43 protein-coding genes and 1 riboswitch (1 of these 44 running past the window's edge) are annotated in these 57671 nt (G+C 71.4%); of the genes, 26 read left to right on the forward strand and 17 right to left on the reverse strand.

The genetic code is table 11. The features are described from left to right. From D7147_RS32460 to D7147_RS22015, 4 genes are all read left to right on the forward strand, one after another. A partial coding sequence (locus D7147_RS32460) for a hypothetical protein (protein ID WP_199734231.1) occupies window positions 1–225 on the forward strand: 225 nt, incomplete at its 5' end. A gap of 225 nt (window positions 226–450) precedes the next feature. Continuing rightward, entirely contained in the window at window positions 451–1071 is a 621-nt protein-coding gene (locus tag D7147_RS22005) for an L-threonylcarbamoyladenylate synthase (RefSeq protein ID WP_120680693.1), read from the forward strand. Between the two features lie 30 nt (window positions 1072–1101). Then, window positions 1102–1560 (forward strand): SRPBCC family protein, encoded by a 459-nt coding sequence (locus D7147_RS22010; protein WP_120680695.1) that lies wholly within the window; start codon window positions 1102–1104, stop codon window positions 1558–1560. Further along, window positions 1550–2113, forward strand: a complete 564-nt coding sequence (locus D7147_RS22015) for a TetR/AcrR family transcriptional regulator (RefSeq protein ID WP_120680697.1) — start codon at window positions 1550–1552, stop codon at window positions 2111–2113. The genes D7147_RS22010 and D7147_RS22015 overlap by 11 nt, the downstream gene beginning before the upstream one ends. 9 nt (window positions 2114–2122) lie before the next feature. Here D7147_RS22015 and D7147_RS22020 read toward each other — a convergent pair whose 3' ends face one another. The 3 genes from D7147_RS22020 to D7147_RS22030 form a co-directional block, all read right to left on the reverse strand. Next, window positions 2123–4309 carry an FUSC family protein gene (locus tag D7147_RS22020; protein ID WP_120680699.1) on the reverse strand — a complete coding sequence of 729 codons (2187 nt, stop codon included), beginning with the start codon at window positions 4307–4309 and terminating at the stop codon, window positions 2123–2125. A gap of 120 nt (window positions 4310–4429) precedes the next feature. After that, window positions 4430–4762 carry a putative quinol monooxygenase gene (locus tag D7147_RS22025; protein ID WP_120680701.1) on the reverse strand — a complete coding sequence of 111 codons (333 nt, stop codon included), beginning with the start codon at window positions 4760–4762 and terminating at the stop codon, window positions 4430–4432. A gap of 135 nt (window positions 4763–4897) precedes the next feature. Then, on the reverse strand, window positions 4898–5467 hold the full coding sequence (locus D7147_RS22030) for a DinB family protein (RefSeq protein ID WP_120680703.1): 570 nt from the start codon (window positions 5465–5467) through the stop codon (window positions 4898–4900). 94 nt (window positions 5468–5561) lie between these two features. Here D7147_RS22030 and D7147_RS22035 point away from each other — a divergent pair, with 94 nt between their 5' ends. Continuing rightward, on the forward strand, window positions 5562–6515 hold the full coding sequence (locus D7147_RS22035; RefSeq protein WP_120680705.1) for a helix-turn-helix transcriptional regulator: 954 nt from the start codon (window positions 5562–5564) through the stop codon (window positions 6513–6515). A gap of 267 nt (window positions 6516–6782) precedes the next feature. Here the strand turns inward: D7147_RS22035 and D7147_RS22040 are convergent, their stop codons facing one another. The 3 genes from D7147_RS22040 to D7147_RS22050 form a co-directional block, all read right to left on the reverse strand. After that, complete coding sequence (locus tag D7147_RS22040; protein ID WP_120680707.1) at window positions 6783–7526, reverse strand: N-acetyltransferase; 744 nt, start codon at window positions 7524–7526, stop codon at window positions 6783–6785. A 95-nt stretch (window positions 7527–7621) separates the two neighbouring features. Then, on the reverse strand, window positions 7622–7924 hold the full coding sequence (locus D7147_RS22045; protein WP_233563304.1) for a hypothetical protein: 303 nt from the start codon (window positions 7922–7924) through the stop codon (window positions 7622–7624). Between the two features lie 300 nt (window positions 7925–8224). Further along, entirely contained in the window at window positions 8225–9241 is a 1017-nt protein-coding gene (locus D7147_RS22050) for a methyltransferase (RefSeq protein WP_120680711.1), read from the reverse strand. Window positions 9242–9557: 316 nt separating this feature from the next. Beyond that, window positions 9558–9748: riboswitch (cyclic di-AMP (ydaO/yuaA leader) on the forward strand. On the opposite strand from D7147_RS22050, the gene D7147_RS22055 reads away from it, so the two are divergent. Continuing rightward, entirely contained in the window at window positions 9746–10360 is a 615-nt protein-coding gene (locus D7147_RS22055) for a LysM peptidoglycan-binding domain-containing protein (RefSeq protein ID WP_120680713.1), read from the forward strand. (Overlaps the previous riboswitch by 3 nt.) Window positions 10361–10525: 165 nt before the next feature. Here D7147_RS22055 and D7147_RS32735 read toward each other — a convergent pair whose 3' ends face one another. Next, on the reverse strand, window positions 10526–12010 hold the full coding sequence (locus tag D7147_RS32735; RefSeq protein WP_199734233.1) for a hypothetical protein: 1485 nt from the start codon (window positions 12008–12010) through the stop codon (window positions 10526–10528). Window positions 12011–12327: 317 nt separating this feature from the next. On the opposite strand from D7147_RS32735, the gene katG reads away from it, so the two are divergent. From katG to D7147_RS22085, 5 genes are all read left to right on the forward strand, one after another. Continuing rightward, complete coding sequence (katG, locus tag D7147_RS22065; RefSeq protein WP_120680722.1) at window positions 12328–14556, forward strand: catalase/peroxidase HPI; 2229 nt, start codon at window positions 12328–12330, stop codon at window positions 14554–14556. A gap of 779 nt (window positions 14557–15335) precedes the next feature. After that, window positions 15336–15998 carry an ABC transporter permease gene (locus D7147_RS22070; RefSeq protein ID WP_120680724.1) on the forward strand — a complete coding sequence of 221 codons (663 nt, stop codon included), beginning with the start codon at window positions 15336–15338 and terminating at the stop codon, window positions 15996–15998. Next, complete coding sequence (locus D7147_RS22075) at window positions 15998–17197, forward strand: betaine/proline/choline family ABC transporter ATP-binding protein (protein WP_120680726.1); 1200 nt, start codon at window positions 15998–16000, stop codon at window positions 17195–17197. Before D7147_RS22070 ends, D7147_RS22075 begins: the two co-directional genes overlap by 1 nt. 100 nt (window positions 17198–17297) lie before the next feature. Beyond that, window positions 17298–17999 carry an ABC transporter permease gene (locus D7147_RS22080; RefSeq protein ID WP_158609372.1) on the forward strand — a complete coding sequence of 234 codons (702 nt, stop codon included), beginning with the start codon at window positions 17298–17300 and terminating at the stop codon, window positions 17997–17999. A 46-nt stretch (window positions 18000–18045) separates the two neighbouring features. After that, window positions 18046–19017, forward strand: coding sequence for a glycine betaine ABC transporter substrate-binding protein (locus D7147_RS22085; protein WP_158609373.1), 972 nt, complete (start codon window positions 18046–18048; stop codon window positions 19015–19017). 168 nt (window positions 19018–19185) lie between these two features. Here the strand turns inward: D7147_RS22085 and D7147_RS22090 are convergent, their stop codons facing one another. Then, entirely contained in the window at window positions 19186–20019 is an 834-nt protein-coding gene (locus D7147_RS22090) for an aldo/keto reductase (protein ID WP_120680732.1), read from the reverse strand. Window positions 20020–20234: 215 nt separating this feature from the next. Between D7147_RS22090 and D7147_RS22095 the strand changes: the two genes are divergently transcribed. The 4 genes from D7147_RS22095 to D7147_RS22110 all read left to right on the forward strand — a co-directional run bounded on the left by D7147_RS22095 (window position 20235) and on the right by D7147_RS22110 (window position 26510). Further along, window positions 20235–20996, forward strand: a complete 762-nt coding sequence (locus D7147_RS22095) for a hypothetical protein (RefSeq protein ID WP_120680734.1) — start codon at window positions 20235–20237, stop codon at window positions 20994–20996. A 115-nt stretch (window positions 20997–21111) separates the two neighbouring features. Beyond that, entirely contained in the window at window positions 21112–22080 is a 969-nt protein-coding gene (locus D7147_RS22100) for a hypothetical protein (RefSeq protein ID WP_120680736.1), read from the forward strand. Between the two features lie 137 nt (window positions 22081–22217). Beyond that, entirely contained in the window at window positions 22218–25559 is a 3342-nt protein-coding gene (locus D7147_RS22105; RefSeq protein ID WP_120681098.1) for an ATP-binding protein, read from the forward strand. A 282-nt stretch (window positions 25560–25841) separates the two neighbouring features. After that, complete coding sequence (locus tag D7147_RS22110) at window positions 25842–26510, forward strand: hemerythrin domain-containing protein (protein ID WP_120681100.1); 669 nt, start codon at window positions 25842–25844, stop codon at window positions 26508–26510. 139 nt (window positions 26511–26649) lie between these two features. Here D7147_RS22110 and D7147_RS22115 read toward each other — a convergent pair whose 3' ends face one another. The 5 genes from D7147_RS22115 to D7147_RS22135 all read right to left on the reverse strand — a co-directional run bounded on the left by D7147_RS22115 (window position 26650) and on the right by D7147_RS22135 (window position 31828). Further along, window positions 26650–27687 (reverse strand): SEC-C domain-containing protein, encoded by a 1038-nt coding sequence (locus D7147_RS22115; RefSeq protein ID WP_120680738.1) that lies wholly within the window; start codon window positions 27685–27687, stop codon window positions 26650–26652. A 206-nt stretch (window positions 27688–27893) separates the two neighbouring features. After that, window positions 27894–28721, reverse strand: coding sequence for an SDR family oxidoreductase (locus D7147_RS22120; RefSeq protein ID WP_120680740.1), 828 nt, complete (start codon window positions 28719–28721; stop codon window positions 27894–27896). A gap of 186 nt (window positions 28722–28907) precedes the next feature. Further along, window positions 28908–29561 carry a response regulator gene (locus D7147_RS22125; protein ID WP_120680741.1) on the reverse strand — a complete coding sequence of 218 codons (654 nt, stop codon included), beginning with the start codon at window positions 29559–29561 and terminating at the stop codon, window positions 28908–28910. Next, entirely contained in the window at window positions 29558–30775 is a 1218-nt protein-coding gene (locus tag D7147_RS22130; protein WP_325050678.1) for a sensor histidine kinase, read from the reverse strand. Before D7147_RS22130 ends, D7147_RS22125 begins: the two co-directional genes overlap by 4 nt. A 78-nt stretch (window positions 30776–30853) precedes the next feature. Beyond that, a complete protein-coding gene (locus D7147_RS22135; RefSeq protein ID WP_120680743.1) occupies window positions 30854–31828 on the reverse strand; it encodes a hypothetical protein in 975 nt (324 codons plus the stop codon). Between the two features lie 288 nt (window positions 31829–32116). On the opposite strand from D7147_RS22135, the gene D7147_RS22140 reads away from it, so the two are divergent. After that, window positions 32117–34186, forward strand: a complete 2070-nt coding sequence (locus D7147_RS22140) for a hypothetical protein (RefSeq protein ID WP_120680745.1) — start codon at window positions 32117–32119, stop codon at window positions 34184–34186. Between the two features lie 59 nt (window positions 34187–34245). On the opposite strand, the gene wrbA is transcribed toward D7147_RS22140, so the two are convergent. The 4 genes from wrbA to D7147_RS22160 all read right to left on the reverse strand — a co-directional run bounded on the left by wrbA (window position 34246) and on the right by D7147_RS22160 (window position 39195). Continuing rightward, window positions 34246–34845 (reverse strand): NAD(P)H:quinone oxidoreductase, encoded by a 600-nt coding sequence (gene wrbA / locus D7147_RS22145; RefSeq protein WP_120680747.1) that lies wholly within the window; start codon window positions 34843–34845, stop codon window positions 34246–34248. Between the two features lie 200 nt (window positions 34846–35045). Beyond that, the gene (gene nhaA, locus D7147_RS22150) at window positions 35046–36356 is read right to left on the reverse strand and encodes a Na+/H+ antiporter NhaA (protein WP_120680749.1); all 1311 of its coding nucleotides are present in this window, start codon (window positions 36354–36356) and stop codon (window positions 35046–35048) included. 361 nt (window positions 36357–36717) lie between these two features. Further along, the gene (locus D7147_RS22155; RefSeq protein ID WP_120680752.1) at window positions 36718–38217 is read right to left on the reverse strand and encodes an MFS transporter; all 1500 of its coding nucleotides are present in this window, start codon (window positions 38215–38217) and stop codon (window positions 36718–36720) included. A gap of 402 nt (window positions 38218–38619) precedes the next feature. Then, window positions 38620–39195, reverse strand: coding sequence for a helix-turn-helix domain-containing protein (locus tag D7147_RS22160; RefSeq protein ID WP_120680754.1), 576 nt, complete (start codon window positions 39193–39195; stop codon window positions 38620–38622). A 424-nt stretch (window positions 39196–39619) separates the two neighbouring features. On the opposite strand from D7147_RS22160, the gene D7147_RS22165 reads away from it, so the two are divergent. The 10 genes from D7147_RS22165 to D7147_RS22210 all read left to right on the forward strand — a co-directional run. Further along, window positions 39620–41482 carry an ABC transporter ATP-binding protein gene (locus D7147_RS22165; protein WP_120681105.1) on the forward strand — a complete coding sequence of 621 codons (1863 nt, stop codon included), beginning with the start codon at window positions 39620–39622 and terminating at the stop codon, window positions 41480–41482. Window positions 41483–42108: 626 nt separating this feature from the next. Then, window positions 42109–43407, forward strand: coding sequence for an ABC transporter substrate-binding protein (locus D7147_RS22170; RefSeq protein ID WP_120680756.1), 1299 nt, complete (start codon window positions 42109–42111; stop codon window positions 43405–43407). Window positions 43408–43559: 152 nt separating this feature from the next. Beyond that, on the forward strand, window positions 43560–44438 hold the full coding sequence (locus D7147_RS22175; protein WP_233563308.1) for a carbohydrate ABC transporter permease: 879 nt from the start codon (window positions 43560–43562) through the stop codon (window positions 44436–44438). A gap of 5 nt (window positions 44439–44443) precedes the next feature. Next, complete coding sequence (locus tag D7147_RS22180) at window positions 44444–45358, forward strand: carbohydrate ABC transporter permease (protein ID WP_233563310.1); 915 nt, start codon at window positions 44444–44446, stop codon at window positions 45356–45358. 2 nt (window positions 45359–45360) lie between these two features. After that, complete coding sequence (locus tag D7147_RS22185) at window positions 45361–47295, forward strand: glycoside hydrolase family 127 protein (RefSeq protein ID WP_120680760.1); 1935 nt, start codon at window positions 45361–45363, stop codon at window positions 47293–47295. Window positions 47296–47470: 175 nt separating this feature from the next. Continuing rightward, window positions 47471–52204 carry a discoidin domain-containing protein gene (locus tag D7147_RS22190; protein WP_233563311.1) on the forward strand — a complete coding sequence of 1578 codons (4734 nt, stop codon included), beginning with the start codon at window positions 47471–47473 and terminating at the stop codon, window positions 52202–52204. Window positions 52205–52263: 59 nt separating this feature from the next. Then, a complete protein-coding gene (locus D7147_RS22195; protein WP_120680762.1) occupies window positions 52264–55443 on the forward strand; it encodes an OmpL47-type beta-barrel domain-containing protein in 3180 nt (1059 codons plus the stop codon). Between the two features lie 38 nt (window positions 55444–55481). Further along, a complete protein-coding gene (locus tag D7147_RS22200; RefSeq protein ID WP_120680764.1) occupies window positions 55482–56114 on the forward strand; it encodes a hypothetical protein in 633 nt (210 codons plus the stop codon). Between the two features lie 64 nt (window positions 56115–56178). Further along, window positions 56179–57228 carry a WxL protein peptidoglycan domain-containing protein gene (locus D7147_RS22205; RefSeq protein ID WP_120680766.1) on the forward strand — a complete coding sequence of 350 codons (1050 nt, stop codon included), beginning with the start codon at window positions 56179–56181 and terminating at the stop codon, window positions 57226–57228. A 154-nt stretch (window positions 57229–57382) separates the two neighbouring features. Next, on the forward strand, window positions 57383–57671 hold the 5' portion of the coding sequence (locus tag D7147_RS22210; RefSeq protein ID WP_120680768.1) for a levansucrase. The gene runs 215 nt beyond the window's last position; 289 of the gene's 504 nt are visible here — the first part of the coding sequence; the start codon lies at window positions 57383–57385; its stop codon lies off the right edge, out of view.

Below are 57671 nucleotides of genomic sequence, written 5' to 3' on the forward strand. Positions count from 1 at the left end.
TCGATGGAGGACATCCTGACCTTCCCGGCCGGTCCGGACGCTCCCGAGGGACACCACGGCTACGGGCAGTACCGCGAGACCTACAAGAAGGTCGACGGGCAGTGGCTGATCGACTCGGTGCTGCTCACCCGTTTCTGGATGGACCCGCTTGAGAGCTGGACTCCGGCGGAAACCGCGACACCCTCGGACACCAAGAGCGCGCCGAAGACCACGAACGGCGAGTGAGGGATGCGGCGTGTCAGGTCAGGCAGCCTGACACGCCACCGCCCTTCCAGGGCGCCTGCCTGATCGATTGGGGCCAGGCGCCTCTTGGCAGCCGGAAGTCAATCCGGTCACGGCGAGCCCGGGGCCTAGGGACGTCGCGTGGGCTGCGGGCGCTCCGGGAGCACGAGTGCGGTGTCCAGTCGTTCACCGGGCCGACGTTCCTGGACACCCCACTATTCTCGACGCATGGCGAGGTACTACGACGTGCACCCGGACAACCCGCAGCCCCGGGCCATCGGCCAGGTCGTCGACCTGGTCCGTGGCGGCGGCCTGATCGCCTATCCGACGGACTCGTGCTACGCCCTCGGTTGCCAGCTCGGCAACCAGGACGGGCTGGACCGGATCCGGCAGATCCGGCAGCTCGACGAGCGACACCACTTCACGCTGGTGTGCCGGGACTTCGCGCAGCTCGGCCAGTTCGTCAAGGTCAGCAACTCGGTCTTCCGGCTGGTGAAGGCGTCGACCCCGGGCAGTTACACGTTCATCCTGCCGGCCACCCGGGAGGTGCCGCGTCGGATGCTGCACCCCCGCAAGCGCACCGTCGGGGTCCGCGTACCGGACCACACGGTCACCCAGGCGCTGCTCGCCGAACTCGGCGAGCCGCTGGTCTCGAGCACCCTGATCCTGCCCGGCGAGGAGGAGCCGATGACCCAGGGGTGGGAGATCAAGGAGCGGCTCGACCATCTCGTCGACGCGGTGCTCGACGCCGGCGAGTGCGGCAAGGAGCCGACCACGGTGATCGACCTCTCCGAGGACGAGCCGGAGATCCTGCGTCGTGGGGCCGGGGACACCGCCCGCTTCGAGTAGGGCGACGGTCATCTATGTACCATCTGGTACATGGACTACGCGGAGAGCATCGCCACGACAGCCGGAGCCGGCCGCGCCTGGAAGGCGCTCGCGGACGTGACCGCATATCCACGCTGGACGGCCTCGATGTCGTCCGTCGAGCCGCTCGACGCTCCGTCGCTCGCCGTCGGCAACCGGTTCCGGATCCGGCAGCCCGGTCTCCCGGTCACGGTGTGGCGCGTCCGCGAGGTACGCGAGGGCGCGTCGTACGTCTGGGAGGCGCACGCCCCCGGTGTGCACACCGTCGCGTACCACCGGGTGGAGGCCGAGCCGGGCGGAACGACCCGGATCACCATCGGGATCCGGCAGACCGGCCTCCTCGCCGGGCTGGTCGCGCTGCTGACGTCGGCGAAGACCCGGCGGTACGTACGGCTGGAGGCGGAGGGTCTGAAGGCCGCCGCCGAAGCCGGCGAGGCCTCGCACCCGGACGACGACGCCGATGGCCGCTGACCGGCGCGCCGCCCTGCTCGACCGCTGCCTCGCCTTCCTGGCGGAGGACGGCTTCAGCCACCTGAGCCTTCGGGAGATCGCCGCCGGCGTGGGCACCAGTCACCGCATGCTGCTCTACCACTTCGGCAGCCGGGAGGGCCTGCTCGCGCAGGTCGTCGAGCGGATCGAGGCGGAGCAGCGGGCGGCGCTCGCCGCGCTGGCGGTCGGGTCGGACGACCCGGCCGAGGTCAGCCGGCGATTCTGGCGGCGCCTGGCCGACCCGGCGCTGGCACCGGCGGAGCGGCTCTTCTTCGAGGTCTACGTGAACGCCCTCTACGACCGATCCTGGACCGAGCCGTTCCGCGCCTCGGTCGTCGCCGCCTGGACGGCGCCGGTCGAGGAGCTCTTCGTCCGGCTCGGCTTCGACGAGGCGCAGGCCCGCACGCGAACCCGGCTCGCCCTGGCCGCGACCCGTGGCCTCCTGCTCGACCTGCTCATCACCGGTGACCGGGACGTCCTCGACGGCGCTGCCGACCTGTTCGCGCGGGTCATCACGGCGCCGTCCCCCGAGTGAGACGACCGGTCACCGCGAGGGACGCTGGGACGGGCCGATGCGGCCGATGCGGGCGATGTGGTCGGCGAGGTTGGCGAGCAGGAAGTTCACCTCGACGAGGTAGCGGACCTGTTGGCCCGCGTTGCGTTCGTCGAGCAGTGGGCGACTGCGGTTCAGCTCGTCCACGCAACGGGTCGCGCTGACCATCGGATGCGGCGCCTCCCCACGGGAGATCTGGTCGGCGACCTCGTCGTACGCCGATCGGACCCGGCCGGCGGTCTCACGTAGCTGGGCCGCCGCCTCCGGCCAGCCGGCGAGGCGGCCAGGCTGGTTTCGGAACAGCGTCACCGGCACGGCGTGCAACGCGTGGTGCCCTGCGGAGAGCACCGCCTGCCAGTCCACCTGGCCGGCCGGCGGATCGTGGCGTTCACCGTGGTACTGGGCGTAGGAGGCGTCGGCCAACGCGACCGCCCGGCGCGCCCGCTGGAGCGCGTCATCCGGTCGCGGGCCGCCGAGCGTCGCCGCCACGGTCTGTTCGATCAGGTCACCGACCGCGCGGAGGTAGCCGGCGGTGTTCTCCCGCAGGTCGTGTCGGGCGCCTCGGGGCCAGACGAGCACGCCGGCGAGGATGCCGACCGCCGCGCCGAGCAACACGTTCACGAGACGGGCCTCGGCGAGCTGCACGCCGGCGGGCATGAGCTGAGCGAAGACGAAGGTGAGCAGCAGGGTGAAGAGCGCCTGCGCCCAGGACGGCCCCAGCAGCTTGCCGAAGGTGAAGGCCAGCACCATGGTGACCGGCAGCGCGACGACGTAGACGATCGAGCGGTTGACGAAGAGCATCAGTACGCCACTGGCGACCGCGCCGCCGATGGTGCCCAGCACCGCCGGCTTCAGCGCCGTGCGGGTGTCCATGGCCGAGGTGCGCAGCACGGTGAGCGTCGCCAGCAGCACCCAGAAGCCGTGTTGGAGGGGGAGCACACCGGCGACCACCCGGGCGGCGGCCAGCGCCACGGCGAGCCGTAGCGCCGACTGGAACAGGGCGGAGCGGATCGTCAGATGCGCGCCGAACTGCCGCCAGTACAGCCGCCACCGAGGCTGCCGCACGTCTCCGACCACGCTCGTGTAGCCGGCCACCGCGGGATTCGTGTCGGCGGTCGTCAACCCGACGGCGGCCCGGGCGGAGATGGCGAGAACGCTCACCTGGTTGGCGAGGCTCAGCGCTCCGGCATCCAGGCAGAGTCGCGACAGGTCCGCCTGCGTGACCGGACCGGTCGGAGCGGTGAACGCCCGTTCGGACGCGTCGATGGCCGCGTCCAGCTCGTCGAGGGCGACCGGCGGCCCGTCGTGCCGCAGGGTCCGGCCGGTGGCGCGGGTGGTGTCGGCACACGCCCGGAAGAGCCGCGCCGCCGCCAGGCCGGGAGGTGGCTGCGGTGGGGCTTCCGCCAGGATCCGCGTCACCTTGACCAGCACGCCCTGTAACGCCGCCTCGCAGGCCCGCAGCGCACGGTCGCGCGCGGCGGCGCTGGTCGGCCGCTCCGCCGGGGGGAACTCCGCCAGCCTGAGCCGGGCCACCGCCTCGGCGGCCTGTTCCTGTCGCGTCAACCGCTCGCGCCGGCCGTCCTCGGTGCCCGCGAGCACGTCCGCGGCGACGTCGAGCAGCACCGCGAGACGGTCCGCGGCGGAGACGAGCCGCCGGGGGTACGAGACGGGGGTCGGGTCCGGCCAGAGCAGCATCTCGGCGACGGCGAGCAGCAGCACGGCGACCGTCACGCCGATGAGCCGCTGCGGCAGGGTGCTCGGCTGATACGGCGGGAAGGAGGCGAGAATGTAGAAGAGCTGCAAGGCGCTGATCAGGCCGACCAGGCGCGGACCGCCGGCGCCGGCGAACGCCACGGCGAATCCGACGACGAGCATCCCGCCGGCCGCCGCCCAGAGGTTCCCCGCCAGCGCGGTGCCCAGGGAGATCAGCACCCAGGCGACCGGGAGCGCCGTGAGCAGGATCCGGGCGCGCTCGCGGGCGGCGCCCGGCAGCTGGGTGAAGGCGCCCATCGCGATCGCGCCGAAGAGTCCGTACGTGGCCAGGGTCGGGTTGCCGAGGCCGTAGCGGCCGCCGTAGAAGACGGCGGAGGCGACGAGGGTCAGCCGGGCGGCACGTCGTAGGACGACGTACCGCGGGTCACGGTGACGCACCCAGGCCAGGAGGCCGCTTCCGAGCACGCCTGGACTCCCGTCGCGCGTACCTCAGTCCCCGAGGCAATCTTCCATCCACGGGTCGCGGCGGGATCGGCTTTCGGCGTAATCGCCGCCGATGGAGGCCGTTGCCGGGCTCCCGCTATCTCAGGGGCGGTCCGGGACGGCCATCTCGCCGAGCTCGGACCAGTCCTCCTGCGGGACCGTCACGTTGACGATCTTCGGAGTCTCGGCGAGGTGCGGCGGCAGGGTGCGCTGCGCCGTCCGGAAGTGCTCGGACTGCACGTGCGCCCCGCCCGCGTCCGCGTCCCGAAACGCCTCGACCAGGACGTACTCGGTCGGGTCGGCGAGGCTGCGGGACCACTCGAACCAGAGGCAACCCGGCTCGGCGCGGGTGGCGTTGGTGAACTCGTCGACGATCTCGGGCCACCGGTCGGCGTGCTCCGGCAGCACCCGGAACTTCGCGGTAATGAAGATCATTCATTCCTCCCCACGGTGGCGGCGCGGAGCGCCGGACGGACGGCGTTCACCGTACCGGCGTCGGAACGCCACCGCAGCCGCCCGGGCGCTCGGTGTGGGGGCGCGGCTCACCGAACCCCCACACCGTGCTGCTGGTCAGCCCATGCTCTTCGCCCCGTCCAGGGACTCGCGGAGGATGTCGGCGTGGCCGGCGTGCTGAGCGGTTTCGCCGATGATGTGCATCAGCACCCGCCGGGCCGACCACCGCGCGCCCGGCTCGAACCACGGGGCCTCCGGTAGCGGGTGGGTGGCGTCCAGGTCGGGCAGGGTGGCGACCAGCTCGTCGGTCCGGCGGGCCACCTCGGCGTAGTCGGCCAGCACACCGGCCAGCGTCTCGTCGGGGAGCAGCCGGAACTCGTCGGCCCGTTTGGCCCAGTCGGCCTCGGTCATGGCGGTGAAGTCGTCCATCGCCGACGGGCCGGCCACGATGAAGTCAGCCCAGCCCCGCTCGGTCGCGGTGACGTGCTTGATCAGGCCACCCAGGCACAGCTCGCTGACGGTGGTCTGCCGCCCGGCCTGTTCGTCGGTGAGGTCGCGGGTGGTGAAGCGCAGGAAGTGCCGAGACTTGGCCAGCATCGCCAGCAGATCGGCCCGCTCACCCGTGGCGGCCGGCTCGTCTGCCCGGTCACCGGTGGCCCGCTCGGTGGCGGTCGTGGTCTCGCTCATGGTCTCACCCTCCGTTGTCCTGTTCCGGATCAGGACCCACGCTAGGGCGCACTGCGGACACTTCCTGACCTCTATTAGCGGAAGAATCACGGACATGGCGAACACCAGCACCCGGACGCTGCGGCTGCTCTCCCTGCTGCAGAGCCACCGGTACTGGCCGGGCGAACAACTGGCCGAGCGCCTGGGCATCTCCGTCCGCACCCTGCGCAGGGACATCGACCGCCTGCGCGAGCTGGGCTATCCGGTCGAGTCGCAACGCGGGGTGGACGGTGGCTACCAGCTCACCGCCGGTGCGGCACTGCCGCCGCTGGTGGTCGACGACGAGGAGGCGGTCGCCCTGGCCGTGGGGTTGCAGGCCGCCGCGCAGAGCGCGGTGGAGGGCCTCGCCGAGTCCTCGGTGCGCGTCCTGGCCAAGGTGGTGCAGGTGATGCCGGCCCGGCTGCGGCGCCAGGTCGAGGCGTTGCGCGCGATGACCCTGCCCGCCGGCTGGGACGGCCCGACCAGGCCGGAGGTAGACCCGGGAATGCTCACCGCAGTGGCGTTGGCCTGCCGGGACAGCGAGCACCTGCGGTTCTCCTACACCGCCGCCGACGGCCAGCGCACCGACCGGCATGTCGAACCACATCGGCTGGTCTCCCTGGGCCGCCGCTGGTACCTGGTCGCCTACAACCTCACCCGGCATCAGTGGCGCAGCTTCCGGGTCGACCGCCTCACCGCGCCACACGGCACCGGCTCCCGGTTCCGACCCCGCGACCTGCCCGCCGCCGACGCCGCCGAGTTCGTCCGCACCAGCCTGGGCAACATGCCCCACCCGTACCGGGTGGAGGCCCTCGTCGACGCCCCGGCCGCGGCCGTGAGATCGCGGATCGGCCGGTGGAGCAGAGTCGAGGAAGTCGACGCCGAGCACTGCCGGGTATTCATGACCGCCGACTCCCTGGACTGGCCGGCCATGGCGCTGGGCACGCTCGACGCCGACTTCCGCGTCCTCGACCCGCCCGAGCTGCTCGAACTGCTGCGGAACTGGGCAGCCCGGTTCAACCGGGCCTAGGGTCTGTTTCATGAGGCTCGCCCGAGCGAACCGAGGCCCAGGCGGCGGTCCGGCGAGGCGGAGGTTCGTGCGGATACCGGTGTGGTATCCGGACGAACCTCCAACGCGGCCGGTCGTCGCTTGGGGCCGGCGCAGCCGGGCACGGTCTCATGAAACAGACCCTAAAGTCTGCTGCGCGCACTGCGGTGACAGCACGAGCAAGCACCGGGCGGTGCGGCCTGGCCAGGCCACACCGCCACGTCTGTGCCACGCTCTGCTGAGCTGGAGCTAGAGGCGGTGCCGGACCCAGACGTTCGGCTCCACGTAGACGGCGTGATCGTGCGCCACGTCGCAGTGCACCGGTACGAGCGCACCCGGCACCCGCACCGGCCCGCTCGTGTCGAAGGGCAGGCCGGTCCAGCGCCGCCAGTCGGCGAGCGTGCCGGAGATCGTCATCGACCGCGTCGCCACCCGCTCGATGCGTCCACCGGCGCGTACGTGCACCCGCAGCCAGGGGTCGACCGGCAGCCCGTCCGGGCGGACCCGCCTCGCGTACTCGGTCATCGGCAGGTCGGGCTGGGCGTGTTTGCCGTTCGGCCGCACCGGCGCCACCAACGTGTCGTACCCCTGCTCCGCGGCGGCCCGACGCATGGCGTCCAGCATCAGCGCGGAGAGCCCACCGCCGCGCCGGTCGGGCCGGATGCAGATCTCCAACGCGGAGACGATGTTGGTCTCGGCGCCGCTGAGTCGGTCGACGGTGGCGCGCTGGATCATCCGGTCCCAGCCGCCGTCGGGCAGCTCCGGCTCGGTCCAGCGCAGCGGCACGGCGTACGCCCGGGCGACCGCCCGGCCCGGCTCCGCCGGATCGACGGCGGCGAAGACGAACTCCGGATACAGCTCGTGGGCGACGCAGTAGTAGACCGAGCCCATCGGATCCCAGAGCATGAACGGCGGCCACGCCCCGTCGAAGTCCTCGTCGAGCAGGGCAGCGAGCTCCGGCCGCTCGGCGAGGCTGGCGATGTCGATGGTCACGGCCGCACGGTAGGGGCCCCGCCCCCGCGCCCGCACCTCATATTTCGACGCCGACGGCGCTCCCGGGCCGCGCTACGGGACGGCGCGGCCCCGCCTCACGCCGCGGTGCGGCGGTTCGCCGGCGGCATCGGGACACCGGACCAGGCGGCGGGGGAGTTGTAGGTGACCGCGACGGCGGGTTCACCGGCCGGGCCACCCTGCGCCGCGCTCAGCGCCCGCTGGGCGTTGTTCCACGCCGTGCACGGCCACGGCTCACCGGCGCACAGCAGGTTGCGGCAGCCGCCCTCGCCGTCGGGCTCGTGCGCGTCGGCCACCTCGAGCGCGAGCTTCCACAGCAGCGGGTCGGTCACCTCGTCAGGGCGATCTGTGACGGCCTCGCTACGGCTTGTTTCGGACATGGCTGTCCCCCTCGGGTTCGTGTCCGCCCTACCTTCACCACTGTCTCCCCCCGGTAAACCCCGGTGGCTGGGCGCTGAGCTGCCGGGGTCTCCGTTCCGGATTGTTGCCGACGCGGCCCGGTCCACCCCAGCTTTGACCGCCCACCTGTCGCAGTCATCACGGGAGGTACGCCCCGATGACCACCGCGGATCACCGTCCGCAGTGTCCTGGTGCCGTACGGTCATCGCCGGTGGCGCAGGCGCGTGGGCCCGGCGGCGGCCGGGCGAAAGCATCCGGCCGCCGCACCCACCGTCCCGCGGTCAGGCCCGGCGGGCCACCACCGCGCCGTTGGCGCCCGGAGCGTCGAACAGCACCGTGCGGATGTCGACGAAACCGGTGTCGGTGAGCCAGGTCGCGTACTCGGCGCGGGAGTAGTTACGGCCGCCCTCCGTCTCGACCACCATGTTCATGCCCATCAGTGCCGCCGACGGCGGGCCGGTGCGCTCGTCGTTGAGCAGCAGCTCGCAGATGACGACAGCCCCGCCGGGTGGCAGCGCGGCGTGGCACTTCGCCAGCAACGCCCGGTTCGTGGGCTCGTCCCAGTCGTGCAGGATCATGCTCAGCAGGATGACGTCGTATCCCTGCGGCAGTGCGGGGGCGGCGAGGAAATCACCGGCGACGGTGCCGATCCGGTCGCTCAGGTCGGCGGCCGCTATCCGCTCCTCGGCTCGTACGCAGACATGCGGCAGGTCGAGCACGGTCGCCTGCAGCTCGGGCAGGGTCCGGCACAGCTCGATCGGGAATGCTCCAGCCCCGCCTCCGACGTCGAGCAGCGATCGGTGCGCGCCGAAGTCGTACGCGCCGGCCAGGGCCCGCGCGGTGAAGCTGGACGTGGAGTACATCGCGTCCCAGAACTGGCTGATCATCTCCGGGTCGCTGGTATCGAACATCGACTGCTGGCTCTGCGGGTCCCAGGTCAGCGGCCGGTCCGTGTGCAGCGCTTCGGAGATTCGATGCCACGGCAGATACGTACGCAGGTCGGAGTAGCGGATCTGGCCGCCGAAGTAGTACGGGCGCCCCTCGACCAGGAACTGTTCGGCGAGTTCGGAGTTGCGGTAGCCCGCGCCGGAGCGCTCCAGCAGGCCGAGTGAGGCGCACGCCGCCAGCAGCATGTCCGCCGGGCGCTCGGCCAGACCGAACTCGGCGGCTGCCTCGCCCACGGTGATGGTGCGCCCGCCCGCGAGCCGGGTGAACAGGCCGAGCTCGACGCCGACGGCGAGAGTCTTGAAGCCCCAGACACCGGCGACGAGATTCATCAGGGGAGTTGGATTGATCATGAAGACATCAGAGCATGCGCATCTGTTTGACATGTCGGGGGTGCCGGGAGTTGGTCGGCTGCTGGCGATCTGATTCGCGCGGCGCGACCGGCGATGTCACGTCTGGTCGTCGTTCGGTGGGCAGGTCGTGACCATCCTCCCTGTCGGACGGTTCGGTCCCGCCGGAAGCGTCCGGTTCGTCACTGCCGCACAGCCGGGCGAGGCGCGCAACTCGAGCGCCGGCCGCCCCGCGCGACCCGGTGAAGAACTTCACAGGAAGTGGGCAATCGTCGCGAATGGTGCCTAGCGTCGGTCGGGTTCGCCGACGCGAACACCGCGACCGGTAACGCCAAATCCTGCCGCCGGTCGTCGGAACGTCACCCGGGCAGGAGCGGGGGACCCACCGTTTCCCGGCGTCGCCCGCCTCCCAGGTCAGGGCGGCGCCTCGGGGTGAAGCCGCCCATCGTGCGGCCGGGCTCCTCAGTCCGAACCCGACAGCTCACCTCGTCGGCGTGGAGGAAACCAATGGCATCTGCCTACCATCCCCGTCACCGTGCCGTCACCGCCAGTCGCCTCGCCGTGGGCACCCTGGCCGCCGGCGCGATCACCGGCGCCGTCGCGCTCTTCGGTGCCGCCCCCGCACAGGCGGCGGTCAACTGGGACGCCATCGCCCAGTGCGAGTCCAGCGGCGACTGGCACATCAACACCGGGAACGGCTACTTCGGTGGCCTGCAGTTCTCCCAGAGCACCTGGGAGGGGTACGGCGGCACGAAGTACGCCGCCCGCGCCGACCTCGCCTCCCGTGCCGAGCAGATCGCGATCGCCGAGAAGGTGCTCGACGGTCAGGGCATCGGCGCGTGGCCGACCTGCGGCAAGGAGGGGGGCTCGACGTCGTCGAAGTCGACCGGCGCGTCGAAGCGCCCCTCGGGCGGCGAGACGAAGTCCACCACCGGCACCCGGCAGCACGACACGTCGACCCCCGGCGGCGAGACGTACGTGGTGAAGCCGGGGGACACCCTCTCGGAGATCGCCGCGGCGCAGCACGTGGCCGGCGGCTGGCACGCCCTGTACGAGCGCAACAAGCGAGTGGTCGGCGACGACCCGGGATTGATCTTCCCGGGTCAGCGTCTCGCCGTCTGAGCCCGCAGCGCGTGGCTTCCTGATCTCCGGATCCGGGTCGCCGGCCGTGGGTGGTCGGGGTCGGTCCGACCGACCCCGACGGCCGCGGCTCGTCGTCCACCGCGCCGTCCAGCCGAGCGGTCCGGCCGACCCTGAGCCGCCTGAACGCCGAGCAGTCGGCGGCGCTCAGGCGGTCAGCAGCCCGGCGAGGCTGAGCTGGTTGACGGCGGCGCCGACATCGGCCCCGGGGACGCGGGTGAAGAGCGCCGCCACGTGGTGCGCGGTCGCCCCGCCGTTACCGATGGCGGTCAGCAGGGCCGCGCAGGCGGGGTCGGTGCCAGGACCGGTCTGGCTGGTCATCGCGCGCACCGTCTCGTCGAAACTCCGGACCGGCGGAAGGGGCACGTCGAGTTCACCGGACGTGTCGGTGGCTCCCCGGTGCCAGCGGCCACCGACCCACCAGAGGCAGAACGTCAACAGCCCATTGCGGTTGCGGGTGTTGAGAACGCTGTCGGTGACCCAGGCGGGCGCTCCGGAGTAGAGGTCGGGCAGCGGCCGGCCGCCGTTGTAGGCGGCTTCGAGCAGGGGAGAGTCCCACTTCCCGCCGGAGAGGACCGCGCGTTCACCGGGGAGCACGAAGAGGACCGAGCCGCTGCGACGGTCGCTCTCGTACCAGGCGTGGCCGGGGAAGATCCGCGGACCCCAATCCGACCTGACGCCGACGTACACGGCGGAGAGCGCCGCCCATCGGGCCCAGACGTCCGCCAGTTGGGGGACGCCGTCGACGGCGACGCCGTTGCGGCCGGTGGCGGCTGCGGCGGCCGCCCGCTGCGGATCGCGTCCCTGGGCGGCGGGCCCGGCGACGTATCCGGCGAGCCAGACCGGTACCCGCGGGCGGGGGTAGGCGGCCAGGTCGTTGCGGTAGTGGTCGGCGGTCAACAGTTGGTCGTCGGGGAAGGGCTGGTCGCCGTAGTCGTACTCCACGGTCAGCACACCGCGGTTCGTGACGGTCAGCAGCAGCCGCCACCACGGCCCGGCCGGCATCTGCGCGGCGACGTCGCGTTGGTGGCGAACCAGTTCGCCGATGCTCAACGGCACGGGCGCCGCCGCCGACCTGTCGCCGGAGAAGAACCACAGCTGGGCGACCTCGGCGGAGACGGTGAAGGCGAATTCCGCCGAGAGCCGGTCCCAGCCGGGCGGTCCGAGTTGGGCCAGCTGTTGGGCGATCGGCTCGAGCAGCCGGGACGCCTCCGCGGCGATGGCGGCCTCGTCGGGTGAACCGTCGACCACGGTGAAGCTGCTGACGGCCGGCGGATGCCCCGCCGCGGCCTGGTGGAACGCCCGCTCGAACTCGGCCATGAACTGTGCCTCGTCCGACCCGGCGGAGGCGTGCGCGTTCGCGATCTCCTGCGTCGTGAACCGGTCCTGCGCCGCCTGGGGAGGGACGGAGGAGGAGACCTCCTCGATGCGGCCGGAGTCTCCGACCAGGAACACCGACCGCCCCACCGGCATGTCGAGGAACGCCATCGGGTCACTCTCGTCGACGATGACCGGCGCGTACACGCTCCAGCCCGCCTCGAAGCGATCCGCCGCCAGTCCTTCGGTCGGGTAGTCCAGGCCGTGGGACCGGATCCAGTTCGCCACCAACGAGATGGCTTGCGCCGCGTCCATGCATGATCCTCTCGCCGGGCCCTCACCCTATGCGGGCCGTCGAGGATCCGGAAGGACTCCCAACCGGCGTCGGCAGGGCAGGCCGAGTGACGTCCAGCCCATTATCTTGACTGATTCCAGAAAACGAAGAAGACTCCCGGGCGCGCGGTGCATACGCATTCGTGCCCCGACCCGGACCCGCAACCGGCCTGACCGCCGCCGACGACCACGGCTCCACGATCGGCGAGACCCAGGCCGGCCACCGGGGCCGTTCGCCCCGGCCGGTCCGTCCCGAGCAACACCTGATCCCCCTGAGAAGTAAGCACGGAAGGAACCCGATGTCCGAGAACCACGACGCCGTCGTCCACGACGCGGAGGCGGGCAGCGAGTCACGCTGCCCGGTCGCGCACGGACGCGCCCCCCACCCGACCCAGGGCGGCGGTAACCGCGGCTGGTGGCCGAACCGGCTCAACCTGAAGATCCTCGCCAAGAACCCGGCCGTGGCGAACCCGCTCGGGGTGGAGTTCGACTACGCCGAGGCGTTCAAGTCCCTCGACCTGGCCGCCGTCAAGCAGGACATCGCGCAGGCCCTGACCACCTCGCAGGAGTGGTGGCCGGCCGACTTCGGCCACTACGGCCCGTTCATCGTTCGCATGGCCTGGCACAGCGCGGGCACCTACCGCATCAGCGACGGCCGTGGCGGTGCCGGCGCCGGCCAGCAGCGCTTCGCACCCCTGAACAGCTGGCCGGACAACGGCAACCTCGACAAGGCCCGCCGCCTGCTGTGGCCGGTCAAGAAGAAGTACGGCAAGAGCCTCTCCTGGGCCGACCTCATGATCCTCGCCGGCAACGTCGCCCTCGAGTCGATGGGCTTCAAGACCTTCGGCTACGCCGGTGGCCGCGAGGACGTCTGGGAGCCGGACGAGGAGGTCTACTGGGGCCCCGAGACCACCTGGCTCGGCGACGAGCGCTACACCGGGGACCGGGACCTGGAGCAGCCGCTCGCCGCGGTGCAGATGGGCCTCATCTACGTCAACCCCGAGGGCCCCAACGGCAACCCGGACCCGCTCGCCTCGGCCCGGGACATCCGCGAGACGTTCGGTCGGATGGGGATGAACGACGAGGAGACCGTCGCCCTGATCGCCGGCGGCCACACCTTCGGCAAGACCCACGGTGCGGGCACCACCGACCACGTCGGCCCCGAGCCGGAGGGCGCCCCCATCGAGGAGCAGGGCCTCGGCTGGAAGAACAGCTTCCGCACCGGCAAGGGAGCGGACACCATCACCAGTGGCCTGGAGGTCATCTGGACCACCACGCCGACGAAGTGGACCAACAACTTCTTCTGGAACCTCTTCGGCTACGAGTGGGAGCTCACCAAGAGCCCGGCCGGCGCGCACCAGTGGACGCCCAAGCACAACGGCGGTGCCGGAACCGTGCCTGACGCCCACGACCCGTCGAAGCGGCACGCCCCCGGCATGCTGACCACCGACATCGCGCTCCGCGTCGACCCGGTCTACGAGCAGATCTCGCGGCGCTTCATGGAGAACCCCGACGAGTTCGCCGACGCGTTCGCCCGGGCCTGGTTCAAGCTCACCCACCGCGACATGGGCCCGGTCGTCCGCTACCTCGGCGCGGAGGTCCCCGCCGAGACGCTGATCTGGCAGGACCCCATCCCGGCAGTGGACCACGAGCTCGTCGACGCCGAGGACGTCACCGCCCTCAAGGCGCGGATCCTCGCCTCCGGCCTCTCCGTGTCCCAGCTGGTCTCCACCGCGTGGGCGTCCGCGTCGACGTTCCGCGGCGGCGACAAGCGCGGCGGCGCCAACGGCGCCCGCCTCCGCCTCGAGCCGCAGAACAGCTGGGAGGTCAACAGCCCGGACGAGCTGGCGCGGGTGCTGGGCGTCCTGGAGGGGATCCAGGAGGCGTTCAACGCCACCCAGGCCGGAGGGAAGAAGATCTCGCTGGCCGACCTGATCGTCCTCGCCGGTTCTGCCGCCGTCGAGCAGGCCGCCCGGGCCGCCGGCGTCGACGTCGAGGTGCCGTTCACGGCGGGACGTACCGACGCTTCGCAGGAGCAGACCGACGTCGAGTCGTTCGCCGCGATGGAGCCGACCGTCGACGGGTTCCGCAACTACCTCGGCAAGGGCCACCGCCTGCCGGCCGAGTTCCTGCTCGTCGACCGGGCGAACCTGCTGACCCTGAGCGCGCCCGAGATGACCGTCCTCGTCGGTGGTCTCCGCGTCCTGGGTGCGAACCACCGGCAGTCGGCGCTGGGCGTGCTCACCGACACCCCCGGCGCGCTGACCAATGACTTCTTCGTCAACCTGCTCGACCTGGGTACGACGTGGAAGGCGACGTCCGAGGACGCGAACACCTTCGAGGGCCGCGACGCCACCGGCGAGGTCAAGTGGACCGGTAGCCGGGCCGACCTCGTGTTCGGCTCCAACTCGGAGCTGCGGGCGCTCGCCGAGGTCTACGCGAGCGACGATGCGCGGGAGACGTTCGTGCACGACTTCGTGCGGGCGTGGGTCAAGGTCATGAACCTGGACCGGTTCGACCTCGTCTGAACCTCCTGACAGTCCAGGCCGGCCCCGCGCGGGGCCGGCCTGGCCGTTCCTCGGCTCGGATGGCTTACCGCAAATGTGCGGGTCACCACCGGCCAGGTGAGACGGCGCGTACGCCCTTCCTTCGCCACCGACGAGCGGACTCACCTGATTGGTCGGCCGGAGATTCGACGCACCACCGTTGCGGCCTACCTCCTGATGGCCTTGCGGCCCGGTGGGTGCGGGGACTGCCGAGCCGGGACGGGGCGCTCGGTAGGACCCCGGTTGACACACTGAGCAGCTTCGACCTCGCCGTCGGCGAACGGGAGGTCAGGACCACAAGGGCGTGGAAGCGGCCGAGCTCCACGGCTGCCCCGCGATGTGCCGTCACGATCGACGTCGAAACGGTCGGGAGGTGCGGACCAGGCCCTCCTGGCTGCACACTCAATGAGTTTTCCCGGTATGACCAGGACCATTGTCGACCAATGTCGGCTGGCGAATGCGTTGCAACGGTCGCCTGGTATTAGATGTCCGGATCTCTCAATACCTCGGGACGTTCGACAACTTACTCCGGCTCCACCTGGATGCGTTAATCAAGCCGTCGGCCGGCCCATGACACGAGGTCCAATGGCGACCGTCGCTCGCTGCGCACGGGTACGTCCCGCACCGGTAATTGCGTAGTCACTTCACGAGCGTGCGCCGCCGTCGTCGAGCCCGGACGGACCGGCCACGTGACAAGCAGCCCGGCCGCAGGCCAGGGCCCCCGTCAAACGTGAAACGTCATCCGTTAAGCTGGCTCGCCAATGACGTTCCTCGACTACATCTCCGGCGTGCCCGCATATCTGGAACGAGAGTGGCCTGACCTGCTCGAGCTGACCGTCGAGCATTTGCTTGTGGTATTCGTCACAATTTTGCTGGCGACTGTGATCGCACTCGGGTTGGGCCTGGCAACTTATCGCAATCGAAGCGGAGCCAGAACTGTACTCACGGTGACCGGCGCCTTCCTGACCGTGCCGTCGTTTGCCCTGTTCGGACTGTTCATACCTATTTTCGGTCTCGGGGCGGTGCCCACGGTCGTCGCGTTGGTGCTGTACGCACTGCTTCCCATCGCACGCAACACCATCACCGGGCTGCGTTCGGTCGATCCGGCTGTCGTCGAATCGGCACAGGGCATGGGGCTCTCCCGCCGCCAGCGGCTGCTCCGCGTCGAGCTACCGCTCGCCTGGCCGGTCATCATGGCCGGCATACGTGTGTCCACACTGATGATCGTCGGGATCGCGGCCATCGCGGCCATCGTCAACGGGCCCGGCCTCGGTGGTCCGATCTTCCAGGGGCTCTCGGCGATCGGCACCCAGCGCGGATTCAACCTTGCCTTCAGCGGAACGCTCTTCGTGGCGGTGCTGGCGCTGCTGCTGGACGGCGTCCTTGGCGTGGTCTCGAGGATGACGACATCGAAGGGGCTGTGATGACTGAGCATGAACAAGGGACCATGGCGGCGGCAGCACCCATCCGCCTCGAGTCGTTGACCAAGCGCTATCCGGGTCAGGCCGAACCGGCCGTGGACAACCTCACCATGGACATACCGGCGGGCGAGATCGTGGTTCTGGTCGGACCCTCCGGCTGCGGCAAGACCACCAGTCTGAAGATGATCAATCGGATCATCGAGCCGACCTCGGGACGCATCTTCATCGACGGCGAGGACGTGACCGACGTCAACGCCGATCAGCTACGCCGCCGGATCGGCTATGTCATCCAACAGATCGGCCTGTTCCCGCACATGACGATCGCCGAGAACATCGGCATGGTGCCTGGGCTGCTCGGGTGGAGCCGGTCCCGGATCTCCCAGCGCGTCGACGAACTGCTGGATCTGGTGGGTATGGAGCCGTCGGCCTACCGCAAGCGATACCCGAAGGAACTGTCAGGCGGTCAGCGCCAACGGGTCGGGGTCGCCCGGGCGATGAGCGCCGATCCTCCGGTGCTGCTGATGGACGAGCCGTTCGGCGCCATCGACCCGATCACACGCGAGCGCCTCCAGAACGAGTTCCTCCGCCTACAGAACGACCTTCGCAAGACCATCGTCTTCGTGACCCACGACATCGACGAGGCGATCAAGCTCGGCGACCGGATCGCGATCCTCACGAAGGGGTCGAAGATCGCGCAGTACGACACCCCGGAGGCGATCCTGACAGCTCCGGCCGACGACTTCGTCGCGGATTTCATCGGCTCGGGCGCCTCCCTCAAGCGACTGAGCCTGAGCCGGGTCCGGGACGTGGAACTCAACCAGTGGGCGGTCGGCCGGCTCGACGACGATCGGGCACACCTTCGCCGGACGCTCGCCGACGGCGATCACGGGTCGCTGCTCTTGCTCGACGAGAACCAGCGACCGGTTCGCTGGGTCACCGGCCACGACCTGGCCCGTTCGGGCGAATCGCTCGACCGGGTGGGGCTTCCTGCGGCGGCCACAGTGGAGCCACATGCCACACTGCACGACGCACTGAACGAGATGGTCACCTCGCGGGTCGGATGCGCCATCGTCGTCGACGACCAGCGCCGGTACCAGGGCATCGTCGACATGCGCACAGTCATGCGGGCCATCGACGAGATGCGGGAGAGCGTGCAGGCCCGGGACCGGGACACGGCAGGTCGGCCGACGGAGGCCGTTTAAGGTGGCCATCCCAGCATTCGGGGCCAGGACCCGCGAGGCCGCGCCCAACGCCGACGACCTCCTCACCGAACTCGGCGGACCGTCACGGTTCTGGCGTCGGTTGGGCACCCCGGCGTTGCTCGCCGCCGTCTGCCTGGCGCTCTACCTCTACGTGCGCAACCAGGATCTCGACAGGATCTCCCAGGCGAGCCTCAACGCCGACACTATTCGTGAGAAGTTGATCGAGCATGTGGAGCTCACCTTCGTCTCCACCCTGATCGTCGTCCTCCTGGCAGTGCCGTTGGGGGTGGTGCTGACCCGGCCGGCGGTCCGGAGGTTCTCCCCAGTAGTGCTCGCCGTCGCCAACATCGGTCAGGCAACGCCGTCGATCGGGGTTCTGGTGCTGATGGCGATCACCGTCGGCATCGGCTTCGACCAGGCTGTCTACGCCCTGGTCATCTATGCCGCGCTGCCGGTCCTCCGTAACACCATCGTCGGTCTGAACCAGGTCGATCGCATGCTCGTCGAGTCGGGCCGGGGGATGGGTTTGAGTGGCTGGCAGGTGCTTCGCCGCGTCGAGCTGCCGCTGAGCGTGCCGGTCCTACTTGCCGGTATCCGCACGGCGCTCATCATCAACGTCGGCACCGCCACTCTGGCGACCTTCGTCGGTGCCGGAGGCCTCGGCTTCCTTATCGACCAGGGGATCCGCTTCGACCGGATGCCCGTTCTCATCACCGGAAGCGTCCTCACCGCCGTTCTGGCACTGCTCCTTGACTGGGTGGCCGGCATCGTCGAGGACGCTCTGCGCCCCAAGGGGCTTTGACCCACCGCGGCTTCGTCCGATGTCGTTGGGTATCAGAGGAGGAAACATGAGCAACACGAAGAAACGAGGACGGTGGCCTGTGCTCGCCGGCGCACTCGCGCTGGTGATGTTCGTCGCCTCGTGCGGCAGCGACGGCAACGACGATGTCGCGGGTAGCGGAAGCATCGGCGAGAAGTTCGACCTCGGCGGCGCGACGCTGACCGTCGGTTCCAAGGAATTCACCGAGCAACTCATCCTCGGGAATCTGACCAAGCTCGCGCTCACCGCCGCCGGCGCCAAGGTGGAGGACCAGATCGGCTTGCAGGGCAGTACGACCGTCCGCGGCGCGCTGACCTCCGGCGAGATCGACCTGTACTGGGAGTACCTCGGCACCGGCTGGGTGACCTACCTGCAGAAGGAGAAGGGCATCCCCGGGGCGAAGGCGCAGTTCGAAGCGGTCCGCGACGCCGACGCCGCCAACGGTGTCGCCTGGCTCGATCCGGCCCCTTTCAACAACACCTACGCGATCGCGGCGAGCAACGAGACCGCTGAGCGGCTCGGCGTCGCCTCGATCTCCGACGTCGCCGCGCTGGTCGCCAGCAACCCCGGGGAGGCGACCTTCTGCGTCGGCGGGGAGTTCTCCACCCGGCCCGACGGTCTACCCGGCCTCGAAAAGGCGTACGGCTTCAAGCTCGCACCGGGCAACGTCTCCAACGTGCAGGACGCCCTCGTCTTCAACCAGGTCGACAAGGGTGATTGTGCCTTCGGCTCGATCACCTCCACGGACGGCCGGGTGAGTTCTCTCGGTCTCACCGTGCTGACCGACGACAAGCAGTTCTTTCCGCCCTTCAACGGATCCGTGAACGTTCGGGCCGAGGTGCTCGCCAAGCACCCCGAGATCAAGGAGATCTTCGCGCCGATCGCGACGGCGCTCGACGACGCAACGATGGTCGAGCTCAATGCGAAGGTCGACGTGGATGGTGAGGATCCGGCGGATGTCGCCAAGTCCTGGTTGACGGAGAACGGCTACATCGGTTGACAAGACTGTCTCGTAGGGCTTCGAAGCCCTCCGGGCGCGCGAACGATCAAGGCCGTGACCTGTGGAGCCACGGGTCACGGCCTTGATCGCTCATGCAGTTGGTGGAGCTGCTACTGCAACGGCCGGCGTCGTCGGCCCCAGGGCAGCACCGGCAGGGAGATCCTGCCGTCAGAACTCCTCGTACACCGCCGGATCCTGGTCCGCGAGGCGCCCGTCGGGGCGACCCAGCGCGGTGATGGCAGCGATCTCGGCGTCGGTGAGCTCGATGCCGAAGATGTCGAGGTTCTCCTGCTGCCGCTTCGGCGACGCGGCCTTCGGCAGCGGGATCACCTCGCGGGCCACGTGCCAGGCGAGGATGGCCTGCGCCGGAGTGACGCCGTGCGCGGCCGCGATCTCGGCGATGGTCTGGTTGTCCTGCAGGTCGTTGCCCCGACCGAGCGGACTCCACCCCTGCACGAGGATCCCGTGCGCGCGGTGGTAGTCGAGGGCCTCCTGCTGCGGGAAGTAGGGGTGGATCTCGATCTGGTTCACGACCGGGGCGACGCCGGTCTCCGACAGCAGCCGGTCGATGTGCTCGGGCAGGAAGTTCGACAGGCCGATGTGCCGGACGAGGCCCCGCTCGCGCGCCTCGATCAGGGCGCGCCACGCCTCCACGTAGAGGTCGACCTTCGGGTTGGGCCAGTGGATCAGGTACAGGTCGATCTGGTCGCGGCCGGTGCGGTAGACGCTCTCCTCGATCGTGGTCAGTGCCTCGGCGTAGCGGTGGTGTCGTCCCGGCAGCTTCGAGGTGACGATCAGCTCGTCGCGTACGGCGGCGGCGCGCGCGGCGCGACCCACCGCCCCCTCGTTCTCGTAGTTGACCGCGGAGTCGAGGAGCCGGTAGCCGGCCTGGATCGCCTGACCGATCGACTCGACCCCGTCGGAACCGGTCAGCCGGTAGGTGCCCAGACCGATCGCCGGCAACGAGGTGCCGTCGGCGGCGGTGAGATGCGGAATCGCCATCGTTGAGGTGCCTTCCCTTCGAGCCTGGTCGGCCGGTCCGGGTGGCCGCCCCGCCGGGTGGCCCGGTCGCCGGTTGCCGGCCACCGTGACCCTACCGCCCGCCGGTGACCTGGTCGGGCCGCAGGTGACAGCTCCCCGCCAACGCGTTCCGGTCCGGCTCCGCCGGGCGGGGCGGGCCGACGACGTCGGGATCGACAGGCGCTATCGTGCGCCGCGTGGTCGACGGCTTCGTGTACGCCAACAATGAACCGGACCATCCGCTGGCGGGCGCGCAGGTGGGCGCCCGGGTCCGGCTGCCGTCGTTCGACCCGCCGTGGATCGTGCTCCACCACCGGCTCGACGCCGTACGCCCGGCGCGCTGGCCGGGCCGGCTGTTCCGGGTCCGGAGCGTCCCCGCGGAGACCGAGGAGGAACGGGTCGCCCTCGAAGGCGCCGGGTGGAACCTGCGCGCCGACGCGAGCTACCGGCGGGTCTTCGCCGTCGACGTCCTGGCGGAGCTCTCCCCCGCGCTCCTGTTCGGCCCGAACGGAGCCGCCGTGGTGGAGGTCCTGGACCGGGCCGACCGGCTCACCGAAGTCGTCGCCCGTGACCTGGCCGCGGCGCGACATCCGGGGGCCGCCGGCGCGTACCGCCGTGCCTGGGAGCGCTGGTTGAGCGGCCAGCCCAACGGCGCCGCCTACCGCGACGGCGATCACTCCGGGGTGCTCGCGGTGCCCGGTGCCGGTCCCGCCGGGTCCCCGATCGGTAGCGGTTTCGCCGCCATCTCGATATGCGTGACAGCAAGCGCCCGGCAGCGCGCCGGGTCGGCCGCCTTCATCTTCGACGAGGACGACGACGAGGAGCTCCTCGTGGAGCCGTGGAGCACGGCCGGCGCGGCCCTGATCGAGGCGGCCATGGCACTCGGTGCGCCGGAGCTGGTCGACGAGGCGGACCGGGCGACGCTCACGGCGGCCTGGCGGGCGATCCGCCGCCCCTGAGCGCCTCGGCCGCCGCCACGCCGGGTAGCCGCGGCGGGGCGCGAACTCGGTGTCCGGCCACGGGAACCGGGGCCGGCCGTCGCCCGTCTCAACGGTCGGGAACGAAGGAGGCCGGATGTTCGTGCGTACGGTCGGCGGCCGGGTAGCGGTCGTGCTCGTCGGTCTGGCGTTGGTGGGCTGCGCCCCTGTCGAGCACGGCCCGGCGGTGGAGAGGGCGGCGGGTGATCCGGCGGGGCGCTGGAGCTCGTGTGTCGAGGTCGCTCCGGAGACGGCGACGGTGGGCTTTCTGGTCACGGCTCCGGACGCGGGCGCGCTGCCCCGACTCGACGACGACTTCACCCCGGTCGCGGCGGTCGTCTGCGGGCAGGAGACGCAGCAGCGTCCCGACGGCGGTCAGGACCGGGTGCTCACGGAACGTCGTACCGAGGAGGTGGACGCCCTCACCGCCGCGCTCCGCCTGGCGGACGAGCCGCCCACCAACGGGCTCTGCACCACGGAGATGCCGATTGCCCCCTGGCTCGTACTGGTCGACGCCGACGGCCGCTGGGTCCGTCCCGGCCTGCCGCTCGACGGGTGCAGCAAGCTCCGGGCCGAGGTACGCGACGCGCTCGCCGCACTTCCGATGACCACCGTCTCGACCCGGACCGTAGCCGAGTTGGTCTCGGCCGAGGCGGCCGCGGCGGGCTGCAGTCAGGAGTGGAAGGACGTGATCGCGCTGGAGACGACGGTGAACCCCGGCGCCCCGCGCGAGGCGCTACCGGAGCCCCTCCCCACCGGCCGGCAGATCCGCCTCTGCGTCTACGAGGTGCGCAAGAGCGAGCCGGGCACCGGCAACTTCGTACACGGCACGGTGCTGCCGCCGCAGCGCGGCGCGGCGATCGGGCGGGCGCTGCGGGAAGCCAGGCCGGTGGCGGTCTGCACCGAGCAGGCCAGCCGCTTCGCGCTGCTCTGGGCCACGACCGGGGAGGACCCGCAGACGTACGTCGAGCTCGACGGCTGCCACCGGGTCATGGTGGTCCGGGTCGACGGTTCGGTGCTGGCGCAGGGCGACGCCGCCCTGGCGAAGCTGATCGACGAAGGGTGATCCTCCGCCGCCCCCAGGGGCACGGTGGACGCTTCGCTGTCAGGTCACATCTTCGGTGACGTGGCTGACCTCCCCCGGCGGGAAGGTCCTGGACCCGGCACGCCGCCGATACGATCGACCCCGTCATGCTGCTGCGGGTGCTCGGACCTCTCGAGGTCGAGGTCGACACGGGCGGAACGGTCGACCTCGGTGGCCCCCGCCAACGTGCCGTGCTCGCGCTGCTGCTCTCGGCGCGCGGTGAGGTCGTCCCCGTCGGCCGGATGATCAACGATCTGTGGCGGGGTGCGCCGCCACCCCGGGCGATCGCCTCCCTCCAGGCGTACGTGTCGAACCTGCGTCGCCTGCTGGAGCCGGATCGGGAGCGTCGGGTACCGGCCCGGGTGCTGGTGACCGCACCGCCCGGCTACGCGCTGCGGGTGAGCGCCGACGCCGTCGACGCGGGACGGTTCGAGACGATGCTCGCGCAGGCGCGTTCGGTCAGCTCGGCGGATCCGGGCCGGGCCCGCCTGCTGCTGGGCGGGGGTCTCGACCTGTGGCGTGGCCCGGCGTACGCCGAGTTCGCCGGAGAACCATGGGCGCAGCCGGAGGTGACCCGGCTGGAGGAGCTGCGCTTCGCCGCTCGGGAGCTGCTGCTCGACGCGACGCTGCGCTCCGGCGCGGCGGCCGAGGCAGCCGCGGAGGCGGAGGTGTTGACGAGGCAGGCGCCGCTGCGCGAGGAGAGCTGGCGGCTGCTGGCGTTGGCGTTGTGGCGCGCGGGTCGGCAGGGGGACGCGCTCGCCGCGCTGCGGCGGGCCCGGGAGGTCCTGGCGGAGGAGCTGGGCCTGGATCCGGGCCCGGCGCTGGTCCAGTTGGAGCTGGCCATCCTGGGTCAGCGTGTCGACCTCCTTCCGTCCGGCACGCCGGAGCCCGGAACACCGGCGCCGCCGCCCGGCGAGGCGGCCGCCGCGCCGACCGGGGCAGACGCGTCCATCCGGCCGGAGCCGCCGACACTGCGTCCCGCCGGCTCCGACGAGCTGTTCATCGGGCGGGAGGCGGAGCTGGCCACCCTGCGGCGGACCGCCGCCGAGGCGCTGGTCACCGGACCCCGGATCGCGCTGGTCAGCGGGGAGGCCGGCGCCGGCAAGACGAGCCTGCTCGCCCGCTTCCGGGCCGAGCTGGCCAGCCAGGGCTGGCTGGTCGTGGTGGGCCGCTGCCCGGAGGTCGAGGGTGCGCCACCGGCCTGGGCGTGGGTGGAGGCGCTGCGGCAGCTCGCCGGGGAGGCACCGCCGGGTGATCTCGCCTCGACCCTCGCCCCGCTGCTCGGCGAGGGTGAGTTGGGCGGGGACGTGGCCGCCGGCCGGTTCCGGTTGCACCAGGCCGTCGTCGCCTGGCTGCGTGCTGCGGCCGCCCGCCAGCCGATCGCCGTCGTCCTCGACGACCTGCACGCCGCCGACGACGAGACGCTGCTGCTGGTACGCAGCGTCGTCGAGCTGGCCGACGGCGCTGTGCTGTTCGTCGCGGCGGCGCGGCCCGCCGACAGTCGCGAGCGGCTCACCGAGACCATGGCCGCGCTGGCCCGCCGGACCCCACGCCGGATCAACCTCGGCGGTCTGTCGCCGGCCGAGGTCGAACGGCTGGTCGGCAGCGTCGCCCGCACGAGCGTCGACGCGGGAACAGTCGCCGCGCTGGCCGAGCGCACCGGCGGTAACCCGTTCTACGTCCGCGAGTCGGCACGGTTGCTCGCCGCCGAGGGCACGCTCGTGGCGACCTCGGAGGTGCCGGAGGGGGTACGCGACGTGCTGCGTCGGCGCCTCAACCGGCTGCCGCCGCCGGCGGTGGCCGTGCTGCGGCTCGCGGCGGTCGTCGGGCGGGAGGCGGACGTGGCGACGCTCGTGGCGGCCGCCGACACCGACGAGGCCGCGCTCGTCGAGGCGTTGGAGGCCGGGTTGGCTGCCGGGCTGCTCACCGAACCGGCGCCCGGGCGGGTGCGGTTCGTGCACGGCCTGGTCCGCGACACCATCTACCAGGACCTGTCCCAGTTGCGGCGGGTTCGGATGCACGCCCGGGTCGCGGCCGTGATCCGCCGGCTGCGTCCGGGTGACTATCCGGCCCTGGCCCACCATTACGCCCGTTCCGCCTCGCCCGAGACCGCGCCGCTCGCCGTCGACTACGCGGTCCGCGCGGCGGAGCTGGCGCAGCGGCGGTTCGCCCACGACGCGGCGGCGGAGCTGCTCAGCCGTGCGGTGGACGTCGCGGAGGCGATCAGCGGGGACCGGGACGCGCTCCGGGTCGACCTGCTGGGCCGGCTGCTGCGCGCGCAGGCTCGGGCCGGAGCGTTGACCGCCGCCCGGCGGAGCCGGGCCGAGGTGGTCGACGTCGCGGTTGCCTCCGGACGGGACGAGCTGCTCGTCGCGGCGTTCACCGCGTGGACGGTGCCCACGCCGTGGCTCACCCGCCCGTATGGCGTGGTGGACCGGCGGATCGTCGACCTGCTGGCCCGGCTGCTGCGCCGGGGCGACCTGGAGCCGACGGTTCGTTGTCGGCTGCTGGAGGCGTTGACCGTCGAGCTCGACGGCGAGGCGGACCCACGCGGTCCGGAGGCCGGCCGGGAGGCGCTGGCGATTTCGCGTGGGCTGGCCGACCCGGAGCTGCGCGCCCTCGGGCTGGCCGCCCGGGTCCGTACCCTGTCGTACGAGCTGGCGGCAACGCAGCGGCGGGAGCTGGCCCTGGAGCTGCGCGACCTCGCCGACGAACACGGCCTCGTGGCGTACCGCTGGCTGGCCGAGCAGGTGATCGGGCAGGCCGCGGCCGCGCTGAACGAGCCGGCGGAGGTACGCGCCAGCGTCGCCCGGCAGGGGGCGATGGCGCGCGCGTACCAGCTCAACGAGGCCTGGGCGATCCACCTCACCTCACAGGGCGGTCTCGCGCACGTGGCCGGTGACTTCGCCCTGGCGCAGCGGTACTACGACGAGGCCGCGACCGAGATGCGGCGGCAGGGCTCGCTGCACGGGGAGAGCCTCGACTACTTCGCCCGCGCGATCCTGCTGCTGGGCCAGGGGCGCCTCGGCGATTATCTGGACGCGACCCGGCGGGCGCGCGAGACGTTCGGGGCGATCGTCGACGACCTGCTGGCGCTGGCCCTGATCGAGAGCGGTCGGGCCGACGAGGCGCGGGCCATGCCGCTCGGTCAGCACTCCTACCGTCCCGACTACTTCCGCTCGCTCCTGCTCACGGTGCGCGCGCTGGTCGTGGTGGCGTTGGAGCGCCGGGACCTGGCGCAGTCGGTGATCGACGGCCTGCTCCCGGTACGCGACCAACTCGCCGGCTTCTCCACCACGACCTTCGTGGCGCGCCCGGTCGCGCTGACGCTCGGGGAGCTGTTCCGTCTGCTCGGGCGCACCGAGGAGGCGACCCGGCACTTCACGCTCGCGGCCACGGTCGCCCGCCGGTGGGGCGCGCCACACTGGCTGGCCGAGGCGACGGCCGCGTCGACCGCCTGACGCCGGTGCGGGCCGCGGCCTGCCCCCAGCCGGGACGTCCCCGTTCGCCGGGGTGATCGGGGCCGGAGACGACCGGCTCCTGCGGGGGCCTGCCGCCGGGCCGTTGGTGGATTCCAAGCCGGTTGCAAGTGGCGCCGGGAAGGATCAACTGGTCTGTGCCTGTCGCGGTCACCGACCTTCGGCGCGGTCGCGCCACGGGTCGGGCGAGCCGAGGCGGGCACGGGGTGAAGACAGTCGAATTCCTTCCGAAAGGTCGCCGTGAACCGGAACCACAACGAAGCCATGGCCGACATCCGCGACATGTTCATGGCGCACACCATGCTGCGTCGCGAGTTCAGCCTGCTTCCGCAGCTCGTGCGCGGTGTCGCCGCCGGGGACACCCGGCGCGCCGCCGTCGTCGGCGAACACGCCGAGCTGCTGTGCAACATCCTGCACCGGCACCACGAGGGCGAGGACCTGGAGCTGTGGCCGCGGCTGCACGAGCGTGCCGGCGCGGCGGCCGAGGCCATCGTCGCGACCATGGAGGCGCAGCACCACGCCATCGAGGAGGCGCACGCGGAGGTGGTCGGGCTGCTGCCCGGCTGGCGGAGCACCGCCCAGGGCGGCACCGAACTCGCCGACGCCCTGGAGCGCCTGCGTGTCGCGCTGATCGAGCACATGGCCATGGAGGAGACGGAGATCCTCCCGTTGGCGGAGAAGTACGTGACCGCGGCGGAGTGGAAGAAGCTCGGCGAGCACGGGATGGCGAGCACCCCGAAGAAGGACGTTCCGCTGGCCGTGGGCATGGTCATGTACGAGGGGGACCGCGAGGTGGTCAACGAGGTGCTCGCGGACGCGCCGCTACCGATCCGGCTGCTCATGCCGATCATCGGGCGGCGTCGTTACGCCGCGCACGCCCGGCGGGTCCACGGAACGGCCACGCCGCCGCGCATCGGCGCGGGAACGCGCTGATCTCCGCCTCCGCGGGATCGCGGTAGGGACGTCGGGCGGCCCGGACGGGAGGGGCGCGCCCGCCGCCTCGTCGTCGCAGTCCCCGCTGCGGGTCCGAGTCGGGACCCGAATCCGCAGCGGGGGACGGCGGGGCTGCTGCTCAGCCGCGCGAGCGCGGCAGGCAGCACTTCTTGTACTTCAGGCCGGACCCGCACCAGCAGGTGTCGTTGCGCTCCGGCGGCCAGGAGATCCGCGCGTCCGAACGCGTCGACAGCTCACCCGCGTACCCGACCCGGGTCTGCCGGTCCGTCGGGTCGCCGTCCTTCCGGTCGGCGTAACCGGTCAGCCCGGCCACCGACGCGCGCAGCACGTGCAGACCGGTGCCGCCGGCGTCGGCCTGCCGAACCAGCTCCTTCTCCAGCCGGGCCCGGTGCGCGTCCCAGTCCGGCCCGTACGTCTCGGTCAGCGCGGCCTGCTCGCCGAGCAGGCGGTCGAACTCGGCCTGCGGGAAGAAGAGCAGGTCGGTCTCCCCGCTCTGCTGGGCGCGCTGGACGAGCTGCGCCTCCAGCCGGTCGGACAGGTCGTCGTTGCGGTCGTGCGGCAGGTTGAGGTTGCGGCGTACCCGGTGGCGCTGCTGGAGCAGGAAGAACGTCACCCCGGGCGCCTCGGGTGGGCCGACCTCCACCACCGGTTCGGTGGAGGTGATGGCCTGGGCCTCCGCGGCTGCCGCGGCGCGCTGGCCGAGCAGGGTGTCGAGGGCCGCGCTCAGCCACTCCTCGGAGGTCTTCGCCCGGCCGCCGGTCTCCAGCGCGGCGCTCAGGTACGCGGGGGCGTCGGGCTGCTCGGTCAGCAGGGGGCGCAGGGCGGTCAGCTCCGCCATCGCCTCGTCGTCCCGCCCGCCGGTGCGGAACAGGATCCGGGCCCGCACCGCCCGGGCGATCCCGGCCTTCGGGTCGTCCGGGGAGGGGTACGCGGCGGCGGCCCGGTCCGCGTAGCGCAGCGCGGCGTCGAGCCGCGACCGGATCTCGGCGATCTCGGAGGCGAGGGTCAGCGCATCCCCGGCGCTGTCGGGCTCCGCCAGTCGGCCCTGCTCCACGGCGTCGGCCAGGTCACTGGCGATCCCGAGCGGGTCGGCCGCCCCGAGCGCGGTGCGGCGGAGTTCGGCGAGGTCGGCGGTCGTGATCACGTCTTTCGGCACGATCTCACGGTACGTCCGTTACGGCCGCGCCCGCCGCATGATCACCTGTTACGCCGCTCTCACGGCGGGTCCGCCGGGAGCCGGCTCTCGGCGGGTCTTCCGGACAGCGGGGACCGTCGGGGCGTCCCGATCGTGGTGCCGCCGGCCGGACGTCCGCAAGATCGGTGACCTTGACGTCGGGAGCGGCCGGCGGGCGGTGCCGTGGATCAGGCGAGCCGGTGGTGGCCGGCCTTGACGACCTGGTCGTACTCGCTGCGACGGGCGTCGTACGAAGCCTCCAGGAAAGCCTCCGTGTCCGGTCCCACCGGCAGGCGCAGCGGCGGCGTCTCCAGGCGGCTGAGCCGCCACACCACGTCGGCGAAGAGCTCCGGCGGGTTGATCTCCGCGTTGCTGTTCATGGCGCGCAGCGCGCCGAGCATGCCGTCGCTGACCGGCGTGTAGTCGGCGATCCGGGTCTCCGCGATCGCCAGGTTGGCGCTGTAACCGGTGGCGAAGCCGCCCGGCTGCAGGATCGTCACCTTCACCCCGACGTGACCGGCCTCGGCGGCGAGCGACTCGGCCGCGCCCTCCAGCGCGGATTTGCTCGCGTTGTACGCGGCGAGACCGGGGAAGGGCACCGTGCCGGCGACCGAGCTGACGAAGATCGCGTGACCGGCGCCCTGGGCCCGCCACAGCGGCAGCACCGCCCTGGTCAGCCGCCACGGCCCGAACAGGTTCGTCTCGAACTGCCCGGCGAGCTCCGCGTCGGAGACCTCCTCGAAGGTGCCGAACTGCCCGTACGCGGCGTTGTTCACCAGCACGTCTACGCCGCCGAACGCGCCGACGGCCCGCTCGACCGCTGCGGCGCACTGCGCCGGGTTCCGTACGTCCAACGCCGCCGTCACCAGGTTGCCGGGGTACCGCGCCGACAGGTCGGCCAGCGCCTCCGGCCGTCGCGCCGTCGCCACCACCTGCTCGCCCTCGGCGGCGAGCCGGGCCACGAGGGCCTGACCGAGCCCGCTAGAGCATCCCGTGACCAACCAACGCTTCGTCATCGCTCCGACCCGCCCATCCGCTCGGTGACCTTCCGGTAGCAGAGTGTCAGCGTCGGTGGCCGAGGTGAAAGGGAGGGGCGCTGTCACCAACCGGATTCGTCGGGTATCCGCCGCCGTCGCACACACCGGCCCCGATGCGTCGCGGCCTCGACGCCGCGCCGGTCCCGGCCCGGGCCGCGCGGCGGTTCAGTCCTCGACGACCGGGCCGGACTGCGCGGCGAGCAGCGCGAGCCGGATCCGGTTCGTCGCGCCCGTCTTGGCCAGCAGGCTCGTCACGTGGGTCTTCACGGTGGTCACCCCGAGGTGCAGCCGATCAGCTATCTCCCGGTTGGACAGTCCGGCGCCGATGCAGGCGAGCACCTCCCGCTCGCGGGCCGTCACGGTCGCCGGCAGCGACGGGGCCGGGGCGTCGCCGAGCCGTGCCCGTACCGCCTGATCGACGAGGCGGCGCAGCACCGTCGGGCTGAACGGCGTCTCGCCGGCCGCCGCCTGACGGATCGCGGCGAGCAGCTCGTCCGGGGAGGCGTCCTTGACGAGGAAGCCGCAGGCGCCGGCGGCGAGCGTGGGGAAGAGGTGGTCGTCGTCGTCGAAGGTGGTCAGCACCAGCACCCGGACGGCGGGCCGGCTCGCGTGGATCCGCGCCGTCGCCGTGGTGCCGTCGACCAGCGGCATCCGCAGATCCATCAGCACCACGTCGGGTGCGACCTGCTCGACCAGCCGGATCGCCTGCTGCCCGTTCTCGGCCTCACCCACCACCGTCAGATCCGGCGCGGAATCGCAGAGCATGCGCAGGCCCGCGCGGACCAGGCGCTGGTCGTCGACGATCAGCACCCGGATCACCGGCCCGCTCCCGCCGGCAGGATCGTGCGCAACCGCCAACCCGGGCCGTCCGGCCCGGCGACCAGGCTGCCGCCGAGCAGCTCGACCCGCTCCCGCATCCCGATCAACCCGTGCCCGGCCTCGACCACCGTCGGGCCGGCTTCGGCGCGCCGTCGGCCCTCACCGTCGTCGCCGCCCCGCCGCGGACCGGCGTCCTCGCTGCCGCCTCCGCCGTCGTCGCTGACCTCCCAGTGCACGTTCCCGTCGCGCATCCGCACGCACACCCGTGCCCGTGCCGCCGGCCCGGCGTGCCGGGCCACGTTGGCCAGCCCCTCCTGCGTCAGCCGGAGCACCGCCAACCCGCGCACGGCGTCCAAGGTCGCCACCTCCGGGTCGATCGCCGCCTCCACCGTCAGGCCGCCCTTCACGGCTCGGCACACCGCCTCCGCGAGCGCCTCGGGCAGCGCGCCCGGCTCGATCGGCACGTACCCCGCACCGCCGTCGGCCAGGGCGGGGTTGCGCAGCACCGCCACCAACCGGCGCAGGTCGGCGAGGGCGGTGCTGCCGCTGGCGTGCAGGTCGTCGAAGACCTCGGCGACCCGCGGGTCGGTGCCGCTCAGTACGTGCCGGGCGACCCCCACCCGGAGCACCATCGACGCGACGTGGTGCGCCACCAGGTCGTGCAGCTCACGAGCGATGGCGGCGCGTTCACCGGCCCGCGCCGCCCGCGCCTCGACGGCCACCCGCTGCTCGGCCTGCCGGGCGAGCCGGTGGCTGGCCCGGACGTTCAGGCCCACCAGCAGGGGCACCCCCACCACGACGGTCACGCCGTACAACCAGGTCGGCAGGCCCGACGGCAGTTCGTGCGCCGAGTCGACGAGGTAGCCGACGAGCAGCGCGCCCGCGCCGACCGCCACCTGTCGCATCGGCGCCCGCAGGGTCAGCTCCAGGGCCGCCCAGGTGGCACCCACCTGGGGGACGATCGGCTCGGCCTGACCGAGCCAGCCCGCCGCGGCGAAGACCAGCGCCGCGCCGAGCGCGGCCGGGAACGGCCACCGCACGCCGACCGGGGACACCGCGAGGGCGGCCGCCGCGAGCGCCCAGTCGACGGGGGAGTAGGGGCCGTCGGCGACCGGGCGGAACAGCAGGTAGCCGACGCCGCTCAGGGCCAGCAGGGACAGCCGCAGCCAGGCGTACCGGTCGTCGAAGAGTCGCGACACCCAGCGAATGAGCACCACGTCAGCGTAGGCCCGTCGCAGCGGCGGCGGGGAGAGCGCCGCGTCGGCCGGGCTCGACGCTCCGGGGTGCGCGGTTCACGCGTACACCTTCGGCGGCTCGTCCCGGGTCGACGGTGCCGGGGCGGGCCGGCGCAGCGCCAGCAGGACACCGACGGCCGTGACCGTGGCGAGCACCCCGGCCGCGACCAGCGTCGCGGCGTCCGGGTGGATCAGCGCCTGACCGCGCAGCGCCTGCCAGGTCACCAGCGCGACCAGGCCGGCGTACGCGATCGCGGCCACCACGGTCAACCGGAGCCGGACCCGGTCGTCGCGCAGCCGGGGGAGACGCCCGGCCAGCGCGCCGAGGGCGATCGCGAGCAGCGGCAGCATTTGCAGGGCATGCATCCCCACGAAGTGTGGGATCCGCAGGTCGCCGCCGGTGGTGCTCCAGCCGGTGATGGGCATACCCGGTCCGCCGTCGGGGACACCGACGCTGTGCGCCCCCACGAGGGTGACCGGGTCGGCGGCCTCCTGTGCGGGGGTCGGAATCACCATCAGGTAGCCGAGCCCCATTCCGGCGAGCGCGATGAGCAGGCCCAGGCGCAGGGTCCAGGTGGTCACCGGATCGGGCAGACGCTGGAACATCAGCAGTACGGCGAGGACCAGTGAGGCGGTGTACAGCACGGCGATCAGCAGCGCCATCAGCCCGAAGATCGCGGCGTCCAGTGTGGTGGCGACGTTGAAGTGGCTCTGCCGGCCGCGGCCGGCCTGCATCGCGATCAGCCCCACCTCGATGAAGCCGGTCACGGCGACCACGTTCCCGGCGCACCAGCCGATCCGCCGGCCGCGCCGCATCAGCGAGATCAGCCAGGCCAGCGTCACGAGGTAGATGAAGAGCGAGACGGCGAATTTGAACGGCTTCAGCCAGATCGGCGCCCCGACCAGCACCCGGTCGTCGACGATCAGGCCGACCAGGGAGACGAGCCCGAGCGCCACCATCGTGGCGGCCACGAACATGAGCGGACGGTGCCAGCGGTAGGCCTGCCGCAGCGAGATCGGTGAGTACGTCATGCTCTAACGGTCGCGGAGTCAGCCCCTTCGAGCGCCCGCCCGCGGTCCCGGCCGCCGGCCCGCGGGACGAGTCGGCCTCCTCCCACGGTAGGAGGAGCCGAGCCTCGGCCGGGCCTTCGACTCTTTCGACCGTCCTCTGTGAACCTTCGACCGGAGATGCGGACCCCTAGACTTGGCGCCCGGCAGCCTGCCTCGATCGCACCTGCTTCCTGGGTCACCTCCACCGGGCCGGTGCAGTCGACGTGCTGGACGGAGACCGGCGATGATGACCGAGGGACTGGAGGCGGCATGGGTTCGGAGCCGATGGAGTCGTTCCACAACTTCTGCCTCAGCTTGCACAACACCCCGTTGCCGGGGAAGGGCACCGAGGCCTTCGGGATTCCACTCAGGACAGGTGAGAGCTTCTTCGTTCCGCCGATGCTCCTGGAGAAGGACGACCAGCCGGAGCCGCTGGTGACGCTGGTCTCCGCCCGGGGCGCCGCCGGGAAGAGCACCACCGCGTTCGAGCTGGCGGCGCGGATCGACGCGCCGCTCTGGCGGCTGGACCTGGACAAGGCAGTGGGCGCGACGTCGCTGGAGTACGCGCTCGGGCGCTACCTGGGCACACACGACGTACGGGCCGAGCTGGACGGGCGGCAGCGCCCCATCGTCGTCATCGACTCGCTCGACGAGGCGCGGGCCCGGGTCTCCGGCGTGTCCTGGACCGAGTTCATCGGGTCGCTCGGTGACCTCGCGGAGCAGGGCCTGCGCTACGTCCTGTTCGGGCGGGAGCGCACGCTGGAGGACATCTGGGTCACCCTGGGCGACCTCGATCTTCCGGTGGCCTGGTGGGAGATCTCGCACTTCGCGGCGTTGCAGTGCGCCGACTACGTCGACGGCGTGGTGAAGCGCCGTGACCCGCAGACCGACTGCGCCGCCGCGGAGTACGGTGCCGCGCGCGACGCGCTCATCGCATCGCTGCGCGGGGCGGCCGAGGGCGCCTACGCCGACGCGTTCGTCGGCTACGCGCCCGTCCTCGACGCCGTCGCGGCGATGCTGATCAGGCGGCCGAACTTCCTGCAGATCCGGCGACGGTTCGAGGACGCGGGCCCGCAGGCGGAGGGGCGGATCGCGCTCCTGCGGGACATCCTCGACAACCTGCTGAAACGGGAGCAGCTCAAGATCAAGCCACTGGCGGAGGAGCTCGGGGCGGACGCCACCCGCACGTACACCCCTCGGGAGCAGATCCGCTGGCTCTGCCACTTCCTGGACGGAGCCGAACCGCCCGACCTGTCGTACCTGCCGAGCGCGAACACTCGGCAGGAATACGTCAAGCGGATCTCGACGTTCGGCGCGGAGCATCCGTTCCGGGCGGAGCACAACTGGGCGAGCCCGGTCTTCGAGGCGTACGTGGCGTCGGTCGAGTTCGACGGTTCGGTCTTCTCCCCGGAGCGGATCGTCGAGATCGGGCACGCCTCCGGGCTGCTGCTCGACTTCGTCGGGGCGCGCAGCGACCAGCTGATCAGCGAGTCGCAGTTCGCGGCCCTGCACGCCTCCATCATGGCCTCGGAGTGGGCCGAATCGATGACCAGCATCAGCGTCGACGAGGTGTCGGAGGACGTCTACGAGGTGACCTTCGCGATCAAGCGGGGTCCCGAGCGGCCGCACGTCACCCGCTTCGACCTGATGCCGGAGGCGGCCGGCGTGCTGCAGATCCTCGGCCCGCTCGCCGAGCTCTCGGTGCGCAGCCGCGGCACCGTCGCCGTGCCGGGGAAGCCACAGGGCACGGTGCTCGGCCCGGATCTCTTCGTGCACGCCGCCGCGGTGCGGTTCGAGGGGCCCGCGCTGGAGTTCGCCCGGCGGTCGGAGGCGGAGACCCGGGGTGGCGACAACGACGCCTCGGTCGTGATCGAGGTGTACGAGTCGTTGCAGCTTCCGCCCACCTCGACCCAGCTTCCGCCGGCGTCCGATCTCGAGCTGCGGGTGCCTCCACAGCTCAAGCTGGGCCACCCGTGGTACGAGTATCGGGCCGAGTCGGAGCCGGTCGACGAGGCGAGCCCGGACCAGAAGGTCATCCGTTTCCTGAACAAGCTGATGAACCTCACCCGCAACCACGGTCACTCCGGTGAGCGGGGGGTGTTCATCAAGAAGTTCGAGGGTCGGCAGCCGTTCACGCCGACGGATTTCAGCGTCGCGCTCACCGCCCTGGTCGACGCGAATGTCGTGCGGATCGAGAACGACATGGTGTTCTTGAAGATGGAGTGGGAGCCGTACCGGTACAACGGCAAGGCCCTACAGGGTCAGCGGCAGTTGACCGACGTGCTGGACGCCTGGGGTCCGGTGATCCAGTCGATCGAGCAGCGGGTGTCGGGGAGGTAGGCGACCGTGCGCGTGGCGCCCGGCCCGGGTTGCCGGGAGCCGGGCGCCACGCGGGCGGGTCAGGCGGAGAGCTTGCCGGCGAAGGTGACGACCCGCTCGGCCATGTGGTCGAGCGCGGCGAGCTGGGCGTCGCCCAGCGGAGCATCGTTGTTGCCGCCGGTGACGTGCGAGACGCCGTACGGGTTGCCGTCGGCGAACTTCACCGGGTCGGTGTAGCCGGGGGGAACGATCAGACCACCGAAGTGGTACATCGTGTTGTAGAGGGCGAGCAGCGTCGACTCCTGGCCGCCGTGGGCGGTCATGGTCGAGGTGAAGCCGGCGTACACCTTGTTGGCCAGCAGGCCCTGGCTCCACTGCGGGCCGAGGGTGTCGAGGAACTGCTTGAGCTGGCTGGAGACGTTGCCGTAGCGGGTCGGGGTGCCGAAGAGCACCGCGTCGGCCCAGACGACGTCGTCGGCGGTCGCCTTCGGCTCGTTCTTGGTGGCGTCGAAGTGCTGGCTCCACGCGGCGTTGGAGGCGATGGCCTCCTGCGGGGCGAGCTCCGGAACCTGACGCAGCCGAACCTCGGCGCCGGCCTTCTCGCCGGCCTCGGCGAGCCGCTTGGCCATGCTGTGGATGGTGCCGGTCGAGGAGTAGTAGATGACGGCGAGCTTAGTCATCGAAGAAGTCCTTTCATTGGATAGTTGCCGACGCTATATTTGCGCCAGCAACAATCACGGAGTCTAGCCGACATACCCGGTGCCGTACCTGTCGGCCCGGAGGTCGCCCGGGTGAGGAGCAGCACGTTCCGGAGGAGTACCCGGGACCGTCGCCGGAACTCGGGGCGGCGGCGCCGAGGGGCCCGATCGGGCCGCGCCGGTCAGGTCAGGCCGGGCCGCCCCTGGTAGACGTCCGGCACACCGTCCGCGTCGCTGTCGCGCTCCTCGATCGTGCAGAGCCGCCGGTAGTGGCGGTTGCGCACGCGCAGGACGACGGTGGCCAGCAGCGCCGCGATCACCGACCCGAGCAGTACGCCGATCTTGGTGTGGTCGTCGCGCTCGCTGCCGGTGCCGAACGCCAGCTCACCGATGAGCAGCGACACGGTGAAGCCGATTCCGGCCAGCAGCGCCAGCCCGAACACGTCCCACCAGTCGATTCCCTCGGCGAGCCGGGCCCGGCTAAACCGCTGCACCAGCCAGGTCGCGCCGAAGACGCCCACGGCCTTGCCGACGACCAGCCCGACGATCACCCCCATGGCGACCGAGTCGCTCAGCGTCGCGCCCAGCCCGCCCGCGCCCGCGATCGACACCCCGGCGGCGAAGAACGCGAAGACCGGCACGGCCACGCCCGCGGAGAGCGGGCGGAACCGGTGCTCGAAGTGCTCCGCCAGGCCGGGACCGGGCCCCGGCTTGCGGCGCAGCACCGGCACGGTGAAGGCGAGGGCCACCCCGGCGACCGTGGCGTGCACCCCGGAGGCGTGCACGAGGGCCCAGGTCACCACGGCCAGCGGCAGCAGTAGCCACCAGGAACGGACGCGCCGCTGCACCAGGACCCCGAACGCCGCCAACGGTACGAGCGCGAGCAGCAGCGGCCCGAAGTGCAGCGAACTGGTGTAGAAGATCGCGATGATCACGATGGCGAGCAGGTCGTCGACGACCGCCAGGGTCAGCAGGAACGTCCGCATCGCGGCCGGAAGATGCGTGTTGATCACCCCGAGCACGGCGAGAGCGAACGCGATGTCCGTGGCCGTCGGGATCGCCCAGCCGGCCAGCGCACCGTCTCCGGCGCGCGCGTTGAAGATCGTGTAGATCACCGCCGGCACCGTCATGCCGCCGAGCGCCGCAGCGACCGGCAGTACCGCCCGTCGGGGTTCGCGGAGGTCACCGGCGACGAACTCACGCTTGAGCTCCAAGCCGGCGACGAAGAAGAAGATCGCCAGGAGGCCGTCGGCGGCCCACTGCGCCAGCGACAGGTCCAGGTGCAGTCCGGCCGGGCCGACCTCGAGGTCGCTGATCTGCCGGTACCCCTCCGACCAGGGCGAGTTTGCCCAGACGAGGGCGATCACGGCGGCCGCCAAGAGCAGGATCCCGCCCACGGTCTCGGCGCGCAGGATGTCGCCGATCCGGCGTACCTCCGGCCAGCTGCCGCGGCTGAGCAGGCGCGGCGTGCGGTCGGCGGGGGGCATGGCCATGCGGAACTCCTCCGGCTGGGGTCGCTGAATCAACCGCCGACCAGACTTCCCGGCACACCTGTCTCCACCCTACCCGGCAGCGATCATCGGCCCCGGTCGACCGTGACCGGAGGCCTCCGCGATCGCCGGGGGACGCGATGTCCCATAGGCTGCTGACGCCTATCGACCGAAGATCCTCCGTGAAAGGTCGCCGATGGAGATCAAGCCCTGGCACATCGCCGCACTGCTGGTCGTCCTCGCCGCTGTCGGCTTCGTGGCGTGGATCGTCACCGCGTTCAAGCAGGGCAACCGAGAGGACTGAGGGTTCGGCCCAGGTGCCCACCCGCGTTCTGATGGGCGGGCACCCGACAGTGGCGAGACGTCACGGAGCCAGGGGCGAGGCCGATCCACCGGCGTCCTGGTTCGCGCCCCCTTCCCGGGCGGCCCTGCCGCGCAGGACGGTGAGGCTGACGGCGGTGGCGGCGATGAAGAGGACTCCGGCGGCGAGGAACGCGGAGCGGTACCCGGCCAGGTACGCGCCGAGTCGATCGGTCGGGTCGTCGCCGAGACCCGAACGCGTGGTGATGGTGTAGAAGGTGTTGAGCAAAGCCACCCCGAACGCCCCGCCCAGCTGCTGCGTGGCGTTGAGCACGGCGCTCGCGACGCCGGCGTCGGCCGGGTCGACGCCGGTCAGGGCGGCGCTGTTCATCGGGGTGAAGACGAGTCCGAGGCCCACGCCCATGAGCAGTTCGGGCAGGAGCGCGCCGCCCAGCCAGGCGGGCGATCCGTCGATCGTGGTCAGCAGGAACATGCCGACCGTCGCCAGGGCCATGCCGGTGACCATGAGCGGTTTCGGGCCGGTGCGCGGCAGGAGCGCGGGCATCGCCAACGCCATGAGGATGATTCCGGCGGTGAAGGGCAGGAAGGCGAGCCCGGCCTCGATCGGCGAGTAGCCCAGGTTGACCTGCAGGTAGTAGGTCAGGAACAGCAGCATGCCGAACATGCCGGCGCCGGCGAGAACGGCGGTGGCGAACGAACCGGCGCGGTTGCGGTCGGTCAGCACGCGAAGCGGCAGCATCGGATGGTCGGTACGGGCCTGCCGGAGCACGAAGCCGATCAGCAGCGCCAGTGCGGCGCCGAGGGTGAGCAGCGTGCTGGGGCGCAGCCAACCGCCGTCGCCGGCGATGGTGAAACCGACGACCAGGGCCACCGAGCCGGCCGTGGCCAGCACCGCGCCGAGGATGTCGTAGCGGCGGTCGCCGGTGACGCGGCTCTCCCGGACGGTGGGGACGGCGCCGAGGATGGCGAGCACCGCGATGGGGACGTTGATGAACAGGCACCACCGCCAGTCGAGGTATTCGGTGAGGGTGCCGCCGAGCAGGAGTCCGATCGCGCCGCCGAGTCCCTGCACCGCGCCGTAGACACCGAACGCGCGGGCCCGTTCGGCCGGGTTGACGAAGGTGACGGTGACCAGGGAGAGCGCGGCAGGCGCGAGCGCCGCGGCGAAGATGCCCTGGAGCGCGCGGGCGGAGACGAGCATGGCGGGGTTGGCCGCGAACCCGCCGAAGGCGGAGGCGACGGCGAAGCCGGCCAGGGCGACCAGCATGGTGCGTTTGCGGCCGAGCACGTCGGCGAGGCGGCCACCGAGCAGGAGCAGGCCGCCGAAGGTGACCGCGTAGGCGGTGACCGCCCAGTGCCGGTTCGCGTCGGAGATGTGCAGCGACTCCTGCGCCCGCGGTAGGGCGATGTTGATGACCGAGGCGTCCAGCACCACCATGAGAGTGGCGAGGGCGATGACCCCCAACGCGAGCCATCGGCGTGGATCGGGGTGCTCGGCGGTGCTGCGCGGGGGGTGGCCCGCGGTCGTCGGGTGCACGGACATCAGAGACGTTCCTTCGGATGAGGAGAGCCGTCGGGACGCGCCTCGTGGGCAGCGTCGAACGGCTCGGGATCGAGCGGGTGGAGTGGACGGCGGTCGGCCGTGGGCGTGCGGCTCCGCCGGCGGGACGGCCGGAGGGCGGGACGCTCAGGAGGCTGCCTCAGCTCTCGAGCGGTCTCCGTGGCCGGCTCGCGCCGTACGTCGTCGGGGTGGTGGCGATGGTCCGGCGGACGGTCTCCGTCAGGTCGGCGGCCCCGCGGGTACGACGGTGTGTCGCCGGTGACGGCGCGTCGGGATCCGCGCGGCGTTGCGGCGATCGCTGTTCACGCGCCCTACTGTCCGCGCCGGCGCGCACGTCCGCAAACAGCTTTGCTGATCCTGCAAACGCCGGCCGTGGGCCGGGCCTTACGAGTCCCGGATGTGGATGCGCTCGCCCTGCGGGCTGAAGAGCGCGATGATCTCGACGGGCTGCGGGCCGGCGCTGGCGATGCTGTGCGGGGTGCGGGTGTCGAACTCCGCCGCCTCGCCCGCCGTGAGCGTGGTGAGGCTGTCGCCGAGCGCGAGGTGCAGCGTCCCGCTGAGTACGTAGATCCACTCGTAGCCCTCGTGGACCCGCTGCCCGATCCGCTTCTCCTCCTGGCGCGGCGGAAGGATCAGCTTGAACGCCTGCACGCCCGAGGCGTCGCGGGTCAGCGGGATGTAGATCATCCCGTCCCGACGGACGGGCTTGGGGTGGATCCGGGGATCGCCGGACTGGGGCGCGCCGACCAGATCGTCGAGCGGCACCCGGTACGCCTTGGCGAGGGGGAGCAGCAGGTCGAGCGAGGGCCGGCGAACGCCGGACTCCAGCCGGGAGAGGGTGCTCACCGAGATGCCGGTGCGTTCGCTGACCTCCGTGAGCGTCAGCCTGCGTCGGGTCCTCAGGTGCCGCAGGCGCGGTCCGACCCCGGCCAGCGCGGCGTCCACGTCCTCGTCGGTCATCTCGTATGCACCTGCTCTGTTGCGGAGACGGCAAGTCTACTTGCGGCCCGGCCCGCCCTGGGCGGGGCGGCTTCGTCGCCTTTCGGTCATCGGACGCCTGGGAAACGGGCCGGCGTTGACACGTCTGTTCGACACGCCGATAACTGCGTGACTCGATCTGGTTGCGGAACGTAGGCTTTTCGGCGCGCGGATCCCCCCGCCGACCCCCGCAACGACCTCTCCGGCCTCCGCCCCGATCGCCACGGCCCGTGCGATCGGTGACGCCTCATGTCCGAAACCGCCCTACCGCAACGTCGAGCGCCACCCGCCGATCGAGGAGGCTGCCGTGGAGACCGTGACCCGCCCGCCCGACTCCCCCGTCCAGGAGGAGAGCCCCGACCCCGACACCGAGCCGGTCCTGCCGGAGCTGCAGGACCCCGACTGGATGCACCACGCCCGTCAGGTCGCCCAGACGGGATTCTGGGCGGTGGCCCGTCGGCTGCCCCGCATCGTCCGGGAGGCCATCGGCGTGGCCTGGGCGACCAACCGGTTCGACACGGTCGCCTCGCTCGGCCTCAACATCGCCGCCGGCGTCATGACCACCTTCGGGCTGCTGGCCACCACCAGCGTGCTCACCAAGCTCTTCGCCGCCGGCCCCACCCCGGACCGGGTCCGCGCCGCCCTACCGGCGCTGCTCCTCGCCGCGGCGGCCATCTCGGCCCGCGGCGGACTGACCATCGCCGCCGGCTGGGCGCAGGCCCGGCTGATCCCGCAGATCAACTACCGGGTCGAGCTGCGCATGTTCGAGGCCACCACCGCCGTCGACCTCGCCGCGTTCGACGACGCCGGCTTCGCCGAGGAGATGGACCGGGCCCGCAATCGCGGCCTGCGCGAGGCCGCCGCGATCGTCGACGGCACCGTCAACCTGGTCACCGGAGTCGTCGGCGTGCTCGCCACCGCCGCCGCGGTCACCGTCATCCAGCCGATCCTGCTGCCCTGCCTGCTCCTCGCGGCCGTGCCGCAGGCGACGACCGCGGTGCGGATGGCCCGCCGCCAGTACCTGAACCTGCTGGGCCGCATCACGCGCCGCCGTCGCATGTGGATGCTGGCCAACCTGATGGCCAACCGGCGCTCCGCCGTCGAGGTCCGGACGTACCAGATGCGCGCGTACCTCCTCGACGAGTACCGGCGGATGATGCGGGCCGAGACCCGCGCCGACTTCGACCTGGTCCGCGCGCAGACCATCACCCGGATCTTTGGCGCCTCCATCGCCGGGCTGGCCACCTTCGCCGTCTACGCCGTGCTCGGTAGCCTGCTCCTGGCCGGCTGGGTCGCCCTCGCCGCCGCCGCGACCGCGTTGCTGGCGTTGCAGGCCGCGCACGCCAGCCTCAGCATGGCCGTCTTCGCCACCAACTCGCTCTACGAGGACGCCCTCTACTACCAGGACTACCTGGACTTCATCGACCGGGCCCGGCTGCGCACCTCGCCTGCGGGTGGCAGGTCGACCACCGGCTTCGACACCATCGAGCTCGACGGGGTCAGCCTGAGCTATCCGGGCACGGAGACCCCCGCGGTCGACGAGGTCAGTCTGAGCCTGCACCGTGGTCAGGTCGTCGCGCTCGTGGGCGAGAACGGGTCCGGTAAGACCACCCTCGCCAAACTCGTCGCCGGTCTGTATCGGCCGACCTCCGGCGTCATCCGCTGGGACGGCACCGACACCGCCGAACTCGACAGGGACGGCCTCGCCGCACACGTCGCCGTCATGAGCCAGGACTGGTGGAGGTTCCCGTTCACCGCGCGACAGAACGTCCTCATCGGCCGCTACGACCGGGCACCGCACTCGTCGGGGCCGAGCGTGGAGGACGCCGCGCGGGCCACCGCCGCGCACGAGATGATCATCGACCTCCCCTACGGGTACGAAACCCTCCTCGACCGCGAGTTCAAGGACGGCCAGGAACTCTCCGGCGGCCAGTGGCAACGGCTCGTCGCCGCTCGCAGCATCTACCGGCACGCCCAGCTCCTGGTCTGTGACGAGCCCTCCGCCGCCCTCGACGCGCGCGCCGAGCACGCCATGTTCCAGAACCTGCGCCGCCACCCCGACCGGCTGGTCATCCTCATCACCCACCGGCTCGCCAACGTCCGGCACGCCGACCAGATCTTCGTCATGCGCGACGGGCGGCTGATCCAGCAGGGCGACCACGACCAGCTGATGGCCCAGGACGGCCTCTACCGTGAACTCTTCGACCTGCAGGCCGCCGGCTACCTGGCCGGGCCCTCGTCGCGGGCGGCGGCCGGGCCGGCCTCCTGAAGCCGGGAAGGTGAGCGGTGCCGACCGCCGGACACGGCCTGGGCGCCGATCGACACCGATATCAAGGAAGTCGGGGTGTCCCGCTCGGCGGGACACCCCGACTTCCTTGAAGACGTGCGACTCCGACTCGGCTCGGCGGGCCCACCCGGGCCGAGATGTCTGCCGCCGAAAGGCTTTCGCAAAGATTTCAGGCGCACGGGCGGCGCGCAATCTACCGCTTGGGCGCGGGCGTAGTGCCCAGACTCGACATTGGGCGGATGGCGGGGACCGCCGAAAGCTGCTCTTGTTTTACCCGTTGGACACCTTGCCGAAATCGTTTTCGTGCGACACGCTAGCGGCGGACAGTGATACCCATCACCTCGGGCGCGGCGGTAACGATCGATGCGCGAGCCGCGCCGGATCCGGCGGGAGGCGGGTGCGAGATGGCGAGGTACGAGCATCACGCGCTGGGGTCGTGCGGTCAGGGGTCGCCCGCCCCTCATCGCCGCAGCAGCGCACACCGCCGCTCCGCGCGCCGGTGTGATCCCGCCTCGCCGTACCCGACCTGCACGAACGGATCGAGCTTCCACACTCGCGGGAACCGCGCTGCGGCTCCCTCTGATCGATAGACCCCGAGGAGAGGAATCATGAGGAAGGCCCTGGGCAGGCGCACCGCCCTGCGTTCCATGGCAGCAGTCCTGGTGGCGACGCTGACTCTCGGCGCCGCCGCGTGCAGCGACGACGAACCGGGCGGCTCGACCGCCGCCGAGGCGGGACCCGAAGGCGTCGACGACGGCAGCGAGCTCACCATGTGGACCCGCGCGCCGCTGGAGAAGCAGGCGAAGCTCCTCGTCGAGGCGTACAACGCCAGCCATCAGAACAAGGTCAACCTGACGGTCGTACCCAACGACGACTACGTCGCGAAGGTCGGCGCCGCAGCCGGTGCCGACGGCCTGCCGGACCTCTTCGCCGCCGACATCGTCTACGTGCCGAACTGGGTCAACCAGGGGCTGTTCCAGGACATCAGCGCGAACATCAACGGTCTCGGTTTCAAGGACTCCATCAACAAGGGGCACCTGTCGGCCGGCACGGTCGACGGCAAGGCGCACGTCCTGCCGTTCGTCCTGGACCTGTCGATGCTGTTCTGGAACAAGCAGCTGTTCAAGGAGGCCGGGCTGGATCCGGAGAAGGCGCCCGCCACGCTCCAGGAGTACGCCACCGCCGCGAAGGCGGTGCAGGGCCTCAAGAAGGAGGGGGTCTACGGGACGGCGGCCGGGCTCAACTGCGGTGGCTGTCTCGTCTTCACCTGGTTCCCCTCCATCTGGGCCAGCGGCGGCGAGGTGCTGAGCGAGGACGGCCGGGAGGCCAAGCTCGCCGACGACACCGCGCAGCAGGTCTACCGCACCTGGAACGACCTGTGGAAGTCCGGTGCCGTGCTGCCCGCCTCCGAGGGGGAGACCGGTCCGACGTGGACCGCCGCGTTCACCGAGGGGAAGATCGGCCTGATGCTCTACCCGGCCACGCTGCTCTCCTCGACTCCGTTCGACGTCGGCGTGGCCGGCATCCCGGGCCCGAACGGCGGCGCCTCCACCTTCGTCGGCGGCGATGGGATCGGCGTCTCGAAGGACTCGAAGAAGGCGGCGCAGGCCTGGAACTTCCTGAACTGGATGATGTCCGAGCAGGCGCAGGTCGAGGTGCTGGCGAAGAACAAGGACGTGGTGTCCCGCTCGGACCTCGCGAGCAACAAGTACGCCGCCGAGGACCCGCGACTGGTCACCATCAACGAGGTGGCCGGCAAGGGTGACACCCCCGTCGCGCTCAACTTCCAGCAGGCGTTCAACGCGCCGAGCAGCCCGTGGCTGACCCTCATCCGCAATCAGGTGCTCACCGGCGGCGGCGACCTGCAGAAGGACAACGGCGAGATCACCGCCGTTCTCCAGCAGTAGCCGACCGTCGTCGCGGGCGTGCGCCGGCAGGTACGGCACACGCCCGCGACGCCGATGCCACCCGGGTAGTCGCCCGCCCCGTCCCACCTCACGCAAGAAACGGAAGGTCCCCGATGACAGTCACCGCGCCGTCTCGCCCGCCCAGTGCGGCGATGCGGGGCCCCGCCCGACGCCGTGGCCGTCGAGGTCTGCTCGGCTGGCTCTACGCGACACCGACAGCGGTCTTCGTCGGGGCTCTCTTCGTCGTGCCGCTGCTGCTGGTCGTCAAGATGTCGCTGTCGAGATGGCCGCTGCTCACCGGCGACCAGGGGATGAACGCTCCGGACAACTTCACCAAGGCCGTCGACCACCGCTTCTTCACCGACTCGGTGGTGTTCACCGTGAAGTACACGGTGCTCGCCACCGTGCTGCTGCTGGCGCTCGGGCTGGGGCTGGCGCTGCTCGTGCAGGAGTCGAGCCGGTGGAACAGCCTGCTCCGCGCGTCCTTCCTGATCCCCAGCGCGCTCGGCCTGGCGTCCGCGTCGCTGCTGTTCTACGTGCTCTACTCGCCGTACGCGAGCCCGCTGGCACCGGTGATGGAGAGCCTGGGCTTCACCTTCCTCGGTTCGCCGACCGCGGCGCTGCTCTCCACGACCTTCCTCATCGTGTGGCGCTACGCCGGCTTCTACATGGTGCTCATGCTCGTCGGCCTGCAGGGCATTCCGGCGGACGTCTACGAGGCCGCCCGCTCGGACGGCGCGAGCCGGTGGCAGACCTTCACGAAGGTCACGCTGCCGTTGCTGCGCCCGACGCTGGCGCTGACCACCGTGCTCTGCGTGACCGGCTCCCTGCTGGCGTTCGAGCAGTTCTACATCCTCACCAAGGGCGGCCCGGACAACAGCACGATCACCGTCGTGCAGCTCATCTACATGGTGGCGTTCCAAGGGCAGAACGATCTCGGGGTGGCGGCGGCGCTCTCGGTGATCGTGCTGCTGGCCCTGATCGTCATGAACGCCCTGCAACTGCGCGCGTTCCGGTCCGAGGAGAGGTGACGCGGATGGTCGCCGATTTCCGTTCCCGCCCGACCACCGTCGACGAACCGGCCTCGCCCGGCACACCGCCGGCTGCTCCGGCCAGGTCGACCGGGGTCACCATCGCCGGGATCGCGCTGCGCACGCCGTACTGGGTGTTCACCGGGGCGGTCGGGCTGATCTTCCTGGCACCGCTGGTCTGGACCGCGGTGGCGTCGGTCGCGCCGCAGGCCGGCACGAACCAGGTGGACGGCTGGGGGCTGGGCAACTACGAGACGCTGGCGAACTACCAGGCCGGCATCTGGCGTTACCTCGCCAACTCGGCGTTCGTCTCCCTGCTGACGGTCGCCCTGACCCTGCTGGTGTCGCTGCTCGGCGGGTACGCGTTCGCCCGGTTCCGCTTCCCCGGCCGGAACATCCTCTTCCTGCTCACGCTCGCCATCCTCATGGTCCCCTACGCGACGCTGCTGATCCCGCTCTACGTCCTGCTCAACGAGGTCGGGTTGCAGAACTCGCTCGTCGGCGTGGCCCTCGTGCTCACCATGTTCCAGCTGCCGTTCGCCACCTTCCTGATGCGCATCTCCTTCGAGGCGGTGCCCCGCGAGCTGGACGAGGCGGCGCTGGTCGACGGCTGCTCGTCCTTCGGCGCGCTCTGGCGGGTGCTGTTGCCCGCCGTGAAGCCGGGCCTGATCACCGTGGGGCTCTTCGCGTTCCTCGCCGCGTGGAACGACTTCATGGCGCCGCTGATCCTCATCAACGACTCCGAGCGGATGACCCTTCCGCTCGCGGTCTCGAACCTGCGCGGTCAGGTCCAGGGTGTCGTCGACTACGGGGCGACCGAAGCGGGCGTGGTCGTCCTCGCCCTCCCGTGCATCGTGCTGTTCCTGCTGCTCCAACGACACTACGTGCGCGGCTTCATGTCCGGCGCGCTGAAGGGATGACCATGAGCGGCACCGCACCCACGGCCGCGCCCGTGCTGCCGGTCCGCGGCCGGCTCCGGCCGCTCGGGCTGGACGCCGTCCGGGTGACCGGTGGCTTCTGGGCCGGGCGTCAGTCGGTCAACGCCACCGCGACCCTCGCGCACATCGAGCACTGGCTGGAGCGGGCGGGTTGGCTCCGGAACTTCGACCTCGCCGTGCGGGGTGACCTCGCGGGCGGTCGCCGTGGCCGCGAGTTCGCCGACTCGGAGATCTACAAGTTCCTCGAGGCGATGGCGTGGGAGATCGGCCGGAGCGCGGACGCCGAACTCGAGGCGAGGTTCCGAGCCGTCGTCCGGCGGGTGGCGGCGGCGCAGGCGCCCGACGGTTACCTCAACACGAACTTCGGCCGGCCGGGGCAGGCGCCGCGCTGGTCCGACCTCGAATGGGGCCACGAGCTCTACTGCGTCGGTCATCTGCTCCAGGCCGCGGTCGCCCGCGCGCGGACGCGTCCCGGCGCGGACGACGGGCTGTTGGAGGTCGCCCGCCGGGCCGCCGACAACGTGTGCGAGACGTTCGGGCCGGACGGCATCGACGGCGTCTGCGGCCATCCGGTGATCGAGGCGGCGCTGGTGGAGCTCGCCCGGACCACCGGGGAGGACCGCTACCTGGCCCAGGCCGCGCTCTTCGTCGACAGGCGTGGTCACGGCCGGCTCAGCGACGTGGAGTTCGGTCGGGAGTACTTCCAGGACGAGCTTCCCGTGCGGCAGGCGACGGTGCTGCGGGGGCACGCGGTCCGGGCGAACTATCTCGCCGCGGGCGCGGTCGACGTCGCCGTCGAGCTGAAGGACGCCAGCCTGCTGGAGGCCGTGCGGAACCAGTGGACCAACGCGGTGGCGTGCCGGACGTACGTCACCGGTGGCCAGGGCTCCCGCCACCAGGACGAGGCCTTCGGTGGGGACTGGGTGCTGCCGCCCGACCGCGCCTACTCGGAGACCTGCGCGGGGGTCGGTTCGGTGATGCTGGCGTGGCGGCTGCTGCTCGCCGACGGCGATCCCCGGTACGCCGACCTCATCGAGCGGACGCTGTTCAACGTGGTGTCGACGTCACCGGCGGCGGACGGGCGCAGCTTCTTCTACACCAACACGCTGCACCGTCGCGAGCTCGGTACCCTTCCCGACCCCGATCGGCCCAGCCTCCGCGCGGCCTCCTCGCTGCGGGCGCCCTGGTTCGAGGTCTCCTGCTGCCCGACCAACGTCGCCCGGACGCTGGCCAGCCTGTCCGCGTACGTCGCCACCTGCGACGACGAGGGCCTCCAGCTGCACCAGTACCTGCCGGCCACCGTGGCGCACCGGCTCGGCGACGGGCGGGACGTGAGCGTGAGCATCGCGACCGGTTACCCGTACGACGGGGAGGTCCGGGTGCGGATCGACGGTGACGACGAGCGCCCCTGGTCGCTGTCGTTGCGGGTGCCCGAGTGGGCGGCCCAGGGGGCGACGTTGACCGTCGACGGCGACAGCCGGCCGGTGGGGCCGGGGCTGGTCACCGAGCACCGGCGGTGGCGGCGCGGCGACGAGGTCGTCCTCTCCCTGCCGGTGGCGCCCCGGTTCACCTACCCCGACGCGCGGATCGACGCGGTCCGCGGCTGTGTCGCGGTGGAGCGGGGGCCGCTGGTGCTCGCGCTGGAGTCGGTGGACGTACCGGCCGCCGAGAGCGTCGACGAGCTTCGGGTCGACGTCGACCAGCCGCCCCGCCTGGTGGACGGGAGGGTGACGGTCCGCTGCCGCCGAGTGCACCCGGACCACCACGAGTGGCCCTACCTCGCCGAGGAGGGCGGGTCGACGCCCGTCGTGGGCGAGGAGCTCGACGGGGTGGCCCTGGTGGAGTACCACGCGTGGGCGAACCGGGGGCCCTCGACGATGCGCGTCTGGCTCCCCGTCCTCACCGACCAGGCCGGCTGACCGGCGCGCCTGACACCGACGCCCGACCGGCCCGACCACGCTCGATTTTGTTAACGCTAACACCAACGTCCACCTCCTCCCGCCACGACAACGCCAGACCGCGCGAGACCGACCACCGAGGTGAAGCACGGCCTCACCAGCAGTCCAGCCGCACCGACGACAAGGAGGAAGGAACATGAGCCGTAGACGCGTGAGGAGGGCGCCCCTCTGGGTCGCCCTGGCCGCGCTCGTGATGGGAGGAACGGTTGGCGTGGGCTCCCCGGCCCACGCCGACGGCCCGGTCCTACCCGGCAACGAGGGTGACGTCGGGGTCTACACCGACGGGCAGAGCCACGTCATGGAGATCGGTGACCCGGTCTACAGCAACGTCGGTGACGTCGCCGAGCAGCTCAAGCCCGGCGTTCCCTTCACCGCCGGCAACATGCACCAGTCCATCTTCGACAAGGACCTCGCCGCCGGCGGCACCGACTACTACCTCGACCGGGTCCTGGGCGTCCAAGGAACGGTCGGCTCGGCCGTGCTGATGACCCGGGGCCGCTCGCTGTACATGCGCGGCGCGAGCAACAACAACTTCACCGTCATGGGCTTCGCCGGCAGCACATTCGTCGGCGGCCCCAACAACCTCGGCAACCTCTACACCGTCACGGTGCCGGGTCAGACCGTCACCGAGGTGAACGCGAACCGGTTCAACGCGCCCAGCCACGCGAAGAGCCGGTACACCGTCGGCACGAGCGGGGTCACCGCCGACCTGACCAAGTTCATCACCTACGACAACGTCGCCGTCACCGCCATCACCTTCAACAACCCCGGCGAAGGCCCGGCCACGTTCACCGTCCGCGCCGCCTCACCGCTGGCCACCCAGGCGGGCACCGGCCCGGCCGAGCTGACCGGTACGCGCACCATCACCAGCGGCTCGAACAACGGCCTCGTCGACACGCCGTGGAACTCGATCAAGGTCGACCTCACCGGCGCCGGCTTCAGCCGGACCGGAACCAACCTCGACCGTGAGATCACCGTGCCCGCCGGTGGTTCGGTGGCGCTCTCGGTGGTCGGCGCCGTCTCCTCGGCCACGCTGCCCGCCACCGTCGAGAGCTACCAGGAGTACGCCGGACTGTCACCGGCCGACGCGGTGCGCACCGGTGTCACCGAGTTCAACCGCCGCTGGGCGCAGGACGTCCCCTACATCGACGTCCCGGATCCCGCCCTGGAGAAGGCCATCGTCTACCGGTGGTGGGGGGAGCGGTACAACACCCTCGACGCGAACGCCTCCGGTCACGTCTACCAGTACCCCACGACGATCGAGGGGGTGAACCTCTACCAGAACGCCGTCGCGCTGACCCAGCCGATGCACCTGCAGGACACCAAGTGGCTGCGCACGCCCTACCTGCCGTACGGCCAGGTGCTCAACATCGGCGAGCTCTCCGGCTCGTCGGCCTTCCTGGACAGCCCGGGGCACACCAGCTGGAACAACCACTACTCGCAGTACCTCGGCACGGCCGGACTCGAGGCGTACAACGTGCACGGCGGTGGCAAGGAGATCGCCCGGAAGTTCGCCGGCTACTTCGAGGGCGACGGCGTCGGCCAGCTCGAACACTACGACGGCAACGACGACAAGCTCATCGCCTACGACACCAACTACATGCCCGGCAACGACGCCGACGCGATCACCTTCGGCTTCCCGAAGGCCAACGCGGGCGCGCCGGGCGCACGGACCATCGAACGCCCCGAGTCGGCGTACGTGTGGGGCGCGTTCGACGCCGCCCGGCAGCTCTACCAGATCGCCGGGGCCGACCAGGCCAAGGTCGACCAGATGGCGACCGGGGCGAACGAGATCCGCGACGCGATCCTGGACCGGTTGTGGAGCCCGGACATGCGGATGTTCCTCGCCGGCACCTCCCACGGCGCGAGCAGCGCGGCGAGCGCGAACGGACGGCCGAACCCGCTGCCCGCCTCGGCTCGCGACCTCATCCCGGCTCGGGAGTCGAACCTCTACGACGTCTACGCCGAGAACCTCATCCCGTTCGACCAGTGGCAGACCTACGTCGACGGGTTCCGGTTCCTGACCTACGGCGACAACTTCCCGATTTTCCCGTTCTACACCGCCAACCAGTACGACCGGACGGCCTACGGGATCGGCGGCTCCAACAACTTCTCCAACATCAACTTCACCGTGCAGTACCGCGGTGTCCGGTCGGCGCTGCGCCACTACGACCCGGAGCAGAAGTACGTCAACCCCGCCTACGCCAAGCGGCTGCTCGACTGGATGGCGTGGAGCATCTACCCGAACGCCGACCTGCGCGCCCCGAACCAGGCGGAGTACTACTCCAACTGGAACGCGACCGCGAAGACCTACAACCGCAACAACCCGAACCACGTGATGCTCGGCAACATGAACTACATCTTCGTCGAGGACATGGCGGGCATCCAGCCACGCTCCGATGACAAGATCGAACTTTGGCCGATCCAGTTCGGCTACGACCACTTCATGGTCAACAACCTGCGTTACCACGGGCAGGACGTCACCGTCGTCTGGGACCCCGACGGCAGCGAGTACGGCCTGGGCGCCGGCTACAGCCTCTTCCTGAACGGCGAGAAGAAGGTCAGCACCGACAAGCTCGGCAAGCTCACCTACGACCCGAACACCAACCAGGTGCAGGCCGAGGAGGGTGTGACCGTCACCTTCACCGCCGACGACGGCACCGAGTTCCCGAGCGCGGTGAACACCCCGATCTCCGACGACCGGGTCGTCTCGTACCTCAAGACGGCCGGCGTCGACCTCACCGAGGACGCGCCGAACCTGGCGGCGGGCGCCGAGCTCAGCTCGTCGTACACCCAGCAGGGCGTACGGCCGACGCCGTGGCGGCAGTTCCACACCCCCGGCTGGAGCAGCACCTCGATGAACTACACACCCGGCGCGATCAAGGAGACCGAGCGGCCGGTGTCACTGAACGCGGTCAACGACGGTGTCACCGCCAACGAGCCGTACTGGGGCAACTACGGCACGACGGAACGCAACGGCTACGTCGAACTCGACCTGGGCTCGGCGAAGTCCTTCGACAACGTCAAGGTGTACTTCGTCAGCGACCGGCAGGCCGGCGGCTACCGCGAGCCCGCGCGCTGGTGGATCCAGGTGCCCGACGGCGACGGCGGCTGGAAGGAGGTGCCGAACCAGTTCAAGAACCCGACGGTTCCCTCGGCGAAGTTCAACGAGGCGCTCTTCCGCAGCGTGACGTCGGACAAGCTGCGCATCGCGTTCACGAACAGCCCCACCCTCTTCACGGCCATCTCGGAGATCCAGGTCTTCGACTCCGGCCGCGACGTACCGGACGTCTCCAACCAGGCGCCCGTCGTCACCGCCGCGCGGGACGGCTCGGCGGACGGCAACCTCTCCACCCGGCTGGTCGGTACGGCGACCGACGACGGCATCCCCTACGACAGCGAACTCACCTTCGGCTGGGAGACCGTCTCGGCCCCGCAGGGCGCGGGCGTCATCTTCGCCGACGCGAAGGCCCTCGCCACCCGGGTGACGGGCACCGTACCGGGCGACTACGTGTTCCGGTTCCACGCCAACGACGGTGCGAAGCGGTCGGAGGCGACAGTCGCGGTGACCCTCGCCGAGCGGGAGGTCGTCGCCGAGTTCGGCCGGTCGGCGACGATCACCACGAGCGGCACCGCGTCGTGGGAGAACCACCAGCGGGTCAACGAGACCAGCACCCCGAACAGCTCGAACCCGGGCGCCGGGAACGGCTGGGGCAACTGGGGTCAGCCGCAGAACGGCACCAGCCCCGAGCGGGCGGCGTGGATCCAGTACCGGTGGGAGGCGCCGGTGCGGCTCTCGTCCACCGACGTCTACTGGTACGACGACAACGGCGGCACCCGCCGGCCCAACGGCACGACGTACGCCGTCGAGAGCTCCGCGGACGGCACCACCTGGACGCCGGTCACGCTGACCAACGGATCGGCGTACGCCGACGCGGTGGCCACCAACAGGTACAACCGTCTGGAGTTCGAGTCGATCACCACCAGCTACCTGCGCATCCGCATCTTCGGCGTGATGGGCGAGGGGGCCGGCACGGGCGTGCTGCGCTGGCGCGCCAACGGCGAGACCGTCGACTCGGTGCGCTCGCCGGTGCTCATCCGCACCACCGTGGCGCAGGTGCCGACCCTGCCGGCCACGCTCGACGCGGTCTACGCCAGCGGAGCGCGCGGTGACGTCGCGTTCAACTGGCAGCCGATCACGCCCGAGATGGTCGCGGAGACCAACGTCGAACCGTTCGTGGTGTACGGCACGAACGACGCGTACGGGCTGATCGCCGAGGCCCGCGTCTACGTGCGGCCGGAGACCGCGCCGCGCGGCATCTCGATCCAGGGGGCCGAGACGTTCGAACAGGCCGTCGAGGTGGGGGAGCTGCCCTACCTGCCGGACAAGGTGGAGGTCTCCTACAACGACGGATCGCGGGACAACCAGGCCATCGGCGTCGACTGGAACTTCGACGAGAGCATCGTCGACACGCCCGGTCGCTACACCATCATCGGTGACCTGATCCTGCCCGAGTACGTCAGCGAGGCCGGCACGACCCGCACCACGCTGACCCTCACCGTGGGCGACCCGGCGCCGGCGTGGGACGTCGAGGTGCAGGCCCACACCCAGTGCACCGGCGGCAAGGTCTACGTGCTGGTGACCGCGCGCAACGCCGACGACGTGCCGCTCACCATCGAGCTGGTGACGCCGTACGGGTCGCGCACGGTCTCCGACGTCGCTCCCGGCAAGTCCGCGTACCAGGCGTTCACCAGCCGGGCCGTGGCGGTGCCGGCCGGGACCGCGACGGTCAAGGTCACCGGGACCGTCGACGGTGCGCCGGTCACTGAGCAGGTCGAGGCGCCGTTCGGCGCGCTCAGCTGCGACTAGCCCTTCAGGGGTGGCGGCGCCGGGACGGCGCCGCCACCCTCAGGCTCGACAGTGAGGAGATCGACACCGTGAACACCACAGCGGTGCGCGGCACCGCGCCACCAACCCCTCGGCGGTCGCGCCGGTTCGGCCGGGCGGTCGCCGTGGCGGCGGTCGCCGGGCTCGTCGCGGGCGGCCTGGTCGGGGTCGCCGCACCGGCCTACGCGGCCGACCCGTACACCTTCACCAACACGACCAATCCGATCCTCGGCGACGGCAGCTACTACTCGGCGGACCCCGCGCCGATCGTGGTGCCGGCCGGCGCCCCGGGCAACGACAGCGGCACGGATCAGCTCTACATCTACACCGGTCACGACGAGGCGGCACCGACCACCAACGACTTCATCATGAACGAGTGGGGGGCGTTCCAGACCGCCGACGTCGAGGCCGGCGAGTGGACCCACCACCCGTCGCTGATGCGCCCGGAGCAGGTCTTCGACTGGGCCACCCCGGGGCGCGCGTACGCCGGTCAGGTGGTCCGCGGCGTCGACGGGCGCTACTACTGGTACGTCCCGATCCACGAGCGGGACAGCCCGGCCTCGGACAAGTTCGCGATAGGCGTCGCCGTCTCGGAGAGCCCGACCGGCCCGTGGACCGACCACGCGGGCGGGCCGATCATCTCCCAGCGGGTGCCCACCCCGAACACCATCCACAACATCGACCCGACGATCCTCGTAGACGGCACCGCCCCGAACCAGCGGGTGTACCTCTGGTGGGGTTCGTTCAGCCAGCTGCGCATGATCGAGCTCCAGCAGGACATGAAGACCCCGGTCACCACCCCGCGCTCCGTCACCGGGCTGACCGGCTTCTTCGAGGCGGCCTGGGCCTTCAAGCGCAACGACACCTACTATCTGGCGTACGCCGGGAACAACGCCGGACCGACCTCGCAGTGCACCCCGGCGAACTACCACGCCTGCATCGCCTACGCGACGGCGTCGTCGCCGCTGGGGCCGTGGACCTACCGGGGGACCGTCCTGCGGCCGGTCTCCTCGACGACGAGCCACCCGGGCATCCTGGAGTTCAACGGCTCCTGGTACATCGCGTACCACACGGCGGACGCGGCGGGCGGCGGTCACTTCCGCCGGTCCGTGGCGATCGACCCGGTGGAGTGGGACGACACGCAGAACCCGCCGCGGATCAAGCCCGTCACCACCACACCGGTGCGGGGGCCCGACCTCACGCCACGGCCGAACATCGCCCAGGCGGCGAAGGTCACCGTCTCCAACGAGCCGGTGCCCACGCAGTACTGGGTGAAGGCGCTCAACGACGAGATCGTCCGGCCGAACCCGCTGCCGCCGGACATGTGGGGGACCTGGACCGGCAACAACCCGCCCCAGCAGTGGGTGCAGTACACGTGGGACCAGCCGATGCGGATCGCCGGCTCGCAGATCGAGTTCTGGAACGACAGCCCGCAGGGCAGCGGCGTGGGTGTCGCGGCGCCGGCCGGCTGGCGGATCCAGTACTGGGACCTCGACGCGGGGCAGTGGGCCGACGTGCCGAACCCGAGCGGCTTCCCGACCGCCACCCGGGGCTTCCAGGACACCACCTTCGACCCGGTCACCACCACCCAGGTCCGCGCGGTCTTCGACGCCTCCACCAACGGCAGCACCTACTCCGCAGTGGCGGTGGAGGAGTGGAAGATCCTCGCCGCCCAGCCGGAGTCCGCCGTCACCGCGCCGGCGATCAAGGTGGAGGTGGGGGAGACCGAGCTACCCGACGGCATCCCGGTGACCTTCGGCGCCGAGACGCTGCGGGTACCGGTCCGCTGGGATCCGGTGAAGCCGGAGGACGTCGCCACGCCCCGCACGTTCACCGTCCAGGGCACCGTCCTCGGTTACGCCGCCGGGCGGGTCACCGCGCAGGTCACCGTCATCTCACCGGACGACACCGACGGCGACGAGACCGCCCCGACGGTGACGCTCGCCCCGAGCGGGAGCGCCGGCAGCGCCGGCTGGTTCCGGTCTCCGGTCCGGGTACGGGTCGCCGGCGTCGACGACCGCGGTGGCCGGCTGAGCATCGAGACCCGGGTGGACGACGGCCAGCCGGTCGTCGCACGCGACGTGCGCTCCGTCGACGTGGACGTCACCGGCGACGGCCGGCACACGGTCACGGCGACCGCCACGGACCGCGCGGGCAACACCTCGCCCGCCGTGGACGTCGCCGTACGCATCGACGCCACGGCGCCGGTCAGCGCGGCCACCGTGCACAGCGACTCCCGGACGGTCACGATGACCGCGAGCGACGCGACCTCCGGGGTCGCCCGGATCGAGTACGCCATCGGCGCCGGCGCGTGGACCGGCTACACCGCTCCGGTGGCGGCACCGGACGCCAACCGGCACACCGTGTCGTTCCGTGCGCTCGACGCGGCCGGGAACCTGGAGACCGCCAAGACGGTCAGCATTCCGGCGGACCTCTCCGGCCCGCTCACCGGCAACATCGCGCCCATCGCGACGCCGACCGCCTCCTACACGGCGGGTTGGAACAGCGTCACCGCCCTCAACGACGGCGCCGATCCGGCGAACCCGAGCCAGGCGCAGATCTGGGGCACCTGGTCCGGCAACCGTCCGGCGACGCAATGGGTCCAGTACGACTGGTCCCGCCCGGTGCGGCTCACCGGCACCGAGCTGAAGTTCTGGCGGGACGTCGGCCAGGGCACCGGCGACGGCGTCGCCGAACCCGACGGATGGGTGCTGCAGTACTGGGACGAGGCCGACTCGGCCTGGCACGACGTCCCGAACCCGTCCCCGTACGGCACGAGCACCACCGCCTTCAACACCGTCACCTTCGACCCGGTCGTCACGCCGAGGGTGCGCGCCACGATCCGGGCCGACGGCAACGGCACCACCTACTCGGCGGTGGCGGTCACCGACTGGCGGGTCTTCGCCGACGATCCGGGTGTCCCGCCCGCGCTGCCGGTGACCGTGACGGCGCAGGCGCGGTGCGTCGCCGGCAAGGCGTACGTCGCGGTGCAGGCCCGCAACGACCACGACGCGCCCGTGGACCTCACCCTGGAGACCGCGTACGGCGAGCGCACCTTCGCGGACGTGGCCGCGGGCGCGAACGCGTACCAGTCGTTCGCGGTGCGGGCGGCCACCGTGGCGGCGGGTTCGGCGACGGTCCGCGTCAGCGGGTCGATCGACGGCACCGACGTGACAACCGTACGCATCGCCGAGTACCCCGGTGTGGACTGCGCCGGCTGACCTCTCAAGCCCAGTAACGACAACGTATGGAGTGTCGAATGACCAGATGGAATCGGAAACGGTTGGTCGCGGCCGGTGCCGCGGGGGCGGTGCTGGCGGGGAGCGTGGCGCTGCAGACGCCGGTCCTCGCCGAGCCCGGCGACAGCGCCGACGTGCAGGTGACGGTCGACATCGAGGAGATCGAGGAGCCGGGCGTGCTCGCGCTCTCGGTCGCCGGTGACTCGGTGGCGCTCGCGGAGGACGGTTCGACCCTGACGGTGCGTCAGTTCGTCGGTGAGCTGCCGACGGTGACGGTCACGGACACCCGTACCCCCGACGAGGTGCCCGAGAACGCGGCGTGGGCGGTGCTCGGTAGCGCCACCGACTTCGTCGGCGGCGCCGGTCAGGCGCCGATCAGCGCCGGGCATCTGGGCTGGAAGCCGCAGCTGATCGACGGCGGCGACACCGGCCTGGTCACCGAGGGCGAGGAGGTCGTGACCGTCCTCGACGAGCCGACCCAGCCAGGGAACAACGTGGGCCTCGTCGACCAGGAGCTGCTGGTGTCGACGTTCGACTCCGGCGCCGTGGCCGGTGACGCGTACACGGTGAACGCCGATCTGTTCCTGCGTACTCCGGCGGATGTCGCGGCCGGGTCGTACACCTCGACGTTGACCTTGTCCCTCTTCGAGTAGAAGCATGGTGGGGGCCGTGCGGCAGCGGCCCCCACCGCCACCCCCGCTGCCCGGAGGACTCGTCATGACCCGAACCACGCCAGGGATGCTGCCGCGGTTGCTCGCCGTGCTGGCCGCGCTGCTCGTCACCGTGCCGATCGCGCCCTCCGCCGCGCTGGCGCAGCCGGCGAACCCCACCCTGACCTGGGCGGTGCAGCCGGCCAACGCGAGCGGGCCGGACGGCCGCCGCTGGGTCGAGGTCGCCCTCGACCCCGGGCAGGTGGTGACCGAGCACCTGGCGGTGCGCAACTTCAGTGACGGTGCGGTGGTCTTCGCGTTGAAGGCGGCCGACGGATACCTCACCGACAAGGGTCGGTTCAACATGCTGCCGTCCAACCAGGAGTCGGTGGACGGCGGCACCTGGATCGACGTGCAGGAGAAGGTCACCGTCGGGCCGAAGCAGACGAAGGTGGTGCCCTTCACCATCACCGTGCCGCGCGACGCCAGCCCGGGGGACCACCCGGCCGGCATCGCGGCCACGGTCACCAGCAGCGGAGGCACTGTCGCCGTCGAGAGCCGGGTCGGCTTCCGGGTCATGATGCGCGCCACCGGCACGGTCGTGGCGGCCCTGGCGATCGGTGACCTCACCACCCGGTACGAACGTTCGTGGAACCCGTTCTCGGCCGGCACCGTCCACGTCACGTACACCGCGACGAACGGCGGCAACGTCGCGGTGACCGGCGGCGGCCGGGTCACCGCCGCCGAACTGTTCGGCCTCGCCGAACCGAACGCGCGCACCGACGTCGCGGAGCTGCTGCCCGGCGGCAGCAGGAGCACCGAGGCCCGGGTCGGCGGGGTGTGGGGGCTGGGACCGGTCCGGACGACCGTGGAGGTGACCCCCGCCCTGCTCGCCGGCGATCCGACCGGCGCCGAGGTCCGCCGTGGCTCGGCGACCGCGACGGTCTGGGTGCTGCCCTGGCCGCAGCTGGCCCTCGTGGCGGTCCTGGTCGGGCTCGTCCTCGCCTACCGCGTCATCGTCCGGCGACGCCGGCGGCGGCTGGCGCAGCTCCTCGCCCGGGCCCGGGACGAGGGCCGGGCCGAGGCCCGGGGGTCCGTGCTGACCGGCGGCTCATGACGACGACCCGCTCGCTTCGGTCCGGTTGTCCGGCGAGGAGGTTGTGGACAGCGGTCGGCGTCTCGCACCTGCCCGCGGAGACACCGCCCCCTGCCAAGCCTGGCGATGGTGTTGAATCAACGGCCAGGCGGCCGGGCGAAGGGTCTGAGGCGAGATGGACACCACCGTGACGGAGAGCGTGCGGGCGTATATCGACACGACCGGGCAGCGATTGCGGGCGGACGGGTGCGAGGTGAAGACCGAGGACTGGGCCGGCCTGCCGGTGCTCGTCGGTTACCGTGCCGACTTCAAACTGCGATGGATGGCCACCAAGCTGCACCTGTTCACCATCGTCGCGCCGGCCACCTCGATCACGGAGAGCGCCATGCAGGCGTTCACCACCTCGGCCTTCGACTACGTGCTGGCACGCAAGGGGCAGCTGCGCGGCCTGCAGAGCGGAGTCG

Source organism: Micromonospora musae, assembly GCF_003626545.1.
GTDB classification, from domain to species: domain Bacteria; phylum Actinomycetota; class Actinomycetes; order Mycobacteriales; family Micromonosporaceae; genus Micromonospora; species Micromonospora musae.

Coding starts and splice junctions, on each gene's coding strand:
- D7147_RS22075 (WP_120680726.1), top strand. CDS start 15,998: ATGACTGAGCATGAACAAGGGACCATGGCGGCGGCAGCACCCATCCGC.
- D7147_RS22015 (WP_120680697.1), top strand. CDS start 1,550: ATGGCCGCTGACCGGCGCGCCGCCCTGCTCGACCGCTGCCTCGCCTTC.
- D7147_RS22205 (WP_120680766.1), top strand. CDS start 56,179: ATGACCCGAACCACGCCAGGGATGCTGCCGCGGTTGCTCGCCGTGCTG.
- D7147_RS22135 (WP_120680743.1), bottom strand. CDS start 31,828: ATGACGTACTCACCGATCTCGCTGCGGCAGGCCTACCGCTGGCACCGT.
- D7147_RS22165 (WP_120681105.1), top strand. CDS start 39,620: ATGCACCACGCCCGTCAGGTCGCCCAGACGGGATTCTGGGCGGTGGCC.
- D7147_RS22005 (WP_120680693.1), top strand. CDS start 451: ATGGCGAGGTACTACGACGTGCACCCGGACAACCCGCAGCCCCGGGCC.
- D7147_RS22070 (WP_120680724.1), top strand. CDS start 15,336: ATGACGTTCCTCGACTACATCTCCGGCGTGCCCGCATATCTGGAACGA.
- D7147_RS22050 (WP_120680711.1), bottom strand. CDS start 9,241: ATGATCAATCCAACTCCCCTGATGAATCTCGTCGCCGGTGTCTGGGGC.
- D7147_RS22055 (WP_120680713.1), top strand. CDS start 9,746: ATGGCATCTGCCTACCATCCCCGTCACCGTGCCGTCACCGCCAGTCGC.
- D7147_RS22025 (WP_120680701.1), bottom strand. CDS start 4,762: ATGATCTTCATTACCGCGAAGTTCCGGGTGCTGCCGGAGCACGCCGAC.
- D7147_RS22120 (WP_120680740.1), bottom strand. CDS start 28,721: ATGACGAAGCGTTGGTTGGTCACGGGATGCTCTAGCGGGCTCGGTCAG.
- D7147_RS22170 (WP_120680756.1), top strand. CDS start 42,109: ATGAGGAAGGCCCTGGGCAGGCGCACCGCCCTGCGTTCCATGGCAGCA.
- D7147_RS22030 (WP_120680703.1), bottom strand. CDS start 5,467: ATGAGCGAGACCACGACCGCCACCGAGCGGGCCACCGGTGACCGGGCA.
- D7147_RS22010 (WP_120680695.1), top strand. CDS start 1,102: ATGGACTACGCGGAGAGCATCGCCACGACAGCCGGAGCCGGCCGCGCC.
- D7147_RS32735 (WP_199734233.1), bottom strand. CDS start 12,010: ATGGACGCGGCGCAAGCCATCTCGTTGGTGGCGAACTGGATCCGGTCC.
- D7147_RS22185 (WP_120680760.1), top strand. CDS start 45,361: ATGAGCGGCACCGCACCCACGGCCGCGCCCGTGCTGCCGGTCCGCGGC.
- D7147_RS22180 (WP_233563310.1), top strand. CDS start 44,444: ATGGTCGCCGATTTCCGTTCCCGCCCGACCACCGTCGACGAACCGGCC.
- D7147_RS22155 (WP_120680752.1), bottom strand. CDS start 38,217: ATGTCCGTGCACCCGACGACCGCGGGCCACCCCCCGCGCAGCACCGCC.
- D7147_RS22200 (WP_120680764.1), top strand. CDS start 55,482: ATGACCAGATGGAATCGGAAACGGTTGGTCGCGGCCGGTGCCGCGGGG.
- D7147_RS22110 (WP_120681100.1), top strand. CDS start 25,842: ATGGCCGACATCCGCGACATGTTCATGGCGCACACCATGCTGCGTCGC.
- nhaA (WP_120680749.1), bottom strand. CDS start 36,356: ATGGCCATGCCCCCCGCCGACCGCACGCCGCGCCTGCTCAGCCGCGGC.
- D7147_RS22160 (WP_120680754.1), bottom strand. CDS start 39,195: ATGACCGACGAGGACGTGGACGCCGCGCTGGCCGGGGTCGGACCGCGC.
- katG (WP_120680722.1), top strand. CDS start 12,328: ATGTCCGAGAACCACGACGCCGTCGTCCACGACGCGGAGGCGGGCAGC.
- D7147_RS22035 (WP_120680705.1), top strand. CDS start 5,562: ATGGCGAACACCAGCACCCGGACGCTGCGGCTGCTCTCCCTGCTGCAG.
- wrbA (WP_120680747.1), bottom strand. CDS start 34,845: ATGACTAAGCTCGCCGTCATCTACTACTCCTCGACCGGCACCATCCAC.
- D7147_RS22100 (WP_120680736.1), top strand. CDS start 21,112: ATGTTCGTGCGTACGGTCGGCGGCCGGGTAGCGGTCGTGCTCGTCGGT.
- D7147_RS22190 (WP_233563311.1), top strand. CDS start 47,471: ATGAGCCGTAGACGCGTGAGGAGGGCGCCCCTCTGGGTCGCCCTGGCC.
- D7147_RS22140 (WP_120680745.1), top strand. CDS start 32,117: ATGGGTTCGGAGCCGATGGAGTCGTTCCACAACTTCTGCCTCAGCTTG.
- D7147_RS22085 (WP_158609373.1), top strand. CDS start 18,046: ATGAGCAACACGAAGAAACGAGGACGGTGGCCTGTGCTCGCCGGCGCA.
- D7147_RS22045 (WP_233563304.1), bottom strand. CDS start 7,924: ATGTCCGAAACAAGCCGTAGCGAGGCCGTCACAGATCGCCCTGACGAG.
- D7147_RS22175 (WP_233563308.1), top strand. CDS start 43,560: ATGCGGGGCCCCGCCCGACGCCGTGGCCGTCGAGGTCTGCTCGGCTGG.
- D7147_RS22090 (WP_120680732.1), bottom strand. CDS start 20,019: ATGGCGATTCCGCATCTCACCGCCGCCGACGGCACCTCGTTGCCGGCG.